Genomic DNA, 55991 nt, shown 5'->3' on the forward strand with positions numbered 1-55991 from the left:
TCAAAAGCCGGCCGCGATGGCGGTTAAGAATATGTTTCACCAGCGATAATCCGAGCCCAGTCCCGCCCTGCGAGCGGCTGTCGCCGACGTCAACCCGGTAGAAGCGCTCGGTCAGCCGCGGCAAATGCTCCGGCGCGATGCCGGGGCCGAAATCGCGCACCAGGACGCGGATTTCCTGAGTTCCATCAGTCGCCGGGGCCGTGGTCAGCGACACGATGACGCGTCCACCGGAGGCGCCATATTTGAGGGCGTTCTCGATCAGGTTCTCGAACAGGCGGAGCAGTTCCTCGCGGTCGCCGGCGATCATCACCGGCGCTTCCGGCAAATGGGTCTCGACCTCGACCTGGCGTTCCCGCGCCAGGGGCTCGAGCCCGTCGGCGACCTGGAAGATAATCGGCAGTAGATCGACCAGGGTATCGGGCCGCACATGGGCCGACAGTTCCACCCGCGACAGCGACAGCAAATCGTCGATCAGGCGCGCCATGCGGGTGGCCTGATTGTGCATGATGCCGAGGAAGCGCTCGCGCGCCTTGGGATCTTCCTTGGCCTGGCCCTGGAGCGTATCGATGAAGCCCGACAGCGCAGCGAGCGGCGTACGCAATTCGTGGCTGGCATTGGCGACGAAGTCGGCGCGCATCTCCTCGACCCGGCGCAGCGGCGTCTGGTCATGAAAGGTCATCAGCATGCATTTGTCGGCGCCGCCGAAGGAAGTCGGTACCGGCACCGGCGTGATGGTCAGCTCCATCCAGCGGTCCACCGGCACATGGTCGAGATAGGTCGTGCGCCGCGGCTCGGTGGTCGCAATCGACTCGCGCAGCGCCGTGATGATTTCCGGCGAGCGCAGCGCGAACTGGGCGAGTTCGTTCCTGCGCAGCGCCGGCGCGAGTTGCGCGGCAGCGGCATTGAGATGGATGACGCGGCCGGCGCGGTCGAGCAGCACGGCCGGATCCGGCATGCCGGCGACGACCGCGGCCACTGCCGCGCTCTCGACCGGATTGACGCGGCGGGTGTCCTCGCGCGAGGCAGCGGTATCATGCAGCCGCCAGGGGATGAGCGCCGCGGCCGCGATGCAGAGGAAGACCGTCGCCGCCCGCACGACCGACAATTCGCCGAGCGAAACCACCACCGACAGCGCCAGCGCCGCGGCGATCAGGATGATGGTCGAGTGCCGCAGCCGGTCGGACCAGGGCTGGGCGGAGGGAGAAGATGGGGCGTCGATCGCCATCGGGGCGGGCTTCTCCTAGAGGCTTAACCCAAAGACTTGTCCCAAAGACTTGTCCTAAGACTAACTTGCGCCGGTCAGGCGCCGCTGTCGCTGCGCTCTCTGACATAGGCGGCTTCACGCGCCGGGCCTGGATCCAGCTTGAGCGCCGCCTGTTGCAAGCGTTTCGATCGGGCGCCGATGATAACTTCGCGAAACGTCAGCAAGATTACAGATATGACGAAGGGGGAAAGATAATAGAGGACCCGGAACAGCAGCATGCCGCCCAGCAGTTCCTCCCGGTCCATCTGCCAGAGGCCGACCAGCATGGCGGCGTCGAACACCCCGAGCCCGCCGGGCGAATGGCTGGCGAAGCCGAGCAGCGTCGCCGAGACGAAGATGACCGCGACCACGACGAAGCCGAGATTGGGCTCGTCGGGGACCAGCACGTACATGGCCAGCGCACAGAAGCCGAGATCGATGATGCCGATCGCGATCTGGAGCAGCGTCAGCGGGCCGCCCGGCAGCACCACGGTCCAGGGGCCGCGTCCGACCACCCGCGGCTGGGTCCAGACCCAGACCACATAGGCGACCAGCCCCACGATGATCATCATCGCGATGGTCCGGTTCAGCCAGGGCGGAAGCTGGTCGATCGCGGAGGCCGCCTCAGGATGGTAGGAGATGCCAAGGCCCAGCACGGCGGCGTTGCCAAGCCAGAAGGTCAGGCCGGCGAGGAAGCAGATCTTGGCGACGTCGATTGCGTTCAGGCCGTGGGCGGAGTAGATGCGGTAGCGCACCGCGCCACCGGTGAAGACGCTGGCACCGACATTGTGGCCGATCGAATAGCTGGTGAAGGCCGCGAGCGCATTGATGCGGTAGGGCACATGGGCATGGCCAATCGCGCGCACAGCGAACAAATCGTAGAAGGTCAGCGTGAAATAGCCTGCGGCCACGAACAGCGCCGCCATCGCAATCTGGCGCGGCTCGGTGCTCTTGATCGCTTCGATCACCTCGTTGGCGTCGATGCCACGCAGCATGTGATAGAGCACATAGCAAGCGACACCGATGACCGCGACGCTGATCACAACTCCAAGCTTATGCAGGATTTGCTTCTGGCGCAGAAACGACATCGCCCTGCGTATGGCTTCCAGCATCTAGACCTCGAACAACGCTTCAACGGCCACGGTGGCCAGCGAACAGGCGGACGACGCACAGGCACTCAACGAACCCTCGCTGCCGGCTCCGGCATCGCGCATGCCCCCCACCCCTCCACTAGCGCGTTTTGCGGCGGAGTGGAATTCGCCAATGTGAACAAAATCACGTGCCTTCAGTATTTTAGGCAGGCTTGCAGGCTCAGGATGCACGGTTTGGCGCTTTCGGCGGCAAGGCTGACGCGAATCTCCACGGCAATCTGCGCAAGGGCCATGAAGTTTTGATGATTTCGGCCGCACAATGTTCCGTCACGCCTTAAGTCGAAATCAATCTATGGGCCGCGACCGCCTGTTGAAAGAGGGGGGCGGTCGGATCGTTCCTGACGGATTTTCCGATTTGCTGAGGGGCGCGGCGCCCTGGGCCGTCCCGAGCGAGGTACAGAGACTTCAGGCCGCCGGCTGGTTGCGCGAGACCACCCGGTCACGCAGCCAGGCGCCGACCGTGCAGCCGACGAGGTAGCAGGCGAACATGAGCAGGCCGAGGTCGAGCCAGTAGCCGAACCGGCCGGGGACGACGTGCGCGAACGATGCCCCGACCAGGCCTGCGACCAGCACGGCCAGCCAGCGCGCCGTCACCTTCGAGGTGCCGTTGCCGCGCTGGACCACCGAGATCCAACCCATGCAAAAGCCCAGCAGCAGCGAGCCGATCAGCCAGCCCATATGGAACGAGACGAGATAGGGCATCGTCACCTCACCAGAAATTCGATGCGGCGGTTCTGCGCCTTGCCATCGTCGGTGTCGTTGCCGGCGACGGGCTGCGTGCTGCCATAGCCGACCGCGGTGAAGCGGTTGGCGGGGAGGCCGGCCCTGACCAGATAATCAATCACCGCCTGCGCACGCTTCTCGGAGAGCGCCTGGTTGAAGGCGTCCTCGCCGTCGGAATCGGTGTGGCCGGCGACCTCGATATTGGTGGTAGGGCAGCGCAGCGCCGTCTCGATCAGATGATCGAGAATGCCGGCGGAGTCGGGATCGATGTCGGCGCGCTTGGACTCGAAGCGGATCTTGCCCTTTGCCAGCAGCTCCGAAAACAATTGCTGGCAGACGGTGCCGTCGACCGGGCCTGCCGCAGGCTTCACGGTGATTTCAGGCTTGTAGTGCCAGGCTTTTGGAAAGTCCTTGCCGAGGCCTGCGCGGATGTCGTTCGCCGCGCCTTCATACAGCGCATCGCCCGACAGCTTCACCTCTCGATCGGACACGACGAGCGTGCCGGTCGACAGCCGCGACAGCGCGCCGAGCGCTGCGACCACGGCGGTGTTGAACGAGCCGGGCGCGCCCACGCTGGCCTTGAGATTGTCGACGACCTTCTCGTTGAAGAACTTTCGCGACGCCCCGGTCGCGATGGTGGCGTGGACATTGTTGTCGGGCACGTAGCCGGTCAGCGTCACGGTGGCTGCGACCGGATCCTTATAGGCCTGGAAGATGTAGGGCGGCGCCTTGATCTCGTTGGCGGCGATCGAGAAGCCCTCGGGCAGGTTCTTGAGCGCAGCCGCGATCGCCTCGCGGCCCCCGATATCGCGCGCCATGCCCGACAGATTGACCTTGGTGTCCGAGATCGTGATCTTGCCGTCCTTCAGCTTGCCGATCTGGTCGAGCAGCAGCATGGCGGCGGCCTCGAAGCGCGGCGGCGCACCGCGCGCTAGGCCCATCTGATCGGCCACCTCGACACCACCGACATCCTTGCGCGCCGCTTCCGTCAGGCGGGCCTTCATCGACGGCAAGGGCGCGGAACCCGACAGCGTCACCCGCACGACGTCACGCTCGGCGTTCCAGACGAAGGGCTTGGCCTCGGCAACCAGGCGGGTCGCGTCGTCGACCAGACGCACGCCGGGAACATTCTCGACCGCCATGACCGCATCCCGGCGCCCCTCCTCGGAGAAGGCGTCCGCGGCCAGACTGACGTCGCGGCCGTCGACCGCGATCCGGGTCTTGTCCAGAACGGTGTCCTTGAGCGCTGCGGAACTGCGGGCGGACAGGTCGGCCTCGACCGGTAAGGTGTTATTCCAGGCCGCAAATCCCCACATGACGGCCAGGGGGATCAACCCCAGCCACCATTTGCTGGCCCACCTGAATAGCTTCTGCATTCGACGACCCGAACTCTGGAACCGGAGACAAAACAAACCCTTGGCGGGCTGTCAAACCGGAAATGACGCCCCTCTGAGGGCCATGTGTGCGCAATTGGAATAACTTTTTCTTCAAGGGTGTCACCCTAAGTTGGGGGCGGAATGCCGGGGGCGGCCAGGCGGTCATGAAGCAACTGCGTAACAACGTCATCCGCGCCGGGCTGGGAGCACTCTATTTCAGCGGGGCGCACCACCTCTTGCGCCCGCTTCTGTCGGGCGTCGGCGCCATTTTCATGCTGCATCACGTGCGGCCGGCCCGTGAGGGCGCGTTCCAGCCGAACCGGCATCTTGAGGTCACCCCCGACTTCCTGCGTGCGACCCTGAGCCATTTGCGCTCGCGCGAGATCGACATCGTCAGCATGGACGAGCTGCACGAACGGCTGGTGCAAGGCCGGTTCGACCGCCGCTTGGCGGCCTTCACCCTCGACGACGGCTACCGCGACAATCGGGACCATGCCCTGCCGGTGCTGCGCGAATTTGACGCGCCTGCGACCGTCTATGTCGCCAGCGATTTCGCCGAAGGCACCGGACGGCTGTGGTGGGCCGCGCTGGAGGCGGTGATCGCCAGGACCGAGCAGGTCGACGTGCAGATCGGCAATTCGGCACTACAGCTCGATGCAGCCACACCGGCCGCAAAGCAGGCGGCATTCGACCGCCTGCACGATTGGCTGCGCGCGCTGCCGGGCGAGCACGATCTTACTCGCGAGATCGAGGCGCTCAGCGCCAGATACGGCGTCGACATGGCGGCGCTGTGCCGCAGTCTCTGCCTGTCCTGGGACGAGGTGAAACAGCTCTCCGCCGATCCGCTGGTCACAATCGGCGCCCACACCATCAGCCATTGCAACCTTGCCAGGCAGAGCGAGGAGATCGCCGCGCAGGAGATGGCCGCGAGCCGCGTGCGGATCGAGCACGCGCTGGAGCGCCCGGTGCTGCACTTCGCCTACCCCTATGGCGACCGCGAAGCGGCGGGGATGCGCGAATTCGCGCTGGCCGCATCCGCCGGCTTCAAGACCGCGGTGACGACACGGCCCGGCATGTTGTTTGCAGAGAACGCCGGCCACATGACCGCACTGCCGCGCGTCTCACTCAACGGCAACTACCAGGACGCGCGGATTCTGCCGGTGCTGACCTCGGGCGCCGCGACCGCGGTGTGGAACGGCTTCCGCAGGTTTGCTGCGGCGTAAGCCTCCGCTGTCGTCCTGGCGAACGCCAGGACGACGATACGATTGACTCCCCTCCCCGCTCCGCTCAAAACGTCGCCAAACCAAGGGAGGCACCATGTTCAAGGATCTGTTTTCGCTCAAAGGCCGCGTCGCGCTCGTGACCGGCGGTTCGCGCGGCATCGGCAAGATGATCGCGGCAGGATTCCTCGCACAAGGGGCGGCGAAGGTCTACATCACCGCGCGCAAGGCCGGACCTTGCGAAGCCACGGCGAAAGAGCTGTCCGCCCAATATGACGGCGAATGCATCGCGCTGCCGATCGACATCTCGACCGTCGAAGGCTGCGACAAGCTCGCCGGCGAAATCATCAAACTGGAGCCGAAGCTCGATATCCTCGTCAACAATGCGGGCGCTGCCTGGGGTGCCGAGTTCGACGAATTCCCGGAGAGCGGCTGGGACAAGGTGATGGACCTCAACGTCAAGTCGCTGTTCTTCCTGACCAAGGCGCTGGCGAAACCGCTGCGCGCGGCGGCTTCGCACGAGCGGCCCGCCAAGGTCATCAACATCGCCTCGGTCGACGGCATCTTCGTCAATCCGGGCGAGACCTATTCCTACGCCGCCAGCAAAGCCGCGGTGATCCATCTGACGCGGCGCATGGCGACGAAACTGATCAAGGACAACATCAACGTCACCGCGATTGCGCCGGGCGCGTTCAAATCCGACATGAACCGGGCCGCGCGCGACCATTCGGACGACGTTGCCAAGCGCATTCCGGCGCGGCGGATCGGAACCGACGAGGACATGGCGGGCGTGGCGATCTATCTCGCCTCGCGTGCGGGCGATTACGTGGTCGGCAACACCATCGCGGTGGATGGCGGCGTGGTGTACGCCAATGCGGGGCTTGAGATCGCGGGGTAAGTACGCGCTGTTTGCCGCGCGGACGGTGCGCTCCCTCGCCCCGCCCTTGCGGGGTCGCGACGAGCTTCGCTCGCGCTGAGAGGGTTAGGGTGAGGGGCCTCTCTCATCACGTGAGATTGCCTCCGCATCTGTACCCCCTCACCCGGATCGCATCTGCGGTGCGATCCGACCTCTCCCCGCAAGCGGGGAGAGGCGAGAACGTTACGACTCGATCTTCACATACTCGAAATCGCCCGGCTTGTTGTCGATACCGACTTTCGGCGGCGAAATCCACGAAGCGAACACGCCGGTCTCGGTGACGGGCTGCATCAGCGAGGTGATGAAGTCGCCGTCCGCGGTCGAGGGCAGCCAATCGTCCTTGCGCTTGGTCCAGGTGGCATCGTCGATCAAGAGACCATCCGGCGTCGTATGGATGCTCTTGAACTCGCCGATATGACGATGGAAGGCGACGTTCGGCAGCTTGAGCTGGAAGTCGTAGCCCGCGGTCGAGATCACCTTGTTCCAGCGCAGCATGCCCTTGACGCAATCCTGGCTGTAATCGTCGCGAAGGCGCATGTTGAGCGCGGTCAGCGCCGGCTCGTCGACCAGCTTGATCTCGCCGTCGATGAACTTGAGCACCGGATAGGTGGCGTTCTTGAGCTGGTGATCGTCGTCGATCTGGGTCTCGTGGTAGCGACCCTTGATGCCGGTGTTGAAGGCATTGGCCGCGTTGGTCGAGACTTCCGAACCGAACAGATCGAGCGACAAAGTATAGTGCAGGTTCAGCTTCTTCTGGATGGTCGGCAGGTCGATGACGCCGAGCGCGCGGACTTTTGCGATGTCGGTCGGATCGGTGATACCGGCTTCTTTCATCGCGTCACAAGTGCGCTGCACGACGCGGGTGATGCCGGTCTCGCCGACGAACATGTGGTGCGCTTCCTCTGTCAGCATAAAGCGGCAAGTGCGCGACAGCGGATCGAAGCCCGACTGCGCCAGACTGTGCAGCTGCATCTTGCCGTCGCGGTCGGTGAAGTAGGTGAACATGAAGAAGGACAGCCAGTCAGGCGTCGCCTCGTTGAAGGCGCCGAGCATGCGCGGCGCGTCGGCATCGCCCGAGCGGCGGCGCAGCAAGTCGTCCGCTTCCTCGCGGCCGTCGCGGCCGAAATATTTTTGCAGAAGATAGACCATCGCCCAGAGATGGCGGCCTTCCTCGACATTGACCTGGAACAGATTGCGCATGTCGTAGAGCGAGGGCGCGGTCTTGCCGAGATGGCGCTGCTGCTCGACCGAGGCCGGCTCGGTGTCGCCCTGGATCACGATGAGGCGGCGCAGCATGGCGCGATACTCGCCCGGGACTTCCTGCCAGGCCGGTTCGCCAAGATGCTCGCCGAACGGCACAACGCGATTCTCCTCCTGCGGCGCAAGCAGAATGCCCCAGCGGTAGTCGGGCATGCGCACATAGTCGAATTTGGCCCAGCCGCGCGGATCGACCGAGTAAGCGGTACGCAAGTAAACCAGCGATTCCTGGAAACCCTCCGGCCCCATGTCGCTCCACCAGTCCATGTAACCGGGGTGCCAGCCTTCCAGGGCTTTGAGCACCTGGCGGTCTTCGGCAAGATTCACGTTGTTCGGAATCTTGGTCGAGTAGTCGACGTTCATGATGTTCATGCTCATGGCCGTGTTTCTCCCTAAACTCTTGTCATATCGAATTTCGGCTTCTGGCCGCTGCCGTAGCGGCGCAGCGCGCCTTCCTCGCCGACCGCGTTGGGGCGCTGGAAGATCCAGTTCTGCCAGGCGGTCAGGCGCGAAAAGATTTTCGATTCCATCGTCTCAGAGCCGACGAAGCGCAGGCTCGCTTCCATGCCGGTGAGGCTGTCGGGCGAGAAGCTGGCGCGTTCCTCGAGGAACACGCGGACCTCGTCGTCCCAATCGATGTCGTCGAGCGCGAAGGTGACGAGGCCGAGCTCTTCGGCCGCCTCGGCGTCGAGCGTGGTGCCCACGGTGTCTTCCGCGCGGTTCACATCGGATGGATCGGCCTGGAAGCGCGATTGCAGCCGCGTCAGGCCGTGGCTCATCGGATACGGGCCAAAATTCATCGCGGACAGTTCGATCGACGGCGGCGGACGGTTGTCGCCCTGGCGCGTGCCGATCAGCATGTAGGAGCGGTCGGCGGCGAAGACCAGCTCGGCGAGCGTGCCGGCAAAGCAGGAGCCGGGCTCGACCAGCGTCACCAGCGTGCGCGAGGTGACGTCGATGCGTTTGAGCACACGCTTCCAGTAGTGGCGGATCTCGTTGACCAGCCAATGCGCCTTGTTGGCTTCGAGGAAGGCATCGGACGCCAGCACATGGGCACGGTCGCCATGGCTCTTGAACACCAGCATGGCGATCTCGAGCTCGTTGATGCGCAGATGCAGGATCGCGTCGTCGAGCTCGCGCGCGACCTGGAGCGGCCAGAACGCAGCGCCCTGCGCCATCATGCCGTCGATGTCGGCGGGAGGCGCGGATTCCGGGGCCTTGATCGAAATGGTGACGATGCGCGCCGTGCGGTCGATATCGGCGGTGACGAACTCGTAGCGCACGCTGGTCTCGTCGATGACGCGCTTGAGCGGCGTCAATGCGATGCCCTTGCCGCTGCCGACGCGCTTCGAGGCGCCAGCGAATTCCTTGGCGCGCTCGGCGACCTTGGCCTCGAGCTTCGAGTTCGGCGCGATCTCGTCCACGAGGCGCCATTGCACGGCGCGCTTGCCCTTCACGCCTTCCTCAATGGTGCAGAAGAAGTCGGCGTGGTCGCGGCGCACCTTGCGCTTGTCGACAACCCGCGTCAGTCCGCCGGTGCCGGGCAGCACCGCGAGCAGCGGCACTTCGGGCAAAGCAACAGCAGAAGCGCCGTCATCGGCTAGGATGATGTGATCTGTCGCAAGCGCGAGTTCATAGCCGCCGCCGGCGGCGGAGCCGTTCACCACCGTGATGAAGCGCTGGCCGGAATTTTCCGACGAGTCTTCCATGCCGTTGCGGGTCTCGTTGGTGAACTTGCAGAAGTTGACCTTGTGGGCATGGGTCGAGCCGGCAAGCATGCGGATGTTGGCGCCGGCGCAGAACACGCGGTTCTTGGCCGAGCGCACCACCACGACCTTGACCTCGGGATGCTCGAAGCGCAGCCGCTGGACCACGTCCGCGAGCTCGATATCGACGCCGAGGTCATAGGAATTGAGCTTGAGCAGGTAGCCCTCGAACAGGCCGCCATTCTCATCGACGTCCATGGTCAGCGTGGCGACGTCACCATCGACCGCGAGCTTCCAGTGCCGATAGCGGGACGGCTCGGTCTGGAAATCGATGAATGTCGCGCCGCCTGCGAGGCGCCGATCTTCCCCGGCCATGGGCCACCCTTAGGTTTGTCTTGGTTTTACCGTTAGATGCACAATAGTGCATATTTCTGAACGCGTCCAGCCCTCAATCGCCAATACATGCACTTTGTTTCATAGCGACTACTGGGACCGCACGATGGCGCCAAGCGCGATCCAATCGGCCTTGGTGAGCTGGGCCCGGCCAAGCTTGGCCTGGAGCAAGGCCGTCATGGCCGGGACCGGGAAGCTCTCGAAAAAGCCGTCGCCGGTTGCCGCGACCTTGCGCGAGCTCAGCGCCCGCAGCTCGGCGAGCGCCTCGCCGAACAGGCGCGTTGCCGAATGCGCCTTCTGCATGCGCAGCCGCAAATTCGCATTGGCGGTGAGAATACAGGCGCGCAGCAGAATGCGTTCGCGGCCGCCTTGCGGGGCTGCGGCCCACACTGCCTCCAGCACCTCCTGCGATTCCCAGAAGTAGCCGCGGTCGTTGAGCGCGAGCCCATAGCGCAACGCCGGATGGCGCGCCGGCACGTAACCGCGGAACGCGGGTGGCACCAGCGCCTTGGCCATGTCGAGCGTCTGGTAATCGGCATCCAGCGCGGCGGCCTGGCCCGGCACATAGGCCCATTGCGGCCATGGCAGCGGGCCGCTTGCGTGCGGCGGCACATTCATAGATGTGCCTCCGCAAGATCATGCGGCGCGTATGCCGAGTCCCTGATCGTCGCGCAGGGCCGCCTTTGCAAATTGCTCAATCGCGTCAAGCGTCGCCCCTGGCGCTTCACGATGCGGGGAATGTCCCACGTCTGAAATAATTCTCAAATCTACCGGACAGTAACACTCTTCCTGCGCGATCTCGACCTGACGCAGTGTCCCATATTGGTCGTCCGCACCTTGCAGGACCATAATGGGGACCCGGATGTAGGCGAGATCTTCCGAGATGTCCCAGTCGCGGAATTTCGGATCGAGCCAGGCGCGGTTCCAGCCATAGAAGGCGTTGTCGACATCCTTGTGCCAGCGCGAAAGCTTGGCCCTGAGATCGGTGGTCTCAAAGGTGGCCTTGATGGCCGCGATCGACGTCACCGAGATGTCCTCGACGATGAAATGCGGCGCCATCAGCACGAGGCCTTGCAGCCGGTGATCCTGATGCGCCCCGGCATAGATCGTCGCGATCGAGGCGCCGTCGGAATGGCCGAGCAGCAGGCCGCGCTTGAAGCCGATCGCGTCGAGCAGCTTCGGCAGCACATCCAGCGCCTCACGCTGCATGTAGTCGAGCGGCCGCGGCAGCGCCACCGGGCTCGATTGGCCATAACCCGCGCGCGAATAGGCGAAGATGCCGGCGCCGGTCGCCTCTCGAAGTTTTTCCGGGAAGTCGCTCCACAACCCGACCGAGCCGAGGCCTTCGTGGAGCATGACGATGGTCGGCGCATCTGCGGCTTGCGGCGCCAGCCATTTGTATTCGAGGCTGGCGCTGCCGATGCTGAGGAAGCCGGTGGGGGTAAGGTCGGTCATGCTGTCACTCAATTCGCGCCTTCGCGCAGCTTGAACCGCTGGATCTTGCCCGTCGCCGTCTTCGGCAAGGACTCCACCACATCAATCCAGCGCGGATATTTCCATGGGCCGATCTTCTGCTTGACGTGCTCCTTCAGCATCTCCTTCAGATCTTTCGTCGTCACGCCCGGACGCAGCACGACGAAGGCCTTGGGCTTTAACAGGCCTTCCGGATCGGCCTCGGGCACGACGGCAGCTTCGAGCACGGCGGGATGGGTGATCAGCGCGCTCTCGACCTCGAACGGCGAGACCCAGATGCCGGAGACCTTGAACATGTCGTCGGCACGACCGCAGAAAGTGTAGCGGCCCTCGGCATCCCTGACATATTTGTCGCCGGTGCGGGTCCACGGGCCTTCAAAGGTGCGGCGGCTCTTGTGGCGCTGGTTCCAGTAGCCCTCGCCCGCGGAAGGCGCGTCGACAAGCAGCTCACCGACCTCGCCATCGGCGACGTCCTGGCCGGCTTCGTTGACGAGCCGCACCGCGTAGCCCGGCACCGGCTTGCCGGAGGAGCCGTATTTGATGTCGCCGGGCGCGTTCGACAGGAAGATGTGCAACAGCTCGGTTGAGCCGACGCCATCGAGAATGTCGACACCGAAGCGCCCCTTCCAGCTATTGCCGACGGATTCCGGCAGCGCCTCGCCGGCCGAGGTACAGATGCGCAAGTGTTTTCCGCCGCGCTCGCTCTTCATCGTCTCGTCGTTGAGCATCGCCGCGAACAGCGTCGGCACGCCATAGAAGATCGACGGGTTGTAGCGGTTCATCAGGTCGAACATCCGCGCCGGCGTCGGCCGCTCGCTGTTCAAAATCGTGGTGGCGCCGACCGACATCGGAAAGGTCAGTGCGTTGCCGAGGCCATAGGCGAAGAACAGTTTTGCCGCAGACAGACCGACGTCATTCTCGCGAATGCCGAGCACCTGGCTGGCGTAGGTATCCGCGGTCGCCTGCAAGTTGGAATGCAGATGGCGCACGCCCTTGGGCATACCGGTCGAGCCGGATGAATAGAGCCAGAATGCCGGCTCGTCCGGGTGCGTCGCGGCGGTCGTGAATTGATCGCTCTCGCCGGTGAGCTCCTCCTTGAGCTGCTTGTGACCGTTCATCTTGGCGCCGGACACGACGACATGCTCGAGATCCGGCATGCGGCCAACGACATCCTTGATGACGGGATAGAGTGCCTCCGAGACGAACAGCACGCGCGCGCGGCAGTCGGCGAGGATGTAGGCGTATTGATCGGATGTCAGCAGCGTGTTGAGCGGCACCGGCGAAATGCCGGCGCGGATTGCGCCCAGAAACACGATCGGGAAGTCGACCGTATCCAGCATGATCATCGCCACGCGCTCTTCGCGGCGGACGCCGAGCCGGCGCAGCATGTTGGCGGCGCGGCGGGTCTGTTGCTGGAGCTCGCCATAGGTGAGCCGCGAGACGGTGTCGTCGAAAACGAGCTTGTTGCCGCGGCCCTGCTCGACGTTACGGTCGAGCAGCCAGGTCACCGCGTTATAGGATCCCTCGCTCACGGACGTCTCCCCCGAATTTAGAATTATAATTCATAGAAAGACACTGCGCCGGCTTGCTGTCAATGCCAGCAGGCATTATGTTTCATTAAAAGGCGCCGCAGGACATCTATTAAAGAAGGCTCATGACCGACAGTCCCGACGCCGAATCCCGCTTTCTCGAACAGCTCGGCCAGCGCGTGCGTACCATGCGCGCGCTGCGCGGCATGTCGCGAAAAGTGCTCGCCAAGGTATCGGGAATTTCGGAGCGCTACATCGCGCAGCTCGAGAGCGGCAAAGGCAATGTCTCCATCGTGCTGCTGCGCCGCGTCTCCGACGCGATGGGCGCACATCTGGAAGATCTGCTGCCTAGCGCCGACCCGACGCCGGACTGGCAGATGTTTCGTGACCTCTTGCGCAAGGCGACGCCTGCCCAAATCGCGCAGGCCAAGGATCTGCTCGCCGGCGGCAGCGCCTCCGCGCCGCGGCGTGCGCCGTTCTGCGGCATCGCGCTGATTGGCCTGCGCGGCGCTGGCAAATCCACGCTCGGCAAGATTTTGGCAAAGAAAGTCGGCTGGAGCTTCGTCGAGCTCAACAAGGAGGTCGAACAGCAGAACGGCCTCTCGGTCGCCGAGATCATCGCGCTCTACGGCCAGGAAGGCTTTCGCCGCATGGAGCAGGCCGCATTGCAGCAGCTGCTCGCGCGCGATGAGCTGATGGTGCTGGCGACCGGTGGTGGCATCGTCTCGGAGCCTTTGACCTTCGACCAGATCCTGTCGTCGTTCTACACGATCTGGCTGAAGGCCGAGCCCGAGGAGCACATGGCCCGCGTGCGCCGCCAGGGCGATCTGCGCCCGATGGCGGACGATCGCTCCGCAATGGCGGAGCTGCGCAACATCCTGCTCAGCCGCGAGCCGCTCTATTCGCGCGCGACAGCGGTGGTGGACACCGCGGGATTGAGCGTCGATGCCGCGGCCGCGCGGCTGATCGATGCGGTGCGGCCGGTGCTGCAAAACGAGGCCCGCAGCTTTGGGCTGCGCAGCGTGGCGCTGTAGGCCGGGACGCGGGATGACCGACAGCGACGTCACAATCTCCATGTTCGAGCGGATCGGCGGCAGTGCCATGATCGATCGCCTGGTCGACCGCTTCTACGACCGCATGGATACGCTGCCAGAGGCGCAGGTCATCCGCGCGATGCATGCGGACGATCTCGGCCTGATCAGGGATGTGCTGAAGCGCTATCTCACCGAATGGACCGGCGGGCCAAAACTCTATTCCGTCGAGAAGGGCCATCCGCGGCTACGCCAGCGGCATATCGGCTTTGCCATCGGCGATGCCGAGCGCGATGCGTGGCTCCTGTGTATGCGCGGTGCGCTGGAGGAGACGGTGACTGACGCGACCCCGCGGCAGGAGCTCGACCGCGCGCTGTCGGGCCTCGCCGACTGGATGCGCAACCGCAGCTAGCTGCGTTCAGTCGATGCCGAGCGCGCTGATGTCGGCGACTAGCATCACACCGGGAATCCGCGGCACCTGCCCGGTTTTGACGGCGTAGCCGCCGAGCACGATGTTCGGACGGCCGGGCCCCGGCAATGCCTGTACACGACCGGCGAGCGCAGCGACGGCGTCGCGCTGCTCGGGCAGGGCGATCGAGACGAGTAATGTCTTGGGCTCACCCGCGATCGAAGGCTCGGACAAGACATCGAGAACCGTCCGATCGTCGACATGACGCGTTCGCCAGCCCTGGTTTCGCAGCCAGAGACCGAGGATGCGCATCCCCACCACATGGGTATTGCCGGGCGCGTTCATCAGGAAATAGCAGCCGTCGGGCGCAAGCCGCGATGGCTGCGACCAGGCCTGCCGTATCTTGCCCTCGACGAGATCAATCACCCGCTCGGAGAAGGCGGTAAATTCGTGCTCGCCTTCGACGGTGAGCGTGCCGCGTTCCCAGGCGTTGCCGATCTCGTAGAGCATCGGCGCAATCATGCCGAGGAGGATGTCCACCGGCCGGCAATTGGCGGCGATCGCCTGATCAATCAGCGGTCCAGCGGACTCGAAATCGTTTCTGCGTCCCGCGTCGAACAGCTCGTGAAAGATGTCCCGCAGCAGGACGGCGTGGGCATATTCATCGCCGCGCAGGAGGTCCGGCTGCTCGCGCGCGCATTTCCGGCACAGCCCGTGCGTCACGCTGAAGTCGGCGTACGGCGGCATCTCGCCGATGAACTGCTGGCAATGGCAACACCATTTCAACATGGCGCGCCTCGATTCTCCAAGGGCCGACGGTTCCCGCGCAGCGTAACGCAACAGCGCCACTTTCGAAAGCGGCGGCGTCTCAACGCGAGCGGTGGCGGAGTAGGGGCGAGCAGCCGACGCGCTGCTGCATCCCTTCGACGGCGAGGGCCGCACCTACATGCGATATGTCAACGACCGCGGCACCTATCACGACGTGCCGGCGAAATTCCTGATGCGCGAGATGGCGCGCGACTACGCCAACATGCGGGGCGAGGATCTTTCGGGGCGTGACATGGAGCACGAGGCCTCGGACGGGTAGCGGCGCGCACGGCGCGTAGCCCGGATGAGCGAAGCGACATCCAGGATTCTGCAGCCGGCGGTCCCGGTATCGCTTCGCTCACCCGGGCTACAGGGACGACAACGATTGCTATGCTGCTAGACCGACCAGTAATTCGGATGCTGGTAGGGTCGCGAGCGGTCGCCCCAGTCAAATTCATCGCCATCGACTTCGCAGGGGCCGTTGCTCAATTGCTCCGGCGTCAGCTCGACCTGGAAGGCTTGACGGCCCGGATCATATTTCAGTGCGCTCCACTGCAGGGGATAATGGTGGTGGGTGCCGAGCAGCCCGCCGGTCTTGATCACGGCGTAGGCGACCGTTCCGCTCACCTTGTCGAGCATCAACCGCTCGATCGTGCCGAGTTTCGTGCCGTCACATCCATAGACGGCGACGTGCTGCACGCGATCACTGGGGACCATGGTGTGTTGCATGGCGTGCTCCCTGGTCTTGTGTGGAGCGTATTATAGCACAGACGGCGGGCATTGGGGTGGATTCGTCAACTACAGCAACTGCGACCGCACCGACTCCGCACCCTCGCGCAACAGCGGCAGGAAGCGATCTATCAACTCCTGCGCGGGCACGCGGTCGACATGGGCGCCCATGTTGATGGCGGCGACGATCACACCGTCGTAGCGGCGGACGGGAACGGAGATCGAGCGGAAATGCGGCTCGGCCTCGCGATCGACCAGGGAATAGCCTTGCGCGCGATCGGCTGCGATGCGTGCGAGCAACGGCTTGGGATCGGTCACCGTCTGCGGTGTCAAAGCTTCGCGCTTGATCGCCTTCAGGCGCGCGGCGAGATCGGCGTCGTCGAGCTGGCCGAGCATGGCGCGGCCGACCGAGGTGCAGAAGGCCGGCAGGCGGTAGCCGATTTCCAGCCCACTTGAAAACATCCGCGCCGGGCTGCTGCGCGCGATAAAGACGACCTCATCGCCATCGAGCACCGCGACCGAGGAGATCTCGTTGGCCGCAGTCGCGACGCGATCGAGCACCGGTTGCAGGACCGTGACCAGCTGGTTGGACCGCAAATACGACGCCGCGAGCGTCAGAACATGCGGCGTCAGCGAGAACAGCTTGCCGTCGCCACTGACGAAGCCGCCGCGCTGAAGCGTGAACAGCATGCGCCGCGCGGTGGCGCGCGGCAGTTCGGCGGCACGGGCGAGATCGCTCAGCGTCATCGGGCCCGGGGTCTCACCAAAGCATTGCAACAGGCGCAGGCCGCGATCGAAGCTTTCGACCCAATCCATCGCGCGCTCGTCAGTCTCGCTCCGCTTCAGCTTGGGCATGGTGTCGGGATAGTCCTGCAAAATAGTGCTTGCCGCCGATCCAAGGCATGGCATAATTCGCCCATTCGTTCAATAGGCGAACAAACGCCACTCCACAGAGGATGCACTCGCCATGATGAGCCAGGAGCAGAACGATCTGATCACCCGCACCGGGTCGAAAGACCCCTGCGGAAAGCTGATGCGGAGCTACTGGCAGCCGGCGGCGCTCGTGGATGAGCTGGAGGGCGAGCGGCCGATCCGCCCGGTCAAACTGCTCGGCGAGAATTTGGTGCTGTTCCGCGACGAGACCGGACGCTACGGCCTGATCGACCGCCATTGCGCGCATCGCGGCGCCGACCTTGCCTTCGGGCGGCTCGAGCATGGCGGCCTGCGCTGCGCCTTTCACGGCTGGCTGTTCGACGCAACCGGGCAATGCATCGAGACTCCGGCGGAGCCGAAGGACTCAAAACTCTGCCAGAACATCAGGCAGCGTTCTTATCCCGTGGTGGAGAAGAGCGGCATCCTCTGGGCCTATCTCGGCGAGGGCGAGCCGCCGGCATTTCCGGAGCTGGACTGCTTTGTCGCGCCCGGCACGCATACCTTCGCCTTCAAAGGCCACATGGCCTGCAACTGGCTCCAGGCGCTCGAGGTCGGCATCGATCCCGCGCACGCCTCGTACCTGCATCGCTTCTTCGAGGACGAGGACACTTCCACGGCCTACGGCAAGCAGTTCCGTGGCGCCTCCGCTGGCTCTGACCTGCCGATGACAAAAATCCTGCGCGAGTACGATCGCCCGATCATCAATGTCGAGCACACCGAATATGGCCTGCGGCTGATCGCGCTGCGCGAGATCGACGAGGAGCGCACCCACGTGCGCGTCACCAACCAGCTGTTCCCGCACGGCTTCGTCATCCCCATGAGCACGGAGATGACGATCACGCAGTGGCACGTGCCGGTCGACGACGAGAGCTGCTACTGGTACGCGATCTTCACCAGCTACGCGAACCCGGTCGACAAAAAGAAGATGCGCGACCAGCGGCTCGAGCTCTACGAGCTGCCCGATTACAAATCGCGCAAGAACAGCGGCAACGATTACGGTTTCGATCCGCACGAGCAGCAGACCGCGACCTATACCGGCATGGGCACCGACATCAACGTCCACGACCAATGGGCGGTGGAATCGATGGGCGCGATCCAGGACCGCACCAAGGAGCATCTCGGCACGAGCGACAAGGCGATCGTGCAATATCGCCGGCTGCTGCGCCAGGAGATCGAGAAGGTTGCGGGCGGCGAGAAGCCGATGCTGTTTTTGGACGAGGCCAATGCACGTTCAATCCAGGGACCCGCGACCATGGACGGCATCGGGCCGACGCGGGGCTGGGAGACCTACTGGATGGAGGTCGACGTCAAGCGCCGCCGCGGCGCGCCGTGGACCGCCCCGGTGCCGAAGGAGATCGCGGACAATGTGCATCGGCTGACGGCGGCGGAGTGAGGGTGAAACTCTATCCATCGTCATTGCGAGCGCAGCGAAGCAATCCAGACTGCTTCTCCGGAAAGACGCTGGATTGCTTCGTCGCACCAGCGCAAAATTGCCTTGCAATTTTGCCGCGGGCTCCTCGCAATGACGGAGAATGTGGCGGGCATCTTGCACTCGTCGAGCAGTGTGACTGAGGAGCAACCAAAGTGACTTTCGTCGCGCGTCATGCGCTGTGGTCGGATGAGCAGAAGGACGCGGCGCTGCGCATGCGCCGCATCGTCGAGGAAAAGAACCTCGAAGTCATCCGCCTCGCCTTCCCCGACCAGCACGGCATCTTGCGCGGCAAGACCATCATCGCGGCCGAGGCGATTGCCTCGCTGGAGAGCGGTTGCTCCATCACCACGACGATGCTCGCCAAGGACACCTCGCACCGCACGGTGTTTCCGGTGTTCACATCAGGCGGCGGGTTCGGCATGAAGGAGATGGAGGGCGCGGCCGACGTGCTGATGGTCGCCGACCCCAGCACGTTCCGCGTGCTGCCCTGGGCGCCGGCCTCGGGCTGGGTGCTGTGCGATCTCTATTTCAACGACGGCCGCCCGGTGCCGTTCGCGACGCGCGGACTTTACCGGAAAGTGCTCGATGAGCTCGGCAGCCGCGGCCATGATTTCGTCGCCGGGCTCGAGGTCGAATTCCACATCTTCAAGCTCGACGATCCGCATATGCGACCTGAGGATTCCGGTCAGCCCGGCACGCCGCCGTCGGTGAGCCTGCTTTCTCACGGCTATCAATACCTCACCGAGCAGCGCTTCGATCAGATGGAGCCGGTGCTGGAGATCCTGCGCCGCGATATCGTCGCACTCGGTCTGCCGCTGCGCTCGGTCGAGGTCGAGTTCGGGCCGAGCCAGTGCGAGTTCACCTTCGCACCGAAGAAGGGCATGGAGCCCGCCGACAACATGGTGCTGTTCCGGAGCGCCGTGAAGCAGATCGCGCACCGCCACGGCTATCACGCGACCTTCATGTGCCGGCCGAAGCTGCCGAACCTGTTCGCGAGCGGTTGGCATCTGCATCAATCGATCGTCTCGCGCGCGAACGGTGAAAACCAGTTCATGGCGAAAGAGGGTGCCGCGCCGCTCAGCGAATTCGGCCGCTCCTATCTCGCTGGCCTGCTCGACCACGCCCGCGCGGCAACCGTGTTCACGACGCCGACCATCAACGGCTACAAGCGTTACCGCTCCTATTCGCTGGCGCCGGACCGCGCGATCTGGGGCCGCGACAATCGCGGCGTGATGATCCGCGTGCTCGGCGGCGCGGGCGATGCCGCCACGCGCCTGGAAAACCGCGTCGGCGAGCCCGCCGCCAATCCCTACCTCTACATGGCCTCGCAGATCCTCTCAGGTCTCGACGGCGTCGACCGCAAGCTCGAGCCGGGCCCGTCGGCCGACGCGCCTTACGAGACCAAGGCACCGCTGCTGCCGAAATCGCTGCGCGATGCGGTCAGCGCGCTGAAAGACGATCCGTTCTTCCGCGAAAAGTTCGGCGCCGAGTTCGTGGACTACTACACCCACATCAAGAATGCAGAGATCGACCGGTTCCTGTCCGAGGTGACGGACTGGGAACAGCGCGAATATTTCGAGATGTTTTGAGCCCGCTCCGTTATGCCGCCTTTGGCTTCTGCCTGAGGTAGAAATAGGTCGGCAGAAGACCAAGCGCGACGATCGCGACCATCACCCACCAGCCGCGCTGGAATGCGACGAGGCGCCCCGGCAACGATGCAGGCGTGCCGATGATGGCCACGAAGATCGCAACACCGACCGCGAGCGAGGCCTGGCGGATCATGTTGATCACGCCGGAGCCCGTCGCGAACGAAGACGGCGGCAATCCGGCGGCACTAACGCCCATCAATGTCGGAAAGGTCAAGCCGACGCCGATACCGGTCGGGATCATGCCCATGATTACAAACGCAGCGCTCGGCTCGGGACCGATCAGGGTTGCCCAGGCGACCAGACCCGCGGCGAAGATGACGATGCCGGCTGTGACGACGGGCGCGGCGCCGAAGCGTGCGATCAGCCTTCCCGCGAACAGCAGCGAGGTAATCGGCACCATCAGCGGCCCCGGCGCAATCGCAAGGCCCGTCTGCAACGCCGACCATCCCCACCCGGTCTGCTCCCACAGGGCAACCGAAAGCAGCATGGCGCCGAAGGCCGCCGAATATGGCGCCATCACCAGGGCAGCCCCGGTGAATTGGCGAATGCGAAACAGCGCCGGATCGACAAAGGGATTTTCGGTGCGGAGACACTGCCAGACGAACAAAGCAATCAGGATTGCGGCGGCGGCAAAACTGTAGCCGATGGCCGGCGCGCGCAGTCCCCAGTCACTGACCTTGACGATGGCGAAGACGAGCGCGCCGATGCCGCCTGTCACCAGCACAGCGTCGAGGAATTTGGGGCGAGGCGCATCGTGCCCTGCGATCTCCGGAAGTTTCCACCAGCCGACCACCATCGCTGCGAGCCCGATCGGGACGTTGACGAAGAATATCCAACGCCAGTTGACGGCAACGAGCACACCGCCGACGACGGGCCCGAGCGCCGCGGCCAGACCGCCGATCGCCGTCCAGGTCCGCACCGCGCTGCCGCGCTTCTCCGGGGCGAACACCGCCAGCAGCAATCCGAGCGAGGTCGGCGTCATCAACGCGGCGCCCGCGGCTTGCACCACACGAAACGCGGTCAGCATCCCGACACTATTGGCGGCAGCGCAGGCCGCGGATGCGGCGGTGAAGAGTCCGACGCCGAGCAGAAAACTGAGGTTTCGGCGATGGCGTTCGGCCAGCCGGCCGAAGAACACCAGCAGCGCCGCATAGGCGATGGCATAGCCGTTCAGGACCCACGACATGTCGTCGAGCGAAGCGTCCTTGAAGTCCCGTCCGATATTGGGAAGCGCGACGTTGACGATGAAGAGGTCGAGATTTGCAAGGCAAATGCCGACGCACACGATCGCCAGCACCGTGTTCGGCGAAGTTGTCCGGCCACGAGACTTCGGCGGCTGCGCGACGTCGTCAACCGGCACCGCGCCGGCAAAGGCGCCGCGTTCAATACTGTTCATTTTCACGCCTTTTCCGTTGGCAATTCGTGCCGTTCGGCGACCAGCGACTGATCGACGGCGATGCCGGCCAAAATATTTCGCAAGTCGGCAGCAGCGCGCTTGCCGAAGCCATTTTCAAATTTCTCCTGCGCCGCACGCCACAGCGGCTGTGCGTCGGCGAGCCGCGAACGCCCTGTCTGCGTCAGCCCGACGAGACGACTCCGACGATCGGCCTCGTCGCGTTGCAGTGTCACCAGACCGTCCCGCTGAAGCGGGCGAAGGTTCTGGCCGATAGTTGACTGGTCCATCACCAGCGCCTCGGCGAGGTCGCCGATCGAGGGCGCAGCCTCTCCGCGGCGATGGATCTCGGCCAGGAGAGCGAACTGCGTCGAACGGAGCCCCGAAGGCTCCAGCGCGGCATCGTAGAACAACGTCATGTGGCGCGACGCCTTGCGCAAGGCCGCGCAGTTGCAACGGTTACGCTCCATCACAGGCAGATCTTGCTCAGCCATCATGTCCTCAAATATCGGGACATCCCGACATGCCAGATACAGGGATATCCCGATATTTATGTTGCGTCAACCGCGGACGCATTGCGGCTATGGCGGGGCACTGCCTCACGGCTCCGTGAGGCCGTTTCAAGGGCATGGCCCAACGACATCGAGATGCGGCCGGACGAAGCCATTTCGTTCGCCCCGCGAAAAACGCCGGAAAGACTGACGGCCTATGGTGCGCCAATGATCAACAATGGAGTTCGGTCATGTTGGCTCAATTATTCAGTCTGATCTATCGCCTGTCCTGCCGGACTACCCTGATGGAGATCGGGACGCATCACCTCGCACGTTAGCGGTTGGCGGGTCCGAATTAGGTAAGACGAACTGACCTGATAACGGAGGTTTCCATGCGCAAGCTGATCCTGATCGCGACGATGTCTCTGCTCGCAACGCAAGCTTATGCCGGTGGATCGCGGAGCCTCAGTCTGGCAGCCACCAATGCGAGCCAGCCGGCGACTGAGCAGCCGGCCGCAGCGGCAACGCCGTCGGCAAGTGTCCAGACGGCAACGACCGCACCCGCTTCAACTCCGCCGGCGACAACGACGCCAGCCGCAATAGCTCCGGCCGTCGCGCCCGCCCAATCCACCGCCGCACCGGCCGCCAGCACGAGCGAATCGGCGAAGCCAAAGCACCGCCAACCGTCCACCGAGGCGCGCGTGATCCGCGAATTGCATCGGAATGGGATTTATTGGTAGTAGGTTGACGAAGCTCTCTCCCCATCGTCGTCGCGGCGCAAGCCGGGACGACACTGAGTTTGAGGCGCCAGCGCGCCGCCTCTAATCACTGCGAGCTGGCCCTTCTAGATCCCCAAATACTTATGCTGCAAATCCGGGTCGGCCATCAGCTGGTCCGACGTGCCGCTCCACACCGTCTTGCCGCGCTCGATGATGGTGTGGCGGTCGCAGATGCGGGCGAGGTGGTCGACGTTTTTGTCGACGACGAGGATCGACTGTCCCCGGCTCTTCAGCATCGACAGGCAGTTCCAGATCTCTTCGCGGATCAGCGGCGCCAGCCCCTCGGTCGCCTCATCCAGGATCAGGAGCTTTGGATTGGTCATCAGCGCGCGGCCAATGGCGAGCATCTGCTGCTCGCCGCCGGAAAGTTGGTTGCCCATGTTGGACGCGCGCTCGGCGAGCCGCGGGAACAGGACGTAGATCGCGGCGAGCGTCCAGGGACTGGCGCTGTTGAAGCGATCGGCGGCGGCTGCGACCAGATTTTCACGCACGGTGAGGTTCGGAAAGATTTGGCGCCCTTCCGGCACCAGGCCGACGCCGAGCTTGGCGATTCGGTAGGACGGCTGCGTCCGCACCTCGGCGCCTGCGAAGCGGATTGAGCCGGCGCGCGCGGGCGTCAGGCCCATGATGGAACGGATGGTGGTGGTCTTGCCCATGCCGTTGCGGCCCATCAGCGAGACCATCTCGCCCGGCTTGATCGACAGGGACAGGCCGAACAGCACCTGCGAGAGGCCGTAACAGGTCTCGATACCGTCGACGTCGAGCAGTGTGTCAGCCATGATGTGTCACCACATGCTGGTCGCCGAGATAGGCGCGCTTGACATCCTCATTGGCTCGGATTGCGGCCGGATCGCCGGAGGCGACGACGCGGCCATAGACCAGCACCGAGATGCGGTCGGCGAGCGCGAACACCGCGGGCATGTCGTGCTCGACCAGCACGATCGAGACTTCCTTGCGCAGCTCCTGGAGCAGCTTCACCATGCGCTGGGACTCGGTGACGCCGAGACCGGCCATCGGCTCGTCGAGCAGCAAGAGCTTCGGCTTGCTTGCGAGCGCCACGGCGAGCTCGAGCTCGCGCCTTTCGCCATGGCTGAGCCTGTTCACCACCACGTCGGCGCGATGCAACAGGCCGACGCGGTCAAGCGCCGCATGCGCGGTGTCGCGCAGGCCTTTTTCTTTCCGCGCATTGGCGAAGAAGCGGAACGAGTGGCCGGCATGCGCCTGCGCCGCCAGCGCCACATTGTCGGCGGCGGTGAAATCGAACAGCAGCGAGGTAATCTGGAACGAGCGGGCGAGGCCCAGTGCGCAGCGGCGATAGGCCGGTAGGTAAGTGATATCGCGGCCACCGAGCGAAACGCTGCCGGAATGCGGCTCGAGATGTCCGGTGAGTTGGCTGATCAACGTGGTCTTGCCGGCACCATTCGGGCCGATGATGGCGTGAAGTTCGCCCGCGGCAACGTCGAGCGAGACGTTGTCCGTCGCGGTGATGCCGCCGAAGCGGCGCACCAGCTTTTCGACGCGGAGCAGCGGTTCAGCCACGGTTGAGCCTCCCGAGCAGGCCCATGATGCCACCGCGACCGAACAGCACAATCAGCAGCAGCAGCGGACCCATGATCAGCGCCCAATATTCGGTGATCTGCGACAGGAACTCTTCCAGCAGCAGATACACCACCGCGCCCATCACCGGGCCGAACAGCGTGCCCATGCCGCCGAGAATCACCATCACCATGAGATCGCCGGAGCGGGTCCAGTACATCACGGCCGGGCTGATGAAATCGGTGTTGTTGGCGAGCAACGCGCCGGCGAGGCCGCACATCATGCCGGAGATGACGAAGCAGACCAGCTGATAGCGCTTCGCCGGAAAGCCGATCGCCTGCATGCGCTGCTCGTTGGAGCGCAGGCCCTGCAAGACCAGCCCGAAGCGCGAATTGACGATGCGCCAGATCAGGAAAATGACACCGAACAGGCAGGCGAGGCAGAGATAGTAGAACTGCACGCGGTTGCCAAGATTGATCAGCCCGGAGAAGTCGCTGCGCTTGTAGACGGTGAGGCCGTCGTCGCCGCCATAGCGCGCCAGCCCCGAGGCGACGTAATAGGCCATCTGCGCGAAGGCCAGCGTGATCATGATGAAATAGACGCCGCGGGTGCGCAGAGATAGGGCGCCGATCACCAGCGCGTAGAGCGCGGAGGCCGCGAGTGCGACCGGAAACTGGATGAAGCCGGAGCCGACACCTTCCTGCGCCAACATGCCGACGGCGTAGCCGCCGATGCCGAGATAGGCGGCGTGGCCGAAGCTCATCATGCCGCCATAGCCCATCATGAGGTTGAGGCTTGCGGCGGCGAGGGCCAGGATGACGATCCGGGTAAACAGCGTCAGGATGAAGATGTTGCCGGAGAGCTGCGAATAGAGCGGCAGCAGCACGAGACCCGCCAGCATCAGCGCCGTGACGGCCTTGCTCACAGTGAAAGCCTTCATCGACGGTTGGCCGGAAACAGCCCCTCCGGCCGCACCACCAGCACGATCGCCATCAACAGATAGATCAGCATCGACGACAGCGCGGGCGCGGCGGTGGAGGCAGCGGCGCCGCTCAGCACCTGCCGCAGCAAATTGGGCAGGAAGGCGCGGCCAAGCGTGTCGATCATGCCGACGAAGATCGCGGCGAGGAATGCACCGCGGATCGAGCCGATGCCGCCGATCACGATGATGACGAAAGCGAGGATCAAGATGTTCTCGCCCATGCCGATCTGCACGGTGAGGATCGGCGCCTGCATCAATCCGGCGAGGCCCGCGAGTGCGGCGCCGAGGCCGAACACCAGGGTGTAGAGCAGCTTGATGTTGATGCCGAGCGCGCCGATCATCTCGCGATTGGAGGCGCCGGCCCGGATCAACATGCCCACGCGCGTACGCATCACGCCGAGATACAGCAGGAGCGCGACGAGAAGCGCGACCGCGATGATGGCGAGGCGATAGGCGGGATAATGAATGCCGGGCAGGATCGGCACCGGCACCGTGAGCCAGGGCGGCAGTTGCAGCGCGAGGCCCGCCGGACCCCAGATCAGCCGCACCGCTTCATTGAAGAACAGGATCAGGCCGAAGGTCGCGAGCACGTGGTCGAGATGGTCGCGGCCGTAGAGATGCCGCAGCGCCACCACTTCGAGCACTATTCCGAGGATCAGCGTTGCACCGAGGCCGAGCAGCGCGCCAAGGACGAAGCTGCCGGTCCACGCTGCGAAGGTCGCGGCGAAATAGGCGCCCATCATGTAGAGCGAGCCGTGCGCGAGGTTGACGAGATCCATGATCCCGAACACCAGCGTCAGGCCGGCGGCGAGCAGGAACAGCAGCAGGCCGAACTGCAACCCGTTCAAGAACTGTTCGACGACGAGCAGCATCAGAACTCTTTCAGGCGCACGCGGAATCGCGCCGATGTTCGAACACGGTCGCCATCAGTGAAAGAGCTCCCCCTGCCTCTTCAAGGCCGAAAAATGGGTAATGGCAGTATCGTTCCGAGGCAAGAGCGATTCGGCGCCAGACATGCACTTTGTTGCATCTCGGCGCATGCGGTCGAGCAAGCCCTGCAAGAAGGCTGCCGCGCAGGATGGGTCAACCTGCCGCACCAAAACGATCACCCTCCCCCCGTTGCCGGGGCGAGGGTGTGAATCTTGGTCGGAATGGAAGAGGGAGCGTCTAGTGCGACGTGATCTGGTGGGGAAGATCGTCCGGCTCGGCGAGCTCAGCGTTTACCGTCGAGGCCTCCAGCGCCGCCATCCGGAACAGGTAAGCAAGCGTTGCCAAGCCGGTGTCTTCCGCCATTTGCGCGAGCTCGAGCGCCATGTCGGACATGTAGCCGAGATTCTCGTCCTTGGTTTGCGCCATGATCTGGCTGTCCCGTATCATGTTCGACATCTCAGGCGCTCTTTCGTTGCGCGGCGGAAAGGCCGCAGAGGTTGGCACGGCCGATGCAATCGAGCCGCGGACCGTCCTGATGGACGACATTCTTCATCCCGATGCGGTCGCGCACGATGTCGAGCGACTCTTGGCGGACCTCGATGGTTGCAGCCATGGTCCAGGACTCCTCGACCAGCGCCGGCAATCCCAGCGGCGTGACCACGAATCCGATCTCGTGGAAACGCGGCAGCCACCAGGTCTCCATCACCAGGCAAAGGCGCTCGATCCCTTGGTCGAGACAGAACTCCTGCGCCGCCGCCATCAGTTGCAGGTTGAAGGCGCCGTCGCGACGCTCACGCGACACGAAGAAGCGCGACCACTCCCAGATCAGCGGATCCGACGGGCAGCCCCGCACGGCGGCAAGATGGGGGAAGACCTCGCTCATCATCGTCGGCTTGGTGGTCGGATACAGGCGGTAGCCGCCGAGCACACGGCGGTTTTCGAGCGCGAGCAAATAGACCGCGTCCTCATTGTCGTAAGCGTCGATATCGCGGCCGTCGGGTTTGCGCAGCGCCTCCCATTTCCGCTCTTCGACGAAAATCTCGTGACGCACCCGGAAATGCTGCTCGACGACGTCCTCGTAGAGGTGCCGGTTAACGGCAGAAATGACATGAATCATGAATTCCCCCCATGGCTTTAAATGGGGGCAGCCTTAGAGAAAAAGGCCAAAGCGACTATTGGGAAATTTCCCAGTAGGCGACGATTTCAGGGATTGATGATTCTTTGGCGGATTGCGATCGCAACCGCATGCGTCCGGTTGACGGCGCCAAGCTTGCGCGCCGCGGTTGCAAGATGCTCTTCCGCGGTGCGCTGCGTGATGTTCAGGATCTCGCCGATCTCCCAGGCGGACTTGCCTTGCGACGCCCAGGCGATCACCTCGCGCTCGCGCGGGGTGAGGCGTGCCGACGGATGCGGGGCCGGAGCGAGCAGACGGCGGATGTGGTCGAAGCCGTACATCGCGATCAGGTGCAGCGCCGGCTTGCTGCGGGCATTGAGATCAAGATGGACGCCGCCGAGCGAGACGCCGGCCTCGTAGCCGGTCAAGCCGTGGATCGGCACGACGAAGCCACGCGACATGCGGAAATCGGCAGCGCGCCGCATCACCTCGACCGCGCCGGGTTCGAGCTCCGCGTCGTAAGGCGCCTCCGACCATTCGAACGGATTCACCGTGTGCCGGCACTTGCGGATCACGGGATCAACGCGATCGTAGCTCTTTTCGGTATAGAGGCTGAACCATTCGGCTGGCCACTTCTTGGCCAGCACCATTTGGGAAAAGCGTTGATCGGGATTCGGCAATCCCGTCACGATGATGTGCTCGAAGCCGTACCGGCCGAACGCGGTTGCAAGCGCGTCCATGGCGTCCGGAACCTTGGCATAGGCTCCCAGCCCTTCGATGAAGTCCAGCGCTTCCCGGCCATAGTCTACGGCGGACATCGGTGCGTTCCCTGACCCTCGCCGTTCCGTGTAGCACGTCTTTGGGGGTCGCCTCAATTCGCCGCGTCCGTAATTTCCCGGTGCATCCGACGCCGCCCCGGCAATTTAATCTACTTGTGGAAGAAGTGGCGTCAAGTTACACCTCGGATGTCTGAAGCGGGAAACCACGATGGAAGACGAAAACATCGCCCTCAACAGCGTGCTCGGCCTGGAGCTCAACCGTGTGTTTTTTGCCGTCCGCGAAACCGCAAACAAGCAGAAGATCATCGAGTTCGCGCGCGAAGTCCTGCAAAGCGAGCGCGCAGAGCGCCCCGGCAGCGCGTCGCCCGAAGGACCGACGCGGTAGCACGCCATCCCTCGCATGATTGACGTGAGCATCGGACAAATCGCGCGCTCAAGTTCGGATCTCTTTCTCCCCTCGTGGAGAAGCGAGGAGGGCGCGCACCAATTCCCCTCGACAAACATTTGCCGCTGGATGACCTTGCTTCTCTCGTGAGATGATCGCGACCACGATCGACTTTCGGGAAGTCCAGACCATGATGACGCTGCGCCAGGTGGAAGTGATCCGTGCCGTGATGGTGACGGGCACCATTGGCGGCGCGGCAAAGCTCTTGAACGTGTCGGCGCCGGGCATCAGCCGCCTGGTCAAATACACCGAGCGCTCGCTCGGCATCCGCTTCTTCCAGCGCCAGAACGGACGCTACTTTCCGACGCCGGAAGCCGAAAACATTTTTGAGCAGATCAACGGCGTCTACAAGAAGGTCGACGACCTCTCCGAGATCATCTCCAAGATCGGCCGCGGCGGATTGTCGGAACTGCGGATCGGCTCGGTGCCGAGCATCTCGCAGGTGATGGTGCCGCGCGCGATCGAGCGCGTCCGGCGCCGCTATCCCGATCTCGGCATCGACATCAACATCCTCAAGCTCGAGGAAGCCATCGACTATCTCCTGCTCGGCCGCGGCGAGTGCGTGGCGATGAGCTACCGGCTCGACCATTCCGGGCTCGACTTCATGCCGCTCGCCTCGGGGGAACTGTATTGCATCGTGCCGCCCGGCCACGAGCTTGCCGGCCGCAAGCAGGTCTCGGCCGCCGAGATCACCCGCTATCCGCTGATCGGCATCGATCCCAACGATCCCTACGGCCGGATCATGGCCGAGATCTTTGCGCGCTACCGGCTCGACTACAACATCACCATCCGCGCCCGCTTCGGCACCACGGTCTGCGCACTGGTGAAGGCCGGCCTCGGCATCGCCATCATCGACCAGTTCACGGTGGCCCATGGCGGCTATCCCGGGATCGAGCTGATCAAGATCACCGAGCCGACGCGGTTCGACACCTATATAGCCGTGAAGCGCGGCGCGCCGCTGTCGCTCCATGTCGAATATTTCATCGAGTCCTTGCGCGCGGAGATGCGCGCGGTCGAGCCGTCCCGCGGCACCGGCAAGGCCGCCTCGGGGCGCGGCCGCAAGAAATAACATTATGTTAGGTTTACAAGATAAATGGGTAATTGTGTTAGGCGGGGGAAAGACTATCGTCCCACTTGGAATTGCGCGAATTTCGCGGCTAATGGCCGGAAATCAACGCATCTCACCAGGCGATAGTGGATCATGTCAAAGCGCGGACCTGCCGCTTCCAAGAAGCTCCTGACCGGCCTGATCGGCGCGCCGATCGCGCATTCCGCCTCCCCCGCCATGCATGAACGCGCCGCCGAGGCGCTTGGCCTGCGCGGCCATTACCAGCTCATCGAGGTCTCCGGCGCGGATGCGCGCGGGCTCAGCATGATGCTCGAGGGCGTGCGGCGGCTCGGCTTTGCCGGCGTCAACGTCACTTTTCCCTACAAGGAAGCGGTGGTGCCGCTGCTTGACGAGCTGGCGCCGGGCGCGGCCGCCATGGGCGCGGTCAACACCGTCGTCGTCAAGGACAGCCGGCTGATTGGCCACAACACCGACACGACCGGGTTTGCGCGCGCCGTGGCGCCCCTGCTGGCCCCGTCCGGAAATGCGGTTGCCGTCATCGGCACGGGCGGCGTCGGCAAGGCCATCGCCTTTGCGCTGGCGAGCCTGAAAGTCGCCGACATCCGCATCTTCGACAGCGAACCGGCACGCGCCGAAAAGCTCGCCGCGCTGCTCGCCAAGCATGGCAGCGCCAAGGTAGCGAAAAGCGTCGAGGACGCGCTCAAGGGCGCAACCGGTCTCGTCAACGGCACGCCGGTCGGCATGCTGCCGAACCGGGGCATGCCGGTCCCGGCGGCGCTGCTGCACGGCCAAATGTGGGTCGCCGACGCCGTCTATTCACCGCTGATCACGCCGCTGCTGGCGGCTGCCCAAGCGAAGGGCGCGCGGATCATGACCGGGCGGGAGCTTGCGATCTACCAGGCCGCCGACGCCTTCGAACTGTTCACGGGACTTGCCCCATCGACGGAAGTCATGGGAGAGGCATTTGACGAGGTGATGGCGGCACGAAGCGCGGCCTATCACCCAGCATAACCCAAGCGGCCGGACACAAGGCCGCGGGCAGTATCATAGTAGTCAATGGGAGGAGAGACCATGAAATCGACCCTACTGGCAGGCGCCCTGCTTGCCTTCGCCGCTGCGACCAGCGCCCACGCGCAAGCGATCAAGCTCGCCGACGTCGCCGAACTGTCAGGTGGCGGCGCCACCGTCGGCACCAATTGGAAGAACGGCATCGACCTCGCAATCGAAGAGATCAACGCCAAGGGCGGAGTGCTCGGCCGCAAGTTGGAGGTCACCCATGCCGACTCGCAATCCAACCCCGGCGTTGCCCGCGCGCAAGTGCAGAAGGCGCTCGACGCCGAGCCGTATGTGCTGCTCGGACCCGGCTATTCCGGCTCGGTGAAGGTGACTGCGCCGCTCGCGGCGGAAGCCGGCATCGCCCAGATCATGGGCGGCGAGGCCGCCGAGCTAACCCAGGCCGGAAACAAATTCCTGTTCCGCACCTCATTCGGCCAGCAATCCTCAATGCCGAAGGTCGCAAAATACATCCACGACGACATGAAGGCGAAGTCGGTCGCGGTGGTCTGGGTCAACAATGACTTTGGCCGCGGTGGTCGTGACGTCGTCATCAAGGAGCTCGACCGCCTTGGCTCCAAGGTGGTCGCCGATCTCTCGACCGAAGCCGGCCAGGCCGATTTCGCCGCCGACGTCGGCAAGATCAAGGCCGCCAATCCCGACGCGGTGTTCGTTTATCTCAACGAAGAAGAGAGCGCGCGCATCCTGAAGGAGCTGAAGCGCCAGGGCGTCGCCGCGCCGCTGATGGGCGAGACCACGCTGATCGGCCAGAAGGTGATCGAACTCGCAGGCGACGCCGCCAACGGTGCGCGCGGCCATGTCGGCCTCACCACCGATGCGCCGGTCGATCTGATCAAGACGTTCCGCGACAAGTTCGCGAAGAAGTACAATTACGTGCCCGACCATAACGGTCTGAAGGGTTACCTCGCCGTCTACATGGTCAAGGCCACCACCGAGAAGATGGGCAAGGTCGATTCCAAGGCATTCGCCGACACGCTGCACGGCCTGACCATCAAGGCCGCGGACGAGCCGGGCATTTTGATGGACGTCACCTTCAGCGAGACCGGTGACATCGATCGCCAGAGCTTTCTGGTTGAGGTGGTCGAAGGCAAGCAGGTGGTGAAGCAGGTGCTGCCGAAGGTGAAGTGAGCGACGCGGTCTTTCACCTCTCCCCGCTTGCGGCGAGAGGTCGGATCGCATCGGAGATGCGATCCGGGTGAGGGGGAGCCTCCACGAGTCCAACTATTAGCGACCTCGCGGAGACTCCCCCTCACCCCGACCCTCTCCCCGCAAGCGGGGAGAGGGGGAGGCCAGAGCGGCGAGAGGGGAAAATGTCCAATCTGATCGATCTTCTGGTCGCTGGACTTGCCACTGGCGCGATCTATGCGCTGGTCGCGGTCGGCTTCACGTTGTTGTGGCAGACCTCGCAGACCATCAATTTCGCGCAAGGCGAGTTCGTGATGCTGCCGGCGTTCCTGATGCTGGCGGCAATGCATGCCGGGGCGCCGTTCTGGCTCGCGATCATCCTCGGCATTTTGCTCTCGATGCTCCTGCTCGGCCTCGCCTTCAAGATGCTGCTGGTCGACCCGATGATGCGCCACGGCGTGCTGCCGCTCGCGATCGCAACCATGGCGCTGGCGATCGGCATCAAGGAGGCCGTCAAACAGTTCTTCAGCGCGGAGGCATCGCCCTTCCCGTCCATCGTTCCGACCGGTGACGTCTCCATTCTCGGTCACGCGGTCTCGCTGCAAAGCATCGGCGTGCTCGTCCTCGCCATTCTTGCCGTCTTCGGCCTCACCACGCTCCTCAATCGCACATCGCTTGGCCACCAGATGCAGGCGGCAGCGCAGAACCCGACAGTGGCGCGCATCATCGGCGTGCCGGTCGAGCGCATGATCCTGCTGACCTTCCTGATCAACGCCTTCCTGGTGGCGCTGGCATCGCTCCTGATCACGCCGATCTATCTCGCAAAATTCTCGTCCGGCGAGGTGCTGGGCCAGGCTGCGTTCATCGCCGCGATCGTCGGTGGCTTCAACCAGGTACGCGGCGCGATCGCCGGCGGCCTCCTGATCGGCGTGCTCGACAATCTCGCGGCCAGCTACGTCTCGACGCAATATCGCGCGGCGGTGCCGCTGATCTTCCTGATCGTCGTCATTCTGTTCCGACCGCAGGGATTGCTCGGCCGCGCCGAGGAGCGCACGGTATGAGCGGCTTCGCCAAACCCCTGAAGATCGCGCTCGGCCTCATCGTCATTGCCGGCCTGATCGTCGTTCCCATGAACTTCAACCGCTACGGCCTGTTCATCCTGAGCCAGTGGGCGGTGATGACGATCGCCGCGATGGGCCTCAACCTGACGCTCGGCTATGCCGGACAGGTCTCGCTGGCGCAGGGTGCTTTCGTCGGCATTGGTGCCTACGCGGCGGCGATCATGACGACGCATGGCTGGCCGCTGCCGGTCGCCATTGTTGTTGCGATCGTACTGAGCTTCGCGGTCGGCTGGGTGCTCGGCTATCCAGCGCTGCGCGTGCAGCATCATTACCTCGCTTTCGTCACGCTCGCCTTCTCCACCCTCGCCTTCCTGGTGTTCCGCAACGAGAGCTGGCTCACCGGTGGCATCTACGGCATCTCCAACATTCCGCGGCCGCATCTCTTCGGGATCGCGACCAACAAGCCGCTGCCGTTCTACTATGTCTGCCTCGGTTCGCTTGCGATCGTGTCGATCGCGGTGTGGTGGCTGATCCGCTCGCCCTGGGGCCGCGCCTTCATGGCGCTGCGCGAGAATCCGCTGCGCGCGCAGTCGCTCGGCATCGACACCCGCCGCTACACGCTGATGGCGTTCGCGCTCGGCTCGGCGCTCGGCGGCGTCGCCGGCGCGCTCTATGCGCCATTGACGCAATATATCGATCCTGTGCCGTTCAACCTGTCGCTCTCGCTGGACCTTTTGATGATGGTGATCGTCGGCGGCGCCGGCTTCTTCCTCGGCCCGTTCTTAGGGGCGATGATCGCGGTGCTGCTGCCGGAATGGCTGCGCTTCACCGAGGGTTACTATCTGATGCTGTACGCGATCGCGGTGATGGGACTTCTGATCTGGTCGCCAACGGGTATTCTGGGGATCCTCGACCGCTATATGGCCGAACGGCGCACCAAGGCGGCCTCCGCGCTACGCGCCGTCGCAAAGTCCCGGCTGGAGACGGCGCAATGAGTGCGGTTCTCGAAGTCACTGATATCAAGAAGAGCTTTGGCGGCATCACCGCGGTCGACGGCGTCTCCTTCGACGTGCGCGAAGGCGAGATTCTCGGCCTGATCGGCCCGAACGGCTGCGGCAAGTCCACCTTGTTCAACTGCATCCTCGGCCAGCTCACGCCGACCGGCGGCGAGGTCAAGCTCGACGGCAAGGTCGTGACGGGCCTGCGCCCCGCCGAGCTGAACAAGCTCGGGGTCAGCCGCACCTTCCAGCTCCTCCAGGTGTTCCCAAAGCTCTCGGTGCGCGAGAACCTGATCCTTGCGGGCCAGGAGCACCAGGGCAACATGGCCTCCCGCCTGGTTGGCCGCTCCGATGCCGGATTGACTGATACCGCCAACCAGATGATCGGCTTCTTCAAACTCGACCATCTCGCCGCCGAGCCTGCCGGCGGCCTGTCCTACGGCCAGCAGAAGCTGCTCGACGCGGCCATGGCCTTCATGGGCGGACCGCGCCTGGTGCTGCTCGACGAGCCCGCGGGCGGCGTCAACCCGTCGATGCTGACGGATCTGAAGGAGCGCCTGGTCGCGATCAACCGCGAGAAGAACGCCACCTTCGTCGTGATCGAGCACAACATGGAATTCGTGATGTCGTTGTGCTCGCGTGTGATGGTGATGGCGGAAGGCAAGGTGCTGGCGATGGGCCGGCCGGACGAAGTCCGGAAGAATCCCGCCGTCATCGAAGCCTATCTCGGACATTAGGGAGCGCGAGCCATGAGCGACCCGATCCTCTCGGTTCACAACCTCGTCGGCGGCTACGGCAAGATGACGATCCTGAACGGAACGACGTTTTCCGTGCCGCAGGCCACCATCACCAGCATCATCGGCCCGAACGGCGCCGGCAAGTCGACCGTGTTCAAGGCCATCTTCGGCCTGTTGAAGCTGCGCGAGGGCAAAATCAGTTTCGCGGGCCGCGACGTCACCAATTTGAGCCAGCGCGCGCTGCTCAATGCCGGTATCTGCTACGTGCCGCAGGGCCGCAACATCTTCCCCGAACTCTCAGTCCGCAGCAATATCGAGCTTGGCGGGGTCTCAGCCGGAAAAGGCATCGACCTCCAGAGCCGGATCGAGGCCGCGATCGATTTGTTTCCGGCGCTGCGGCGGAAATCGACGCAGCAGGCCTCGACACTGTCGGGTGGCGAGCAAAAGCAACTCGAGATCGCCCGCTCGCTGCTGCTCGAGCCAAAGCTCGTGCTGATCGACGAGCCCTCGATCGGCCTGTCGCCGCTGATGGTGCAGCAGACGTTCGACATTCTCAAATCGCTGCGCGACCGCGGGGTCACGATCCTGATGATCGAGCAGAACGCGCGCTCGGCGCTGGAGATCTCCGATTTCGGCATCGTGCTGGAGCTCGGGCAGACCCGCATGTTCGATAAAGCTGAGCGCATCCTGAACGATCCACGGATCGGGCAACTCTTTCTCGGCGGCGCCATGGAGGAGACCGCGGCATGAGCGCGCCAATGCGCATCGCCGTTGCCGGCGCCGGCATGATCGGCCGCCGCCATATTGAACTGATCGGGGCGTCGCCGGACTGCGTGCTTGCCGGCATCGTCGATCCCTCACTTGCGGCAAAGGACTATGCGCAGTCGCGCAACACGTCCTGGCATGCCGACCACCGCGCGCTGCTGGCACAGGAGAAGCCGGACGGCATGATCATCGCCTCGCCGAACGCGCTGCATCTCCAGTTGGCGCTCGACTGCGCGCAAGCTGGCGTGCCGACGCTGATCGAAAAGCCGGTAACCGACACGGTCACGGCCGCGCAACGCCTGTGCGCCGCGATCAGGCGGACCGGCATACCGATGCTGGTCGGCCATCATCGCCGGCACAATCCCATCATCAAGGTTGCGCGCGAGACGGTGGCGAACGGCAAGCTCGGCCGGCTCACCGCTGTCGTCGGACTTTGGCTGCTCAAGAAGCCTGACGATTATTTCGAGGCGGCGTGGCGGCGCGAGCAGGGCGGCGGGCCGCTGCTCATCAATCTGATCCACGACATCGACAATCTCCGCTTCATCTGCGGCGAGATCACCGAGGTGCAGGCGCTGACATCGAACAACGTCCGCGGCTTCGCCGTTGAAGACACCGCCGCCCTCCTGATGCGCTTCGCCAATGGCGCGCTGGGAACGGTGACCGTGTCGGATGCGACACCGGCGCCGTGGAGCTGGGAGCTGGCGTCAGGCGAAAACCCGGCCTATCCGAAGCAGGACCAGCCCTGTTACATCTTCTCGGGCACCGAGGGCTCGCTGTCCGTGCCGAATATGGAGCTATGGTCCTATGCGCAACGGCCCGGCTGGTACGCGCCGCTGTCGCGCGCGACCATCGCGCCGGCTACGTTCGATCCGCTGGCCGAACAGCTCCGGCATTTCTGCGCGGTGATCGCAGGTCGCGAACAACCTCTGATCTCGGCCGAGGATGCGATGGGAACGCTCGCCGTCGTCGAAGCCGTCAGCGAGGCCGCGCGCACGGGCCAGACAATCTCACCGGGGCGAATCTTGGAGCAGGCAGCATGAACAAGCGCTCGATCGCGACCGTCTCTCTCTCAGGTGCGCTTGACGAAAAGCTTCGAGCCATCGCATCCGCCGGATTCGAGGCGGTCGAGATCTTCGAGAACGACCTGTTGTCGTTCGGCTCAGGCCCGCGCGATATCGCAAAGCTATGCCGTGATCTCAATCTCGAGATCTGCGCATTCCAGCCGTTTCGCGATTTCGAGGGCATGCCGGAACCGCAACGTTCGCGCAACTTTGCCCGGGCCGAGCGAAAGTTCGATCTGATGCAGGAACTCGGGACTGACCTGCTCCTGATCTGCTCGAACGTGTCGCCGGCCTCGCTCGGCGGCATCGATCGCGCCGCGGATGACTTTCGCGAGCTCGGCGATCGCGCCGCGAAGCGCGGCTTACGCGTCGGCTACGAGGCGTTGGCATGGGGACGGCACGTCAATGATTACCGCGACGCCTGGGAGATCGTGCGGCGCGCTGACCATCCGGCGATCGGCGTCATCCTCGACAGTTTTCACGCGCTGGCCCCCGGCTTTCCAGTCCGCGCAATGGCCTCGATCCCCGGCAACAAGGTCTTTCTGGTGCAGCTTGCCGACGCGCCGAAGCTCGAGCTCGACATTTTGTCGTGGAGCCGGCACTTCCGCTCCTTTCCCGGTCAGGGCGATCTGCCAGTCGGCGAATTCATGCAGGCGATCGCGGCGACAGGCTATGCCGGGCCACTGTCGCTGGAGATCTTCAACGACCAGTTCCGCGCCGGCTCGGCCACGCAAACCGCGATCGACGGGCTGCGCTCGCTGATCCTGTTGCAGGACCAGCTTGCACCGGATTGGCCAAAACTCATCGGCGAACCGCTGGCGGCCAAGGCCAAGAGCGGCGGCACCGGGTTCATCGAATTTGCCGTCAACGAGACCAAGGCGGGCGAGCTCGCGCATCTGCTCTCACAACTCGGCTTCCGCAGAAGCGGCAAGCATCGCAGCAAGGCGGTGGAGCGCTGGTCGCAAGGCAAGGTCGAGCTCGTGATCAATAGCGAGACCGACGGCTTTGCGCATTCGCACTATGTCACGCATGGCCCGGGCGTCTGCGCCATCGCGCTCGATGTCGACAATGCCGGCCTCGCCATGCAGCGGGCCGAGACGCTGAAGGCACGCACCTTCTATCAGCCGGTCGGGCCGGGCGAGCTTGAGATCCCCGCCATCCACGGCGTCGGCGGGAGCTTGCTGTATTTCCTCGACCAGGCCGGCAAGAACTGGGACACTGATTTCGCGCCAGTCGCGAGCGATTCCAGCGCGGACGCGCTGCTCGCCGTCGATCACATCGCGCAGTCGATGCCCTACGACGAGATGCTGTCCTGGCTGTTGTTCTACACCGGCATCCTTGATCTCACCCGCCTGCCGCAGATGGAGATCGCCGACCCCAGAGGGCTGGTGCAAAGCCAGGCCGTCATCAACGGCGACCAGAGCCTGCGCTTCGTGCTCAACGGCTCCTCCGCCAACCGCACTTTGCCGGCCCGCTTCATCTCGGAGTTCTTCGGCTCAGGCGTGCAACACATCGCGTTCTCCTGCCGGGACATCTTTGCAACGGTCGCCGCGATGCGCGCCCGCGGTGCGGATTTTCTGGATATTCCCGACAATTACTACGACGACATCGAAGCCAAATATGACCTCGCGCCGGAACTGATGGCGCAACTCCGCGCCAACCACATCCTCTACGACCGCGAAGGCGACGGCGAGTTCTTCCAGGTCTACACGCATATTTTCGACGAACGGTTCTTCTTCGAGATCGTCGAACGGAAGAGCTATCAGGGATTTGGCGCGGCCAATGCCGGGATCAGGCTCGCCGCGCAGGCGCGCGAGGTAAGGCCCGTGAGTATGCCGCGGGTTTAAACTCTATCCACGCCGTCATTGCGAGCGCAGCGAAGCAATCCAGAATCCCTCCGTGGAAAGACGCTGGATTGCTTCGCTGCGCTCGCAATGACGACGAGGGAACGCGCGAGTACGGCGATAGGGTTGCCTGTGGAGATAACCGCTCACCCCTGCCCTCTCCCCGTAAGAACGGGGAGAGGGAGCAGCAATCAGCTCACTTCATCGGGCACTTGTCGTGAAAGCGATCCTGATCGTTCTCCACGATGGTGGCGACCGTCTTCAACGCGAGCTGGCCTTCGGCATCCTTGACGACGTCCTGGAGATAGAAGCTCTGCACCGGGATGTGGTTGTTGCCGAACTTGAAGGGGCCGCGCAGCGACTTGATGTTGGCCTTTTCCATCTCGGCCTTCATCGCGTCCTTTTTGCTGGTGTCGCCCTTCACCGCGACCACCGCGCTGTTGATGAGCTGCGCCGCATCATAGGCTTGCGCACCGTAATAGGTCGGGCGGAGACCCGTGTACTTCTTGCGGTAGTCGGCGACGAAGCGCTTGTTCTGCTCGTTGGGGAGATCGTTGACCCATTCCTGCGCACCGGGCACGCCGAGCGCGTTCTCCTTCTGAAGCGGCAGCGACAGCTCGTCGACGGTGAAGGCGGTGTAGAGCGGCATCGTGCTCTTGAGGCCAGCCTGCGCATATTGGTTGAGGAACTGCACGCCGGCAGCACCCGGGTAGAACACGAAGATCGACTCGGCGCCGGAGGCGCGCGCCTTGGAGAGTTCGGCGGAGAAGTCGAGCTGGCTCGGCCACACCGTGTATTCCTCGCCCTTGATCTCGCCCTTGAAGGTGCTCTTGACGCCCGCGAGCATGTCCTTGCCGGCGGCGTAGTTCGGGCCGATCAGGAAGACGCTCTTGACGCCCTTCTGGTTCATGTAGAGGCCCATGGCGGCGGGCGTCTGGTCGTTTTGCCAGGAGGTCGAGAACACGTAGGGCGAACAGAGATCGCCGGCGATCTGCGACGGGCCGGCATTGGCCGAGATCAGGAAGGTCTGCGAGTCCACCGCGGTCTTCAGCGAGGCGAGCAACACGTTGGACCAGATGTAGCCGACGATGAAATCGACCTTGTCGGACTGCACCAGCTTCTCGGTCTTCTGCTTGCCGACGTCGGGCTTCTGGCCGTCGTCCTCGTAGATCACCTCGACCGGCTTGCCGTCCATCTTGCGGCCGATGTGGTCGAGCGCCAGCTCGAACGAGTTGCGCATGTCGTTGCCGATCACGGCGGTCGGGCCGCTGAAAGTCGAGACGAAACCGATCTTGATGGTGTCGCCGGCGAATGCCGGACTTGCCAGCACGAGCGCCGCTGCGCCCGCCAGCCAGAATGCCGTCCTCATAACCACTCCCCTCCTGATTTATTGCCCCGGAAACGGGGTGATCGCCGCCCCCGGGTCTATCTTACTAAAGCGCAAAATCTGTCGAGCCACCAATGGCTCAGCGCCTGTCCCTGCACCATATTTCGCGCCAATCGTGGATGGCAAGAAATATAATTCTACTCACTTCGGCCAAGGGCTGGTCCAAGGTCTGGTCCAAGGCTGCGGCGCTTTTTCGCAGGGTCGATGCACTCAGCCTATTCCCCGATTGATGACGGCTATTGGACCGCGGCGCCCAATACGCACTTAAATGAGGGAGTAGAGCAGCGAGATTCGGGGATACATCATGACCACGACACCGCATCGCGTCGTCATCGTCGGAGCCGGCTTCGGCGGCCTGGAGACGACCCATCGGCTTGCAGGCAGCCCGGTCGAAATCACGCTGATCGACCGCCGCAACCACCATCTGTTTCAGCCGCTGCTTTACCAGGTCGCGACCGCCTCGCTCGCCACGAGCGAGATCGCCTGGCCGGTGCGCCATCTCATGCGCAACCGGCGCGAGGTGACCACGCTGTTTGCGACGGTCAGCGGCGTCGATGCCAGCAGGCGCGCGGTGCTGCTAGATGATGGCAGCGAGGTACCGTATGACACGCTGGTGCTCGCGACCGGCGCGCGCCATGCCTATTTCGGCCATGACGAATGGGAGCAATTTGCGCCGGGCCTGAAGACGCTGGAGGACGCGACCACTTTGCGCCGCCACATCCTGGTGGCCTTCGAGCGCGCCGAGCGCGAGACCGATCCGGCCAAGCGGGCGGCACGGATGACGTTCGTCATCGTCGGCGCCGGCCCGACAGGTGTTGAGCTGGCCGGCACCATCGCGGAGATGGCGCATGACACCCTGCCGGAAGATTTCCGCAACATCGATACGACCAAGGCGCGCGTGGTGCTGATCGAGGCCGGCCCGCGCGTGCTCGCGGGCTTTGCCGACGATCTCTCGGCCTATGCGCAGGCCTCTCTGGAAAAGATCGGCGTCGAGGTCGTGCTTGGTCAGGCCGTCACCGAGATCGACCGCGACGGCGTGGTGTTTGGCGGACAGCGGCTGGACGCCAAAACCAAGATCTGGGCCGCCGGCGTGCGCGCCTCGCCCGCGGCCGAATGGCTGGGCGCACCGGCCGACCGCGCCGGGCGCGTGCAGGTCGAGGCTGATCTCACCATCCCCGGCCATCCCGAGATCTTTGCGGTCGGCGACACCGTTTTGATCAATGCCTGGGAGGGCAAGCCGGTGCCCGGTATCGCACCGGCCGCCAAGCAGCAGGGGCAGCATGTCGCCGAAACCATCAAGGCGCGGCTGCGCGGCGAGAGCAAGGGCGCGTTCCGCTACAAGCACGCCGGCAGCCTGGCGCAGATCGGCAAGCGGCTCGCCGTGATCGACTTCGGCCGCATCAAGCTGCGCGGCACGATCGCGTGGTGGATCTGGGGCATCGCCCACATCTACTTCCTGATCGGCCTGCGCCACCGCCTCAGCGTTGCGTTGAGCTGGCTCTGGATCTACGCCCGCGACCAGCGTGCCGCGCGGCTGATCACGCAGGGCAGTAGCAAAGTGGTGGGGTGATGGTTCTTCTTTTCCTTCTCCCCGTTGTTACGGGGGAAGGCGAAAGCAGCAACGCTCGCGGCACCTACTTCACCAACGCGCACCCGCCCTCCGCCATCGGGCGAAACGCCTGATCCGCCGGGATCGTCGAAACCAGCTTGTAATAGTCGTATGGATATTTCGATTCCTCCGGCTTCTTCACCTCGAACAGATACATCGGATGGACGACGCGGCCGTCCTGGCGGATCGCGGTGTCGCCGAACAACTTGTCCTTGCCTTTGAACTTCTTCATCTCCGGCACGACGTCCTTAGCATTGTCGCTACCGGTAGCGGCGACGGCGTTGAGATAAGCGAGCGTGGAGGCATAGACGCCGGCCTGGTTGCCGCTCGGCATCTTGCCGTTCATGCCGGGACGCGCCGCGAACCGCTTGGCAAACGCGCGGGTGTCGTCGTTCATGTCCCAGTAAAAGGCTTCCATCAGCTGAAGGCCCTGCGCGACCTTGATGCCCATGCCGTGGACGTCGTTGATGAAGAGCAGGAAGGCCACGAGCTTCTGCCCGCCCTGCTGGATGCCGAACTCGGCCGCCTGCTTCACCGCGTTGATAGTATCGCCGCCGGCATTGGCAAGCCCGATCACCTGCGCCTTCGAGCCCTGTGCCTGCAGCAGGAAGGAGGCAAAGTCGGAGGTGCCGAGCGGATGCTTTGAGGAGCCAAGCACCTTGCCACCGTGGCCCTCGATGTATTTCTGCGCCTCCGCCTCGATGCCCTTGCCGAGCGCGTAGTCGACCGTGAGGAAATACCAGTCCTTGCCGCCGCGCGACATCATCGCGGCAGCGGTGGTGTTGCCGGTCGCCCAGGTGTCGTTGACCCATTGGATGGTGTTGGGCGAGCAGGCCTTGCCGGTGAGATCGGCGCTTGCCGTCGATGACGCGAGATATGTCATGCGGCTATCGCGCAGCAGCGTGTTGATGGAGAGGCCAACGGCCGAGTTCGGCACGTCCACAATGGCATCGACGCCTTCGACGTCGAGCCACTTGCGCGCGATGGCGTTGCCGACATCGGCCTTGTTCTGGTGGTCGGCATAAACGATCTCGACCTTGATGTTCTTGCCGCCGCCGTTGAAATCTTCCGCCGCCATCCGCGCGGCCTCGACCGAGCCCATGCCGTTGGTATCCTGGAAGATGCCGGAGATGTCGTTGAGCACGCCGACGCGTACGACGTTGTCGGATATCTCGGCGCTCGCCGCGCTGCTCACGAGGCTCGCGGCCAATGCGAGCGTCCACTTCAGTTGTTTCATGATTTCCCCCTTAAGCCGGCGTGATGGCGACCGGCAGGCTATCAAGCCCGCGCAGCGTGTTGTTGAAGCGGCGCTTCGGCTCGCCCGTGATCTCGATTTTCGCTACACGACGCGCGAGCGCGGTGAGCATCGTTTCGCCCTCAAGCCGTGCCACGAGCTGGCCGACGCACATGTGGATACCCGAGCCATAGCCGACATGGCCGGAGGTGCGGCGGGTGATGTCGTAGCTGTCGGGCTTGTCCCACCGCCGCGGATCGCGATTGGCAGCAGCAAGGAACATCAGCACCTTCTCGCCCTCGCCGACCGTCGCGCCGGAGAGCTCGACATCGCGCGTCGTGGTACGGAAGAAGGTCTGCACCGGGCTTTCGAAGCGAACCGCCTCCTCGAACGCGTTGCGCGCCAGCGTGAGATCGTCGCGCAGGCGCTGCCATTGCTCTGGAAAGCGCGCGAGGCAGTAGATTGCGGCGCCGATGCCGTTGACGGTGGTGTCGAGGCCGGCCGATAGCAACGATCGCACCAAGAGTGGCGCTTCAGTCGCGGTGATCGCGCCCTCGTCGACATGAGCATGGATGCAAGACCCGATGCCGCCGGGCGTGAGATGATCGCGCTGGCACTGCTCGGTGACGTAGGCCTGGTGCGGGGCCGAGCGCTCGATCGCCTCCTGGCGCAACGCATTCGGCGGGCCGAAGGCGTTGAACACCAGGCTGGCATAGGGAATGAGGTGATCGCGGCCCTCCGGCTTCAGCCCAAGCGCATCCGGGAAGATCGAGAGTGGATAGGCCTCGGCGAGATCGGTAATCGCGTCGAAGCTGCGCTTTTCGAGTAGCATGTCGACCCGCTCCTCGGCCGCTGCGGCAAAGCGGTCGCGGAGCCCTTTCATCACGGTCGGCGACAACACCTTTGACAGCACCGCGCGGGTGCGGCCGTGCGCGGGTGGGTCGGCCTCCAGGATCAGGCTCGGCGGCCGCCACGGCGTCTCCTTCTTGAAGTCGCCGAGGCCCACGCCGCGGCTGGAGCAGAATGTTGCCGGGTCGTTCAGCACGGCATGAACCTCGGCATAGCGCGCCACGCCGTAGACCTTCCACTTGTCGAGATAGACAACCGGCCCCGTCTCGCGCAGCAACTCATGCGTGGGATAAGGATCGGCAAAAAAATTCATCGCGAAGGGGTCGACGTCGAGATGCGGGACGCTCGCGACAGGGGAGCCGGGTGCACTCATTGAAGTCCTCCCTCATTTTGATCTTGTGAAAGGGCAGCGCTTGCCCTTAGGTCTTCCGGCACGCCGCGATTAAGAAGCCCGATATGCCGCCTTCGACCAGATCCCGCCAAAAGCCTGCGCCCGCCGACGTCGGGCCGACGCTCGATCTCGACCGTTACGTGCCGGCGTTCATCACCTTCATCGCGAACAAGCTCTCGAACAGCGCGACCGCGTTCTATCAGCGTCAGTTCGGCGTCAATGTCACCGAATGGCGGATCATGTCGCTGCTCGCGATCGAGCCGGGCATTCCGGCCTCGCGGATCTGTCACGTCATCGGCTTCGACAAGGGGCCCGTGAGCCGTACGCTTGCTGGGCTGGAGAAGCGCGGGCAGGTGTCGATCCGTACCGATCCGAACGACGGCCGCACCCATTCGATCTCGTTGACGGCGCGCGGCCGTGCCACCCATGACAAGGTCATCGTCGCGGCATTCGAGCGCGAACGACGGCTGCTGTCTTGTCTGAACAAGGACGAGCGCGAGGTGTTGGTCGACCTGCTGCGCCGGCTGCACGAAAATTTGGGCGCGGTGACCGGCGGCACTGAGGCCTGACAGATCGCACGTCAGGCGCGCGTGCCTGTTGTCATATCCAGGCATGCGCAGGCATTTGCCCGCGGCATCCTCTCTGCCGAGCATCGTTTCCTCCGAGATCAGGCGCAGCAGTTTCCCCGCCGTCATCCTAGGTTGGAACGGTTCGCATAAATTAGTTGCTTAAGCAACAAAAGAATCATGCAGAATATTGCGGCAGACTGGCTGGCCCATTGGGCGAGCTACCCGCTCCATCCTCCGTCATTATGAGAACCCGCTACAGCCCGATCCACTCCGCCGACGCGTCATCATTCAACCGCCTCACCGCGTCCGCGCGGCGCGTCAGCACAGCGCGCTGGTTGATGTAGCCCTTGTCCGTGATCTCGCCGCCGTCGACCGACGGCGGCTCGGCGAGCAGCAGCGCGCGCGTCGCATGGCCGGAGGAATTGGCACTCTGCTGCTTGAGCTTCACCAGGCCCTGCGCGAGAGCGATCCTGACCTTGTCGTGCGTCAGCGCATCGTCCACTCCGGCCGTCTCGGGAAGGCCCGCATGTGCACGGCAGGCGGCGATGTTCGGAAAGACCAGGAAGCGCACCTCGTCGCCACCATGGCCGGTGACGACGATATCCTGCGCGAGCGGCGCCAACGCGGCGATGCCGGCGACGCGCAGCGTGCCGACGTTGACCCAGGTGCCGGAATTCAGTTTGAAGTCTTCCGCGACGCGCCCGTCGAAGAACAGGCCGCGCTCGGGCCGTCCGCCATCGGCGAATTTCACGGCATCGCCGATGAAATAAAAGCCCTCGTCGTCAAAAGCCTGCTTGGTCAGCTCCGGCGCCTTCCAGTAGCCGGGCGTGACGTTGGGGCCGCGCACGCGCACTTCCAGTTTGTCGCCGGAGGCGACGAGCTTCAGCTCGGTGCCGGGAATCGGCACGCCGATATTTCCCGAACGTTCGGCGAAGAAATGGCAGTCGGTTGCCAGCGGTGAAGTCTCGGTCGAACCCCAGGCGGACACCATCGGCAGTGCACGGCCAACGGTCTTGAGTGAAAGCTCTTCGAGCGCATCCCAGAGATTCTGCGGCAGTGCGGCGCCAGCATAGAAGGCGAACTTCACCTCGCTGAAGAAGCGGCGGCGCAGCTCCTCGTCGCCGCGCAGCGCCGCGATCAGCATGTCGAAGCCGCGCGGCACATTGAAGTAAACGGTCGGCATCACGCTTTTGAGGTTTGCGAGCGAGGTCGCAAACAGGCCGGGCGCGGGCTTGCCGCCGTCGATATAGAGCGAGCCGCCGTTGCGCAGCACGAGGTTGAAATTGTGGTTGGCGCCAAAAGTGTGGCTCCAGGGCAGCCAGTCGAGGATGACGAGATCGCCGTCGCTTTGCTCGAGAAAGGTCCAGGTCTGCGCTTTGGCCTGCTGGCTCGACGTCAGCATGCGCTGGGTGTTGATCACCGCTTTCGGTGTTCCGGTCGAGCCTGACGTGAACAGGAATTTTGCGATCGTGTCGGGCGTTACCGCGGCAAAGGCCGTTGCAACGGCAGGAGTCTCGGGCGTTGCAACAATGGTACGGAAGGCCAACGCATCGGCATCATCGGCATTTCCGCTGATGATGTGCGCCTGGTGCAGCGGCTGGATCGCAGCCAGCGCCGCGGCAAATGGCCTCGTCGCGGAGACATAGATCGCGCCGGGCTCAAGCAACGCGACCATGTCCTTGAGCTTGTCAAAGTCCTTTGACATCAGCGAATAGGCCGACGAGATCGCGGCCGAGGGCACGCCGACATGCTGCGCCGCGAGCGCGAGCAGCGCGTGATCGATGCTGTTGTCGGAGAGAATCACAAGCGGTCGTTCCGCGCTCAGCCCCTGCGCGAGGATCCAGGACGCGACCCCGCGCACCTGCCGCAGCGCCTCCGCATAGGTGACGGTGGTCCAGCGTGCCTCGGCACTTCCGCGCTCGGCGAGGAAGACGGTATCGGGCGATTCTCGCGCCCAATGCTCCAGCCAGTCGCCGACGCAGCGCGCGCTATCGCGCAAGGGCTCGGGCGAGCGCAGCACGATACTGCCGTCGGCGCGATGCTCGACGACTGTCTTTGGCGTTGCGAACAGGCTTGAAGCGTCACCGCGTAATGCGGCTGCCATATGTTTCCTCCTCGCCCGGGATCCGGGATCGGCCGCAGCCTCGTTCCGGGCCGCTTTCGCCATAATGTTGGGCGGGACAATTGTTGTCGTCAACAACAATCTTCCGTCTGGCCGGCGAGGAGGCTACAAGGATCCGATGGCAGGAGACGCGACGTGACAGCTACCGGAGCCCGAACTCCCCCGCGCAAGCGCACCACCAACGGCGCGGCGCGGCAACACGACGCGGACGAGATCGGGCTTGATGCGCTGGTAGGGCACGCCGGCTATGCGGTGCGGCGCTTTCAGATCTGGATTTTCCAGGACTTCATCAAGACGCTCGGCGCGGTCGACATCCGTCCGACGCAATATTCGGTGCTGACGGTGATCGGCGCCAATCCCGGTCTCTCCCAGATGGCGGTAGCCAAGCGCCTCGGCATCGAGCGCGCCCGGCTGGTGCACCTGCTCGACAGCCTCGAACAGCGCAAGCTCGTGAAGCGGATCAAGTCAAAAGAGGACCGGCGCTCCCACGCGCTGCACCTCACCGCACAGGGCCAGACGGCGCTGACCAAGTTCAAGCGGCTCGCCGACGAGCACGAGCGGCATGTCGAGGAGAAGATCGGCAAGGCGAACCGGGAGCGGCTGCTCCAGATCCTCGCTGGCTTCACCTGATCCGGACTGCTCATGATTTGGGCAGATGCCCCTAACAGGGCGCTGGCGAGACGACCCTCCCGATCATCGAAATATCCCCCAACCCACTGATAGCGCGATAATATCCAAGGCATTCGCTCTGCCCGGATTCTGTACACAATGGCACATCGCTTGCTTCAATCCGGGTGAGGACAAGTTGCCGGAGTTTTGTCGCCATGAGGGCTGAAATGGGGGCTGAGCAGCCTGAAACGATTGCCGCGATTGTGGCCGCGCATCGCGCGGGCACGCTCACGCCGGCGCAGACGGTCGCGCGCACCTACCAGCGCATTCGGGACCACAACGATCCCGCCATCTTCATCAGCCTGCGCGACGAGACGGATGCGATCACGGAAGCCGAAAAGCTTGCCGCGCGCGAAGATGCCAGCAACCTGCCGCTCTACGGCGTGCCGGTCGCGGTAAAGGACAATATCGACGCGCTCGGCTTTCCGACCACGGCGGCGTGCCCGGCCTTCTCCTACACGCCAACGCATGACTCCACCGCGGTGCAGCGGCTGCGCGCCGCCGGCGCCATCATCATCGGCAAGACCAATCTCGACCAGTTCGCAACCGGCCTCGTCGGCGTGCGCTCGCCTTACGGCATTCCCAGGAATTCGATCCGCGAGGATCTCATTCCCGGCGGGTCAAGCTCGGGTTCGGCGACGGCCGTCGGCGCCGGACTCGTCCCGCTGTCGCTTGGCACCGACACGGCCGGCAGTGGGCGCGTGCCGGCGATGCTCAACAACATCGTCGGGTTGAAGCCGAGCCTCGGCATGATCTCGACCGCGGGCCTCGTGCCGGCCTGCCGTACGCTCGATTGCATCTCGGTGTTTGCGCTGACCGTCGACGATGCCGCACTCGCGCTGTCGGTGATGGCTGGCCCCGACCAGGCCGATCCGTTCTCGCGCGACCGGCCGCTTGGCGCGATGACGCCGTTCCCGGCCAATCTTCGTCTTGGCGTACCGCGCAACGGGCAGCTGATCTTCTTCGGCGACAAAAAATCGGAAGCAGCTTACGGCGAGGCGCTGAAGCGCTGGACCGCGCTTGGCGCTGAGCTGGTCGAGTTCGACCTTGAGCCGTTCTACGAGACGGCGCGGCTGCTCTATGAGGGTCCCTGGGTTGCCGAGCGCTATCTCGTGATCAAGAATCTGCTCGCCTCCGCGCCGGACTCAATCCATCCGGTGACTCGCGAGATCACCGCCGCCGGCGCGCGGCTGACGGCTGCAGAAACCTTCTCCGCGCTCTACCGCTTGCAGGGCCTGCGCAAGATCGTCGAGCGCACTTTTGCAAACATCGACGCGCTGGTGCTGCCGACGGCGCCGACGGCCTATACGACCGCGCAGGTGCTGGCCAATCCGATCGAGCTTAACAGCCGGCTCGGCACCTACACCAATTTCGTCAATCTGCTCGATCTCTGCGGTCTCGCACTGCCGGCTGCGATGCGTGTCGACGGCATTCCGTTCGGCATCACGCTGCTCGCGCCGGCCGGCCGCGATGCGCTGCTTGCGAGCATCGGGCGCGTGTTTCATGCGGATACGAAGCTGAGCGTGGGCGCGAAGGGCACGGCACAGGCGCCGCTCGCACCGCTTCCCGCAAGCAGCGGCGACGAAATCCCGATCGCAGTGGTCGGTGCGCACCTCTCCGGCATGGCGCTGAACGGCGAGTTGAAGGCGCTGAGCGCAAAGCTGATCGAAGCGACCAGGACCGCGCCGGACTACAAGCTCTATGCGCTCCAGACCACGCCGCCGAAACCCGGCATGCTGCGCGTCGAAGCGGGCAAGGGCGCGTCGATCGAGCTGGAGATCTGGTCGCTGTCGTCGTCGGCGTTCGGCAAGTTCGTCAACGCGATTCCTGCACCGATGGCGATCGGCACGATCCGGCTTGCTGATGGCCGCAGCGTGAAGGGCTTTCTCGTCGAGCCCGAGGTGCTCGGTGAGGCGCGTGACATCACGAGCTATGGCGGCTGGCGGAAGTTTATGGCGGAAGCGGCGACGGCGTAGGTCTCGGAGGGTGGGCAAAGCGCAGCGTGCCCACCATCCTACTTAAACCGACACCGCGTAAATCTCGTATTCCCCGCGCACCAGCTCGATATGCGCGCGCATGGCTGCGGCCGCGCCCTGCTTGTCACCGCGCATGACGGCGACGACGACGCGGTCGTGTTCGGCTTGCGATTTGGCGAGACGGCCGAGATTGCGGAACTGGGCGCGACGGAACGGCTGCACACGCACGCGGGTGGCGAGCGTGATCTCGGCGATGTAGCCGTTCTGCGAGCCGGCATAGATCGCGTTGTGGAAGCGCTCGTTGACTTCGTGGAAGCGGTCGGGATTGCCGGCGTAACTCAAAACCCGCAGCTCTTCATGAATGGCCTCCAAGCCGTGGCGCTCAGTGGCGGTCATGCGCTCGGCGGCGAGGCCGGCGCACATCGCCTCGAGCTCCGCCATCGCCTCGAACATGCTCGTCAGCCGCTCGAACGAGGGCTGCGCCACCACGGCGCCGCGGTGGGCGCGCGATTCGACCAGCCCGCTTGCCACCAGCTGGCGCAACGCCTCGCGCACCGGAGTCCGAGAGACGTTGAAGCGCCGCGCGATATCGGTCTCGTCGAGCGGCGCGCCGGGGGCTAGGGCACCACGCACGATCTCGTCGGCGAGTTGAAGCCGCAGTTCCTCGGCGCGCGTGACCTTGTGCACGCTGGGTTGCGCCCGGTCGACGCGGGGCACCACCGGCTCGGCCGGCAGTGTTCCCTGCGGAAGATCGTCAAGCGTCATACGGTCAGGTCTCTTTCGACTCGTCGATGATGCTGACATGGGCAGCGGCGACGCGCCAGCCCTCCGGGAATCGAATCCAGGTTTGCATCTGCCGGCCGACCTTGCCGGGAGCCGTGTCGCGATAGAACAGGGTGGAGGCGACAGCCGTGTCGCGGCCATAACTGGTGATCACGGTTTTCGCGGTGCGCCGGTTCAGGCCGACCGGCGAGCGCCCGGCGCGGAAACCGGAGATCGCCTCATAGCCATAGAGGTTCTCGCCGATGCCGTAACGCAGCGTGCGGGGATCGTCGCGGAAGAGTTCGCCGAGCACGGCGACGTCGTTGGTGACCAGCGCCTGCTCATAACGGTCGAATGCGGCTTTGACTTCCGCGATCACGTCGGGGAGATCGATCTCCATCTCAAAATCCTCTCAAAGTCCCCTTGGCGCGGGCGCCGCGGCGACACCCATTTTTTCCAATGCGTAAGCGACGCGGAGCGCGATGTCCTCGCGCCAGGGCGCGGCGATGATCTGCACGCCGATCGGCAGCGGTTCGAGCGGCACCGGGACTGCGACCACCGGCAAGCCAATGAACGAGATCGGCTGGGTGTGGATGCCGATATTGGCGCGCACCGGCAGTTCGACGCCGTCGAGATTGAAATTCAGCTGGCCGAGTTTTGGCGCGGTGCAGGGTGTTGCCGGCGCGATCAGCACATCGATCGATTTGAAGATCTCGGCGAATTGCGCACGATACCAGCGGCGGAATTTTTGTGCGCGATCAACCAGCGGCGCCGGCACCATGGCGCCCGCGATCAGCCGGTCGCGCACGGCGGGATCGAAATCGTTCGGGCGCTTGCGCAGGCGATCGAGATGCAGCGAGGCGCCTTCGGTGGTGCTGATGACGTAGGCCGCCGCACGGGCGCGCGCGGCTTCGGGGACCTCGAGCACTTTCGTCGCGCCGAGCGCCTTGGCGACACGGCTGACGGCTTCGACCGCTTCCGGAAACACGTTCTTCTGGAAGTAGCCACCGGCGATCGCAATGCGCAGGTCCGAAACCGGATTGGCGAGCAGCGGCGTCGTCGGCTCCAGACCACGCGTGGTGGTGCAGGCGGCATCATCCGCATCCGGCCCCTGCATCGCGTCATAGGCGAGCGCGAGATCGGTGACCGAGCGCGCGAACGGACCGAGATGATCGAAGCTCGCGACGAACGGAAAGGAGCGCGCGCGCGACAGCCGGCCATAGGTCGGCTTCAGGCCAAAAATGCCGCAGAACGAGGACGGCACGCGGATCGAGCCATTGGTGTCAGAGCCGAGCGCAATCGGCACCAGCGCACCGCCGACGGCGCTACCCGAGCCGCCCGAGGAGCCGCCGCTCATCCGCGTCGTGTCATGCGGATTGCGGGAGGGGCCGTCATGGATGTTCTCGCCGGTGAAGTCGTAGGCGTATTCGCCCATGTTGAGCGCGCCGACCAGCACGGCGCCGGCCGCTTCCATGCGCTCGATCAGCGTGGCATCGCGCTTGGCGGGCGCGCGGTCGCGGTTGATCTTCGAGCCGGCGCGTGTCGAGAGGCCTGCGACGTCGAACAGGTTCTTCACCGCGAAGGGCACGCCTGCAAGCGGGCCGACCGTCTTGCCGGCGGCAATGTCGGCATCGATCGCGCGCGCCTTGGCCCGCGCGCGATCGGCGGTGACGTCGGTAAAGGAATTGAGGATGTTGTCGTGCTGCTTGATCCGCGCGAGGGCTGCTTCGGTGGCATCGAGCGCGGACATTTTTCCGCCGGCCACCGCCTTGGCGATGTCGGCAGCCGCCAGATCTGGCTTGATGGTCATGGCGAGGTCAGACGGCGAAGATGGGCGCCGGCTCGGTCTCGTCCGGCAGCGCGAATTCGTCGACAAGGCGGCCAAGCCGCAGCGAGACTTCCAGGTTGGCACGCACCGCCGGTCTCCAGGCGTCCTCGATCGGCAATGCCAGCGCTTTCGATACGGCGTCGATATAATCGTCCAGCGGCTCGGCCATCACGCTCCCAAACAATCGCTCAGTGAACCGGCAGCGGCGGATGCGGGATCGCCGTCAACAGCTCCTTGGTGTAGTCGTCCTGCGGATCGCTCAAGACCCTCTCCGAAGAGCCCTCTTCGACGATTCGACCCGACCGCATCACAATGACACGATCGCACAACAGGCGCACTACATTCAAATCATGCGAGACAAACAGATAGCTCATACCTAGCCGCGCCTTGAGGTCCTGGAGCAGGTTCAGGACCACGGCCTGGACCGAGACGTCCAGCGCCGCCGTCGGCTCGTCCAGGATGACGAGTTTTGGATGCAGCGCAATCGCACGGGCAATGCCGACGCGGGCCTTCTGGCCGCCGGACAATTGGTGCGGGAAGCGATCCAGCAGGTTGAGCGGTAGTCCGACCATGGTGGCCAGCTCCTCGCAACGGTTGCGGAGCGCGTCGCGGCCCCTGATGTCGCCGAGTTGCATGATCGGGTCGGCGATCGCGCGCACGGCGGTGAAGCGCGGGTTGAGGCTATCGGTCGGGTCCTGGAACACCATCTGGATGCGGCTGCGCTGCGGCAGCCGGGCAAAGGAGGCAGGCTGGATGGCGCCGATGTCCTCACCGTCGAACTGGATCAGCCCTGAGGTCTGGTCCAGAAGTCTCATCACCATCATCGACGTGGTCGATTTGCCGCAGCCGGATTCACCGACCAGGCCGACGCTCTCGCCGTGGCCGATCGAGAAGCTGATGCCGTCGACCGCGCGGAACACGTCCGGCTCGACCGGCGGCTTGCGGCCAAACAGCTTTCCGAGCGTGGCGGTGGCGCCCTGGCGGGGATATTCCTTGATCAGCTTTTCGATGAGCAGGAGGGGCTTCTGCTCGGCCGCGACGCTCGGAGCGGATTCCACAGACGCGGAACTCGCGGCGGCGAGCGTAGCGCCCTCCTCCTCCGGCAACAGATCCCGCAACGACACGCCGAGCCGCGGCGTCGCGCGCATCAGCTTTTTCGTATAGGGGTGCTGCGGGTTGGCGAAGATGTCGGCGGCTTTCGCGGTCTCGACCACCCGGCCCTTCTCCATCACCACGACGCGGTCACAATAGGCGGCGGCGAGGCCGAGATCGTGGGTGATCAGGATGGTCGACATCGCCTTGCGCTTGGTCAGTTCGACGATGAGGTCCATCACCGCCTTCTGCGTGGTGACGTCGAGGCCGGTGGTCGGCTCATCCGCGATCAGGAGCTGCGGGTTGCAGGCGAGTGCGAGCGCGATGACGACGCGCTGGCACATGCCGCCGGAGAGCTCGAACGGATAGGCATGGTAGCGCTCGCGCGGGCGGGCGATCTTGACCTGCTCCAGCGCCTCGATCGCCTTTTCTCCGTGGTCGGAAACCATGGCCTGCTGCACATGGGTGCGCAGCACGTCTTCGATCTGGTCGCCGACCTTGCGGATCGGGTTCAGTGCCGCCCGCGGGTTCTGGAAGATCATTGAGACTTCGCGGCCGCGCAGATCGCGCATCTGGTTTTCGGTCGCGGCCTTGACGTCGATGCCGGAGAACATCACCGAGCCCTCGGCGATCCTGCCGGCGCGATCGAGGATGCGCATCACCGCGTAGGACGTCACCGACTTGCCGGAACCGGACTCGCCGACGATCGCGAGCGTCTCGCCCTTGGCGACGGAGATGTTGACGTGCTGCACCGCCTTGACGATGCCGCGGCGGGTATTGAATTCGACGGTGAGATCCTGGACGTCGAGCAAAGGCTGGACGGTCATGGACGGCTCCCGCTCAAAAAGGTCGAAAACAACCCCATGCACAGTAGAATGGCATTGAATTCATTGGAGAATTTTCGCGGAAAACTTGCCATCACGTCCTCCGCTGCGGATCGACGATGTCGCGCAGGCCGTCGCCGAGTAGGTTGAAACAGAACACGGCGATCATCAGAGCGAGGCCCGGGAATAGCGCGATCCACCATTCGCCGGAGACCATGAAGCCCGCGCCCTCGGCCACCATGATGCCCCATTCGGCGGTCGGCGGGCGGACACCGAGGCCGATGAAGGAAAGGCCGGCGGCATTGAGGATGGCGTAGCCCATGGTCAGCGACATCTGCACGATCATGATCGGCATGATGTTCGGCAGAATGTGCACCAAGAGGATACGGAACTCGCCGTTGCCCGATAGACGTGCCGCCTGCACGAAGCCGGCGTTGCGGCGGACATTGGCCTCGGCGCGCGCGACGCGGGCGTAGAGCGGGAAGTTGACGATGGCGGTCGCCAGAATGATGTTCTGCACGGTGTTGCCGAGCGCGGCGACGATGCCCATCGCCAGCACGAACAGCGGGAACGCCATGATGGTGTCGGCGATGCGGCCGACGATGCGGTCGGTCCAACCGCCGAAATAACCCGCCGCAATGCCGGCGAGCCCGCCCATCAGAAACACCAGGACGACGGAGGCGACCGCAATGAACGTATCGAGCCGCGTCGCCACGACGACCCGGCTGAAGATATCGCGGCCCAATTGGTCGGTACCGAACCAGTGTGCCATCGAGGGCGGCTTCAACGACGCGGCGGTGTCGGACGCCAGCGGATCATACGGCACCACATAGGGGCCGAAGATCGCGGCAACGAGGATCAGGACCAACAGGCCGAAGGCGAAGCCCGTGACCTTGTTCTCGCCGAGCACATAGCGGGTTTGCTCGATGATCGCTGCGAGTCCCGACGTGCGCGCGGGACCGGCGGGTTCAACAGCAGGCGCAACGGAGCTCATGGTTCAGCCCTCCAGCCGCACGCGTGGATCGATCACGCCATAGAGAATGTCGATCACGAGGTTGAGCAGCACGTACATGACCGCCATGGTCAGCACGAAGCCCTGCACCGGCGCGAAATCCGACGAAATCAGCGCTTCCACCGCGTAGGAGCCGATGCCGGGCCACGCGAACACTTTCTCCACCAGCACGTTGGCCCCTAACAGGAAGGAGAACACCATGCTGAGCGTGGTGATGACCGGCAGCATCGCATTGCGGAAGGCGTAGGTGACGATGACGGTCGCCGGCGACAGGCCGCTGGCACGCGCGGTGCGCACGAACTCCGACGACAGCACCGCCAGCATCGAGGCGCGCGTCATGCGCGCGATCGGCGCCAGCGAAAAGATCGCCAGCGTCGTCGCAGGCAGAATGAGCTGGCTCAGCGCTGAACGAAACGCCTCGAAGTCGCGCGCGATCAAGGTGTCGATCAGATAGAAACCGGTGACTGTCGCCGGGGCGCTGTAGAACACGTCGAGCCGGCCGAGCGGCGCGGGCGACCAGCCGAGCCGGAAATAGAAGACATAAACGAGAACGAGGCCGGTGAAGAACACCGGCAACGACACGCCGGCTGTCGTTGTCACCCGACAGAGATGATCGACCCATGATCCAGGCCGCGTCGCCGCCAGCACGCCGAGCGGAATGGCGATCACGATCGAAACGATGAGACCGATCAGCGTCAGTTCAGCGGAGGCCGGCAGGCGATTGCGGATTTCGGCCGCGACCGGCTGGCCGGTGGTGAGCGAGTTGCCGAAATCACCATGCGCGAGGTCGTTGGTGTAGCGGAAGAACTGCTCGATCAGTGGCTTGTCGAGGCCGAGTTTCTTGCGGATCTGTTCGACGGCTTCCTTGGTCGCGGCGGGACCGGCGAAGTAAGCGGCGGGATCGCCCGGCAGCGCGCGGGTGAGCAGGAAGGTGACGATGACGACGCCGATTAGCGAGGGGATCGCGAACATCAGGCGCTTGCCGATCATGGTCAGCATGGGGTGCTCCTCGCGCGCGATGAATAAAACCGAGGTGGTGCCGCGCGCTCTACTGTGCCCCCGCTCCCCTTGTGGGAGAGGGTTTGGATAAGGGGTCGCCCCAAGCGAGGTCGGAGTTCGTGGCTACCCCTCACCCTGCCCCTCTCCCACAAGGGGAGAGGGAATGAGAGAGCCCTGCTCACCTCACTCGAGTCCCAGGAACCGACAGATGCCGATGCGTCGCTGACCATCAGCATGACGCCTCACCCCTTCGCCATCGCGCGGTAATCCAGCCTGCGGTGGAACCAGTATTGGTAGCCGCTGATGTTCTTCTGCATCGCGACGTTGACGAAGGGCTGGTACAGCGGAATGCGCGGGACGTCGGCGTAGGCGAGATCGACGAAGCCCTTCACGTCGGTGTCGTAGGTCGCCGTGTCGCCGGTCGCGGCCGCATTGCGCGCGCCGTCGATCAGCTTGTCCATCTCCGCCGACTTGTAGCTCATGGTGTTGAAGACGGAATTGTTGCCGT

55 protein-coding genes (2 of these 55 running past the window's edge) are annotated in these 55991 nt (G+C 64.2%); 21 read left to right on the plus strand and 34 right to left on the minus strand.

Translation table 11 applies throughout. The features are described from left to right. The 4 genes from ACPPVR_RS40320 to ACPPVR_RS40335 all read right to left on the minus strand — a co-directional run. A protein-coding gene (locus ACPPVR_RS40320) for an ATP-binding protein (protein ID WP_426612029.1) crosses the window boundary here: on the minus strand, positions 1-1225 show its 5' portion. It extends 74 nt beyond the left edge of the window; 1225 of the gene's 1299 nt are visible here — the first part of the coding sequence; its start codon is at positions 1223-1225; its stop codon lies beyond the left edge, outside the window. A gap of 74 nt (positions 1226-1299) precedes the next feature. Then, on the minus strand, positions 1300-2355 hold the full coding sequence (locus ACPPVR_RS40325) for a lysylphosphatidylglycerol synthase domain-containing protein (protein WP_426612030.1): 1056 nt from the start codon (positions 2353-2355) through the stop codon (positions 1300-1302). A 444-nt stretch (positions 2356-2799) separates the two neighbouring features. After that, the gene (locus ACPPVR_RS40330; protein WP_426612031.1) at positions 2800-3096 is read right to left on the minus strand and encodes a hypothetical protein; all 297 of its coding nucleotides are present in this window, start codon (positions 3094-3096) and stop codon (positions 2800-2802) included. A 2-nt stretch (positions 3097-3098) separates the two neighbouring features. Next, positions 3099-4493, minus strand: a complete 1395-nt coding sequence (locus tag ACPPVR_RS40335) for an OmpA family protein (RefSeq protein WP_426612032.1) — start codon at positions 4491-4493, stop codon at positions 3099-3101. Between the two features lie 164 nt (positions 4494-4657). Here ACPPVR_RS40335 and ACPPVR_RS40340 point away from each other — a divergent pair, with 164 nt between their 5' ends. Then, the gene (locus ACPPVR_RS40340; RefSeq protein WP_426612033.1) at positions 4658-5716 is read left to right on the plus strand and encodes a polysaccharide deacetylase family protein; all 1059 of its coding nucleotides are present in this window, start codon (positions 4658-4660) and stop codon (positions 5714-5716) included. Positions 5717-5810: 94 nt separating this feature from the next. Next, entirely contained in the window at positions 5811-6611 is an 801-nt protein-coding gene (locus ACPPVR_RS40345) for an SDR family oxidoreductase (RefSeq protein ID WP_426612034.1), read from the plus strand. Positions 6612-6812: 201 nt separating this feature from the next. Here the strand turns inward: ACPPVR_RS40345 and boxB are convergent, their stop codons facing one another. From boxB to ACPPVR_RS40370, 5 genes are all read right to left on the minus strand, one after another. After that, positions 6813-8264 (minus strand): benzoyl-CoA 2,3-epoxidase subunit BoxB, encoded by a 1452-nt coding sequence (boxB, locus tag ACPPVR_RS40350; protein WP_426612035.1) that lies wholly within the window; start codon positions 8262-8264, stop codon positions 6813-6815. Between the two features lie 14 nt (positions 8265-8278). Beyond that, on the minus strand, positions 8279-9967 hold the full coding sequence (gene boxC, locus ACPPVR_RS40355; protein ID WP_426612036.1) for a 2,3-epoxybenzoyl-CoA dihydrolase: 1689 nt from the start codon (positions 9965-9967) through the stop codon (positions 8279-8281). 108 nt (positions 9968-10075) lie between these two features. Beyond that, on the minus strand, positions 10076-10603 hold the full coding sequence (locus ACPPVR_RS40360) for a DUF309 domain-containing protein (protein ID WP_426612037.1): 528 nt from the start codon (positions 10601-10603) through the stop codon (positions 10076-10078). A gap of 18 nt (positions 10604-10621) precedes the next feature. Continuing rightward, the gene (locus ACPPVR_RS40365) at positions 10622-11440 is read right to left on the minus strand and encodes an alpha/beta fold hydrolase (protein ID WP_426612038.1); all 819 of its coding nucleotides are present in this window, start codon (positions 11438-11440) and stop codon (positions 10622-10624) included. Positions 11441-11448: 8 nt separating this feature from the next. Further along, positions 11449-12990, minus strand: a complete 1542-nt coding sequence (locus ACPPVR_RS40370; protein WP_426612039.1) for a benzoate-CoA ligase family protein — start codon at positions 12988-12990, stop codon at positions 11449-11451. A gap of 122 nt (positions 12991-13112) precedes the next feature. On the opposite strand from ACPPVR_RS40370, the gene ACPPVR_RS40375 reads away from it, so the two are divergent. Further along, complete coding sequence (locus ACPPVR_RS40375) at positions 13113-14021, plus strand: helix-turn-helix transcriptional regulator (RefSeq protein WP_426612040.1); 909 nt, start codon at positions 13113-13115, stop codon at positions 14019-14021. A 13-nt stretch (positions 14022-14034) separates the two neighbouring features. Further along, positions 14035-14430 carry a group II truncated hemoglobin gene (locus ACPPVR_RS40380; RefSeq protein ID WP_426612041.1) on the plus strand — a complete coding sequence of 132 codons (396 nt, stop codon included), beginning with the start codon at positions 14035-14037 and terminating at the stop codon, positions 14428-14430. Between the two features lie 6 nt (positions 14431-14436). On the opposite strand, the gene ACPPVR_RS40385 is transcribed toward ACPPVR_RS40380, so the two are convergent. Next, positions 14437-15216 (minus strand): B12-binding domain-containing protein, encoded by a 780-nt coding sequence (locus ACPPVR_RS40385; RefSeq protein ID WP_426612042.1) that lies wholly within the window; start codon positions 15214-15216, stop codon positions 14437-14439. A gap of 157 nt (positions 15217-15373) precedes the next feature. Between ACPPVR_RS40385 and ACPPVR_RS40390 the strand changes: the two genes are divergently transcribed. Beyond that, complete coding sequence (locus ACPPVR_RS40390) at positions 15374-15514, plus strand: hypothetical protein (protein ID WP_426612043.1); 141 nt, start codon at positions 15374-15376, stop codon at positions 15512-15514. A 116-nt stretch (positions 15515-15630) separates the two neighbouring features. Here the strand turns inward: ACPPVR_RS40390 and ACPPVR_RS40395 are convergent, their stop codons facing one another. Both ACPPVR_RS40395 and ACPPVR_RS40400 read right to left on the minus strand, forming a co-directional pair. Beyond that, entirely contained in the window at positions 15631-15963 is a 333-nt protein-coding gene (locus ACPPVR_RS40395) for a PRC-barrel domain-containing protein (RefSeq protein WP_426612044.1), read from the minus strand. A gap of 69 nt (positions 15964-16032) precedes the next feature. After that, positions 16033-16818 carry an IclR family transcriptional regulator domain-containing protein gene (locus tag ACPPVR_RS40400; RefSeq protein WP_426612045.1) on the minus strand — a complete coding sequence of 262 codons (786 nt, stop codon included), beginning with the start codon at positions 16816-16818 and terminating at the stop codon, positions 16033-16035. Between the two features lie 112 nt (positions 16819-16930). On the opposite strand from ACPPVR_RS40400, the gene ACPPVR_RS40405 reads away from it, so the two are divergent. Further along, complete coding sequence (locus tag ACPPVR_RS40405) at positions 16931-18289, plus strand: Rieske 2Fe-2S domain-containing protein (protein WP_426612046.1); 1359 nt, start codon at positions 16931-16933, stop codon at positions 18287-18289. A 191-nt stretch (positions 18290-18480) separates the two neighbouring features. Next, a complete protein-coding gene (locus tag ACPPVR_RS40410; protein ID WP_426612047.1) occupies positions 18481-19917 on the plus strand; it encodes a glutamine synthetase family protein in 1437 nt (478 codons plus the stop codon). A 10-nt stretch (positions 19918-19927) separates the two neighbouring features. Here the strand turns inward: ACPPVR_RS40410 and ACPPVR_RS40415 are convergent, their stop codons facing one another. From ACPPVR_RS40415 to ACPPVR_RS40460, 10 genes are all read right to left on the minus strand, one after another. Beyond that, positions 19928-21373: an MFS transporter gene (locus tag ACPPVR_RS40415; RefSeq protein WP_426612048.1), complete on the minus strand. Its 1446-nt coding sequence runs from the start codon at positions 21371-21373 to the stop codon at positions 19928-19930. Positions 21374-21375: 2 nt separating this feature from the next. Then, positions 21376-21864 carry a MarR family winged helix-turn-helix transcriptional regulator gene (locus ACPPVR_RS40420; RefSeq protein WP_426612049.1) on the minus strand — a complete coding sequence of 163 codons (489 nt, stop codon included), beginning with the start codon at positions 21862-21864 and terminating at the stop codon, positions 21376-21378. Positions 21865-22303: 439 nt separating this feature from the next. Continuing rightward, complete coding sequence (locus tag ACPPVR_RS40425; protein ID WP_426612050.1) at positions 22304-22552, minus strand: hypothetical protein; 249 nt, start codon at positions 22550-22552, stop codon at positions 22304-22306. Between the two features lie 153 nt (positions 22553-22705). Beyond that, on the minus strand, positions 22706-23419 hold the full coding sequence (locus ACPPVR_RS40430) for an ABC transporter ATP-binding protein (protein ID WP_426612051.1): 714 nt from the start codon (positions 23417-23419) through the stop codon (positions 22706-22708). Beyond that, a complete protein-coding gene (locus ACPPVR_RS40435) occupies positions 23412-24179 on the minus strand; it encodes an ABC transporter ATP-binding protein (RefSeq protein WP_426612052.1) in 768 nt (255 codons plus the stop codon). Before ACPPVR_RS40435 ends, ACPPVR_RS40430 begins: the two co-directional genes overlap by 8 nt. Then, positions 24172-25116: a branched-chain amino acid ABC transporter permease gene (locus ACPPVR_RS40440; RefSeq protein WP_426612053.1), complete on the minus strand. Its 945-nt coding sequence runs from the start codon at positions 25114-25116 to the stop codon at positions 24172-24174. The genes ACPPVR_RS40435 and ACPPVR_RS40440 overlap by 8 nt, the downstream gene beginning before the upstream one ends. Then, entirely contained in the window at positions 25113-26030 is a 918-nt protein-coding gene (locus ACPPVR_RS40445) for a branched-chain amino acid ABC transporter permease (protein WP_426612054.1), read from the minus strand. The genes ACPPVR_RS40440 and ACPPVR_RS40445 overlap by 4 nt, the downstream gene beginning before the upstream one ends. A gap of 295 nt (positions 26031-26325) precedes the next feature. Then, the gene (locus ACPPVR_RS40450; RefSeq protein ID WP_426612055.1) at positions 26326-26544 is read right to left on the minus strand and encodes a hypothetical protein; all 219 of its coding nucleotides are present in this window, start codon (positions 26542-26544) and stop codon (positions 26326-26328) included. 1 nt (position 26545) lies between these two features. Then, positions 26546-27205, minus strand: coding sequence for an acyl-homoserine-lactone synthase (locus tag ACPPVR_RS40455; RefSeq protein ID WP_426612056.1), 660 nt, complete (start codon positions 27203-27205; stop codon positions 26546-26548). A gap of 86 nt (positions 27206-27291) precedes the next feature. Beyond that, complete coding sequence (locus ACPPVR_RS40460) at positions 27292-28020, minus strand: LuxR family transcriptional regulator (RefSeq protein WP_426612057.1); 729 nt, start codon at positions 28018-28020, stop codon at positions 27292-27294. A 169-nt stretch (positions 28021-28189) separates the two neighbouring features. On the opposite strand from ACPPVR_RS40460, the gene ACPPVR_RS40465 reads away from it, so the two are divergent. From ACPPVR_RS40465 to ACPPVR_RS40510, 10 genes are all read left to right on the plus strand, one after another. After that, positions 28190-28366, plus strand: a complete 177-nt coding sequence (locus ACPPVR_RS40465; protein ID WP_426612058.1) for a hypothetical protein — start codon at positions 28190-28192, stop codon at positions 28364-28366. 190 nt (positions 28367-28556) lie between these two features. After that, complete coding sequence (locus ACPPVR_RS40470; RefSeq protein ID WP_426612059.1) at positions 28557-29495, plus strand: LysR family transcriptional regulator; 939 nt, start codon at positions 28557-28559, stop codon at positions 29493-29495. 132 nt (positions 29496-29627) lie between these two features. Beyond that, positions 29628-30506 carry a shikimate dehydrogenase gene (locus ACPPVR_RS40475; protein WP_426612060.1) on the plus strand — a complete coding sequence of 293 codons (879 nt, stop codon included), beginning with the start codon at positions 29628-29630 and terminating at the stop codon, positions 30504-30506. 60 nt (positions 30507-30566) lie between these two features. Further along, complete coding sequence (locus ACPPVR_RS40480) at positions 30567-31697, plus strand: ABC transporter substrate-binding protein (RefSeq protein ID WP_426612061.1); 1131 nt, start codon at positions 30567-30569, stop codon at positions 31695-31697. A gap of 182 nt (positions 31698-31879) precedes the next feature. Continuing rightward, on the plus strand, positions 31880-32755 hold the full coding sequence (locus ACPPVR_RS40485; protein WP_426612062.1) for a branched-chain amino acid ABC transporter permease: 876 nt from the start codon (positions 31880-31882) through the stop codon (positions 32753-32755). Continuing rightward, positions 32752-33750, plus strand: a complete 999-nt coding sequence (locus tag ACPPVR_RS40490; RefSeq protein ID WP_426612063.1) for a branched-chain amino acid ABC transporter permease — start codon at positions 32752-32754, stop codon at positions 33748-33750. The genes ACPPVR_RS40485 and ACPPVR_RS40490 overlap by 4 nt, the downstream gene beginning before the upstream one ends. After that, positions 33747-34490, plus strand: a complete 744-nt coding sequence (locus tag ACPPVR_RS40495; RefSeq protein WP_426612064.1) for an ABC transporter ATP-binding protein — start codon at positions 33747-33749, stop codon at positions 34488-34490. The genes ACPPVR_RS40490 and ACPPVR_RS40495 overlap by 4 nt, the downstream gene beginning before the upstream one ends. A 12-nt stretch (positions 34491-34502) precedes the next feature. Then, a complete protein-coding gene (locus ACPPVR_RS40500; protein ID WP_426612065.1) occupies positions 34503-35240 on the plus strand; it encodes an ABC transporter ATP-binding protein in 738 nt (245 codons plus the stop codon). Next, positions 35237-36295, plus strand: a complete 1059-nt coding sequence (locus ACPPVR_RS40505) for a Gfo/Idh/MocA family protein (protein ID WP_426612066.1) — start codon at positions 35237-35239, stop codon at positions 36293-36295. The genes ACPPVR_RS40500 and ACPPVR_RS40505 overlap by 4 nt, the downstream gene beginning before the upstream one ends. Continuing rightward, a complete protein-coding gene (locus tag ACPPVR_RS40510) occupies positions 36292-38163 on the plus strand; it encodes a bifunctional sugar phosphate isomerase/epimerase/4-hydroxyphenylpyruvate dioxygenase family protein (protein ID WP_426612067.1) in 1872 nt (623 codons plus the stop codon). The genes ACPPVR_RS40505 and ACPPVR_RS40510 overlap by 4 nt, the downstream gene beginning before the upstream one ends. A gap of 193 nt (positions 38164-38356) precedes the next feature. On the opposite strand, the gene ACPPVR_RS40515 is transcribed toward ACPPVR_RS40510, so the two are convergent. Further along, positions 38357-39529 carry an ABC transporter substrate-binding protein gene (locus tag ACPPVR_RS40515; RefSeq protein ID WP_426612068.1) on the minus strand — a complete coding sequence of 391 codons (1173 nt, stop codon included), beginning with the start codon at positions 39527-39529 and terminating at the stop codon, positions 38357-38359. A gap of 322 nt (positions 39530-39851) precedes the next feature. Here ACPPVR_RS40515 and ACPPVR_RS40520 point away from each other — a divergent pair, with 322 nt between their 5' ends. Further along, positions 39852-41117 carry an NAD(P)/FAD-dependent oxidoreductase gene (locus ACPPVR_RS40520; RefSeq protein ID WP_426612069.1) on the plus strand — a complete coding sequence of 422 codons (1266 nt, stop codon included), beginning with the start codon at positions 39852-39854 and terminating at the stop codon, positions 41115-41117. Between the two features lie 64 nt (positions 41118-41181). On the opposite strand, the gene ACPPVR_RS40525 is transcribed toward ACPPVR_RS40520, so the two are convergent. Continuing rightward, complete coding sequence (locus ACPPVR_RS40525; protein ID WP_426612070.1) at positions 41182-42393, minus strand: ABC transporter substrate-binding protein; 1212 nt, start codon at positions 42391-42393, stop codon at positions 41182-41184. A 10-nt stretch (positions 42394-42403) separates the two neighbouring features. Further along, positions 42404-43612 (minus strand): cytochrome P450, encoded by a 1209-nt coding sequence (locus ACPPVR_RS40530; protein ID WP_426612071.1) that lies wholly within the window; start codon positions 43610-43612, stop codon positions 42404-42406. A gap of 83 nt (positions 43613-43695) precedes the next feature. Between ACPPVR_RS40530 and ACPPVR_RS40535 the strand changes: the two genes are divergently transcribed. Next, a complete protein-coding gene (locus tag ACPPVR_RS40535) occupies positions 43696-44199 on the plus strand; it encodes a MarR family winged helix-turn-helix transcriptional regulator (protein WP_426612072.1) in 504 nt (167 codons plus the stop codon). Positions 44200-44452: 253 nt separating this feature from the next. Here the strand turns inward: ACPPVR_RS40535 and ACPPVR_RS40540 are convergent, their stop codons facing one another. Continuing rightward, positions 44453-46303 carry a feruloyl-CoA synthase gene (locus tag ACPPVR_RS40540; protein ID WP_426612073.1) on the minus strand — a complete coding sequence of 617 codons (1851 nt, stop codon included), beginning with the start codon at positions 46301-46303 and terminating at the stop codon, positions 44453-44455. Between the two features lie 153 nt (positions 46304-46456). Here ACPPVR_RS40540 and ACPPVR_RS40545 point away from each other — a divergent pair, with 153 nt between their 5' ends. Further along, positions 46457-46951: a MarR family winged helix-turn-helix transcriptional regulator gene (locus ACPPVR_RS40545; RefSeq protein WP_426612074.1), complete on the plus strand. Its 495-nt coding sequence runs from the start codon at positions 46457-46459 to the stop codon at positions 46949-46951. A gap of 206 nt (positions 46952-47157) precedes the next feature. Next, positions 47158-48966, plus strand: coding sequence for an allophanate hydrolase (gene atzF, locus ACPPVR_RS40550; RefSeq protein ID WP_426616286.1), 1809 nt, complete (start codon positions 47158-47160; stop codon positions 48964-48966). A 42-nt stretch (positions 48967-49008) separates the two neighbouring features. Here atzF and ACPPVR_RS40555 read toward each other — a convergent pair whose 3' ends face one another. The 8 genes from ACPPVR_RS40555 to ACPPVR_RS40590 form a co-directional block, all read right to left on the minus strand. After that, complete coding sequence (locus tag ACPPVR_RS40555; RefSeq protein WP_426612075.1) at positions 49009-49731, minus strand: GntR family transcriptional regulator; 723 nt, start codon at positions 49729-49731, stop codon at positions 49009-49011. 4 nt (positions 49732-49735) lie between these two features. Further along, complete coding sequence (hpxZ, locus tag ACPPVR_RS40560) at positions 49736-50128, minus strand: oxalurate catabolism protein HpxZ (protein WP_426612076.1); 393 nt, start codon at positions 50126-50128, stop codon at positions 49736-49738. A 12-nt stretch (positions 50129-50140) separates the two neighbouring features. Further along, positions 50141-51538 (minus strand): AtzE family amidohydrolase, encoded by a 1398-nt coding sequence (locus tag ACPPVR_RS40565; RefSeq protein ID WP_426612077.1) that lies wholly within the window; start codon positions 51536-51538, stop codon positions 50141-50143. A 7-nt stretch (positions 51539-51545) separates the two neighbouring features. Further along, entirely contained in the window at positions 51546-51725 is a 180-nt protein-coding gene (locus ACPPVR_RS40570) for a DUF4089 domain-containing protein (RefSeq protein WP_426612078.1), read from the minus strand. 19 nt (positions 51726-51744) lie between these two features. Next, positions 51745-53475, minus strand: a complete 1731-nt coding sequence (locus ACPPVR_RS40575) for a dipeptide ABC transporter ATP-binding protein (protein WP_426612079.1) — start codon at positions 53473-53475, stop codon at positions 51745-51747. Between the two features lie 91 nt (positions 53476-53566). Further along, the gene (locus ACPPVR_RS40580) at positions 53567-54466 is read right to left on the minus strand and encodes an ABC transporter permease (RefSeq protein ID WP_426612080.1); all 900 of its coding nucleotides are present in this window, start codon (positions 54464-54466) and stop codon (positions 53567-53569) included. A 3-nt stretch (positions 54467-54469) separates the two neighbouring features. After that, entirely contained in the window at positions 54470-55483 is a 1014-nt protein-coding gene (locus tag ACPPVR_RS40585) for an ABC transporter permease (protein ID WP_426612081.1), read from the minus strand. 242 nt (positions 55484-55725) lie between these two features. Further along, positions 55726-55991, minus strand: partial view of an ABC transporter substrate-binding protein gene (locus ACPPVR_RS40590; protein ID WP_426612082.1) — the 3' end only. It continues 1357 nt past the right edge of the window; 266 of the gene's 1623 nt are visible here — the last part of the coding sequence; its start codon lies beyond the right edge, outside the window — the gene reads right to left on this strand; its stop codon occupies positions 55726-55728.

Source organism: Bradyrhizobium sp. McL0616 (genome assembly GCF_049993385.1).
In the GTDB taxonomy this organism is placed as follows: Bacteria; Pseudomonadota; Alphaproteobacteria; order Rhizobiales; family Xanthobacteraceae; genus Bradyrhizobium.

Excerpts from the sequence above, each read along its gene's own strand:
- ACPPVR_RS40470 (WP_426612059.1), top strand. The coding sequence starts at position 28,557 with ATGATGACGCTGCGCCAGGTGGAAGTGATCCGTGCCGTGATGGTGACG.
- ACPPVR_RS40455 (WP_426612056.1), bottom strand. The coding sequence starts at position 27,205 with ATGATTCATGTCATTTCTGCCGTTAACCGGCACCTCTACGAGGACGTC.
- ACPPVR_RS40565 (WP_426612077.1), bottom strand. The coding sequence starts at position 51,538 with ATGACCATCAAGCCAGATCTGGCGGCTGCCGACATCGCCAAGGCGGTG.
- ACPPVR_RS40555 (WP_426612075.1), bottom strand. The coding sequence starts at position 49,731 with ATGACGCTTGACGATCTTCCGCAGGGAACACTGCCGGCCGAGCCGGTG.
- ACPPVR_RS40495 (WP_426612064.1), top strand. The coding sequence starts at position 33,747 with ATGAGTGCGGTTCTCGAAGTCACTGATATCAAGAAGAGCTTTGGCGGC.
- ACPPVR_RS40570 (WP_426612078.1), bottom strand. The coding sequence starts at position 51,725 with ATGGCCGAGCCGCTGGACGATTATATCGACGCCGTATCGAAAGCGCTG.
- ACPPVR_RS40445 (WP_426612054.1), bottom strand. The coding sequence starts at position 26,030 with ATGCTGCTCGTCGTCGAACAGTTCTTGAACGGGTTGCAGTTCGGCCTG.
- boxC (WP_426612036.1), bottom strand. The coding sequence starts at position 9,967 with ATGGCCGGGGAAGATCGGCGCCTCGCAGGCGGCGCGACATTCATCGAT.
- ACPPVR_RS40480 (WP_426612061.1), top strand. The coding sequence starts at position 30,567 with ATGAAATCGACCCTACTGGCAGGCGCCCTGCTTGCCTTCGCCGCTGCG.
- ACPPVR_RS40530 (WP_426612071.1), bottom strand. The coding sequence starts at position 43,612 with ATGAGTGCACCCGGCTCCCCTGTCGCGAGCGTCCCGCATCTCGACGTC.
- ACPPVR_RS40525 (WP_426612070.1), bottom strand. The coding sequence starts at position 42,393 with ATGAAACAACTGAAGTGGACGCTCGCATTGGCCGCGAGCCTCGTGAGC.
- ACPPVR_RS40460 (WP_426612057.1), bottom strand. The coding sequence starts at position 28,020 with ATGTCCGCCGTAGACTATGGCCGGGAAGCGCTGGACTTCATCGAAGGG.
- ACPPVR_RS40535 (WP_426612072.1), top strand. The coding sequence starts at position 43,696 with ATGCCGCCTTCGACCAGATCCCGCCAAAAGCCTGCGCCCGCCGACGTC.
- ACPPVR_RS40395 (WP_426612044.1), bottom strand. The coding sequence starts at position 15,963 with ATGCAACACACCATGGTCCCCAGTGATCGCGTGCAGCACGTCGCCGTC.
- ACPPVR_RS40580 (WP_426612080.1), bottom strand. The coding sequence starts at position 54,466 with ATGAGCTCCGTTGCGCCTGCTGTTGAACCCGCCGGTCCCGCGCGCACG.
- ACPPVR_RS40465 (WP_426612058.1), top strand. The coding sequence starts at position 28,190 with ATGGAAGACGAAAACATCGCCCTCAACAGCGTGCTCGGCCTGGAGCTC.
- ACPPVR_RS40400 (WP_426612045.1), bottom strand. The coding sequence starts at position 16,818 with ATGCCCAAGCTGAAGCGGAGCGAGACTGACGAGCGCGCGATGGATTGG.
- ACPPVR_RS40515 (WP_426612068.1), bottom strand. The coding sequence starts at position 39,529 with ATGAGGACGGCATTCTGGCTGGCGGGCGCAGCGGCGCTCGTGCTGGCA.
- ACPPVR_RS40360 (WP_426612037.1), bottom strand. The coding sequence starts at position 10,603 with ATGAATGTGCCGCCGCACGCAAGCGGCCCGCTGCCATGGCCGCAATGG.
- ACPPVR_RS40365 (WP_426612038.1), bottom strand. The coding sequence starts at position 11,440 with ATGACCGACCTTACCCCCACCGGCTTCCTCAGCATCGGCAGCGCCAGC.
- ACPPVR_RS40345 (WP_426612034.1), top strand. The coding sequence starts at position 5,811 with ATGTTCAAGGATCTGTTTTCGCTCAAAGGCCGCGTCGCGCTCGTGACC.
- ACPPVR_RS40385 (WP_426612042.1), bottom strand. The coding sequence starts at position 15,216 with ATGTTGAAATGGTGTTGCCATTGCCAGCAGTTCATCGGCGAGATGCCG.
- ACPPVR_RS40380 (WP_426612041.1), top strand. The coding sequence starts at position 14,035 with ATGACCGACAGCGACGTCACAATCTCCATGTTCGAGCGGATCGGCGGC.
- ACPPVR_RS40490 (WP_426612063.1), top strand. The coding sequence starts at position 32,752 with ATGAGCGGCTTCGCCAAACCCCTGAAGATCGCGCTCGGCCTCATCGTC.
- ACPPVR_RS40405 (WP_426612046.1), top strand. The coding sequence starts at position 16,931 with ATGATGAGCCAGGAGCAGAACGATCTGATCACCCGCACCGGGTCGAAA.
- boxB (WP_426612035.1), bottom strand. The coding sequence starts at position 8,264 with ATGAGCATGAACATCATGAACGTCGACTACTCGACCAAGATTCCGAAC.
- ACPPVR_RS40500 (WP_426612065.1), top strand. The coding sequence starts at position 34,503 with ATGAGCGACCCGATCCTCTCGGTTCACAACCTCGTCGGCGGCTACGGC.
- ACPPVR_RS40415 (WP_426612048.1), bottom strand. The coding sequence starts at position 21,373 with ATGAACAGTATTGAACGCGGCGCCTTTGCCGGCGCGGTGCCGGTTGAC.
- hpxZ (WP_426612076.1), bottom strand. The coding sequence starts at position 50,128 with ATGGAGATCGATCTCCCCGACGTGATCGCGGAAGTCAAAGCCGCATTC.
- ACPPVR_RS40540 (WP_426612073.1), bottom strand. The coding sequence starts at position 46,303 with ATGGCAGCCGCATTACGCGGTGACGCTTCAAGCCTGTTCGCAACGCCA.
- ACPPVR_RS40430 (WP_426612051.1), bottom strand. The coding sequence starts at position 23,419 with ATGGCTGACACACTGCTCGACGTCGACGGTATCGAGACCTGTTACGGC.
- ACPPVR_RS40335 (WP_426612032.1), bottom strand. The coding sequence starts at position 4,493 with ATGCAGAAGCTATTCAGGTGGGCCAGCAAATGGTGGCTGGGGTTGATC.
- atzF (WP_426616286.1), top strand. The coding sequence starts at position 47,158 with ATGGGGGCTGAGCAGCCTGAAACGATTGCCGCGATTGTGGCCGCGCAT.
- ACPPVR_RS40330 (WP_426612031.1), bottom strand. The coding sequence starts at position 3,096 with ATGCCCTATCTCGTCTCGTTCCATATGGGCTGGCTGATCGGCTCGCTG.
- ACPPVR_RS40325 (WP_426612030.1), bottom strand. The coding sequence starts at position 2,355 with ATGCTGGAAGCCATACGCAGGGCGATGTCGTTTCTGCGCCAGAAGCAA.
- ACPPVR_RS40390 (WP_426612043.1), top strand. The coding sequence starts at position 15,374 with ATGCGATATGTCAACGACCGCGGCACCTATCACGACGTGCCGGCGAAA.
- ACPPVR_RS40440 (WP_426612053.1), bottom strand. The coding sequence starts at position 25,116 with ATGAAGGCTTTCACTGTGAGCAAGGCCGTCACGGCGCTGATGCTGGCG.
- ACPPVR_RS40505 (WP_426612066.1), top strand. The coding sequence starts at position 35,237 with ATGAGCGCGCCAATGCGCATCGCCGTTGCCGGCGCCGGCATGATCGGC.
- ACPPVR_RS40520 (WP_426612069.1), top strand. The coding sequence starts at position 39,852 with ATGACCACGACACCGCATCGCGTCGTCATCGTCGGAGCCGGCTTCGGC.
- ACPPVR_RS40575 (WP_426612079.1), bottom strand. The coding sequence starts at position 53,475 with ATGACCGTCCAGCCTTTGCTCGACGTCCAGGATCTCACCGTCGAATTC.
- ACPPVR_RS40340 (WP_426612033.1), top strand. The coding sequence starts at position 4,658 with ATGAAGCAACTGCGTAACAACGTCATCCGCGCCGGGCTGGGAGCACTC.
- ACPPVR_RS40485 (WP_426612062.1), top strand. The coding sequence starts at position 31,880 with ATGTCCAATCTGATCGATCTTCTGGTCGCTGGACTTGCCACTGGCGCG.
- ACPPVR_RS40475 (WP_426612060.1), top strand. The coding sequence starts at position 29,628 with ATGTCAAAGCGCGGACCTGCCGCTTCCAAGAAGCTCCTGACCGGCCTG.
- ACPPVR_RS40450 (WP_426612055.1), bottom strand. The coding sequence starts at position 26,544 with ATGTCGAACATGATACGGGACAGCCAGATCATGGCGCAAACCAAGGAC.
- ACPPVR_RS40510 (WP_426612067.1), top strand. The coding sequence starts at position 36,292 with ATGAACAAGCGCTCGATCGCGACCGTCTCTCTCTCAGGTGCGCTTGAC.
- ACPPVR_RS40375 (WP_426612040.1), top strand. The coding sequence starts at position 13,113 with ATGACCGACAGTCCCGACGCCGAATCCCGCTTTCTCGAACAGCTCGGC.
- ACPPVR_RS40585 (WP_426612081.1), bottom strand. The coding sequence starts at position 55,483 with ATGCTGACCATGATCGGCAAGCGCCTGATGTTCGCGATCCCCTCGCTA.
- ACPPVR_RS40420 (WP_426612049.1), bottom strand. The coding sequence starts at position 21,864 with ATGGCTGAGCAAGATCTGCCTGTGATGGAGCGTAACCGTTGCAACTGC.